The organism is Amycolatopsis sp. NPDC005003, assembly GCF_053600695.1.
This window is the reverse complement of sequence record NZ_JBSGAI010000037.1, coordinates 1-56,438: the sequence shown is the minus strand read 5'-3', so window position 1 is coordinate 56,438 and position 56,438 is coordinate 1. Positions and strand designations below refer to the sequence as shown.

Annotated in this window: 50 protein-coding genes and 1 pseudogene (1 of these 51 running past the window's edge); 20 read left to right on the top strand and 31 right to left on the bottom strand. The window is 72.1% G+C overall.

The genetic code is table 11. From position 1 onward, the window contains the following. The 3 genes in view from ACWED2_RS34480 to ACWED2_RS34470 are tightly spaced (at most 4 nt apart) and all read right to left on the bottom strand, a layout consistent with a single transcriptional unit that may run on beyond the window. A protein-coding gene (locus ACWED2_RS34480; protein ID WP_449694696.1) for a bifunctional MaoC family dehydratase N-terminal/OB-fold nucleic acid binding domain-containing protein crosses the window boundary here: on the bottom strand, window positions 1-806 show its 5' portion. 103 nt of this gene lie to the left of the window's left edge; only the first 806 of its 909 coding nucleotides appear in the window; the start codon lies at window positions 804-806; its stop codon lies off the left edge, out of view. Beyond that, a complete protein-coding gene (locus ACWED2_RS34475) occupies window positions 803-1,957 on the bottom strand; it encodes an acyl-CoA dehydrogenase family protein (RefSeq protein ID WP_449694695.1) in 1,155 nt (384 codons plus the stop codon). Before ACWED2_RS34475 ends, ACWED2_RS34480 begins: the two co-directional genes overlap by 4 nt. 4 nt (window positions 1,958-1,961) lie before the next feature. Continuing rightward, complete coding sequence (locus tag ACWED2_RS34470) at window positions 1,962-3,080, bottom strand: acyl-CoA dehydrogenase family protein (RefSeq protein ID WP_449694694.1); 1,119 nt, start codon at window positions 3,078-3,080, stop codon at window positions 1,962-1,964. Between the two features lie 87 nt (window positions 3,081-3,167). Here ACWED2_RS34470 and ACWED2_RS34465 point away from each other — a divergent pair, with 87 nt between their 5' ends. Next, on the top strand, window positions 3,168-4,019 hold the full coding sequence (locus ACWED2_RS34465) for an alpha/beta fold hydrolase (RefSeq protein ID WP_449694693.1): 852 nt from the start codon (window positions 3,168-3,170) through the stop codon (window positions 4,017-4,019). After that, on the top strand, window positions 4,019-4,516 hold the full coding sequence (locus tag ACWED2_RS34460) for a nitroreductase family deazaflavin-dependent oxidoreductase (protein ID WP_449694692.1): 498 nt from the start codon (window positions 4,019-4,021) through the stop codon (window positions 4,514-4,516). The genes ACWED2_RS34465 and ACWED2_RS34460 overlap by 1 nt, the downstream gene beginning before the upstream one ends. Here the strand turns inward: ACWED2_RS34460 and ACWED2_RS34455 are convergent. Next, window positions 4,500-5,884: pseudogene (locus ACWED2_RS34455) on the bottom strand (WS/DGAT/MGAT family O-acyltransferase). The gene ACWED2_RS34460 and the pseudogene ACWED2_RS34455 sit on opposite strands and share 17 nt — an antisense overlap. 167 nt (window positions 5,885-6,051) lie before the next feature. Here ACWED2_RS34455 and ACWED2_RS34450 point away from each other — a divergent pair. Then, the gene (locus ACWED2_RS34450) at window positions 6,052-7,299 is read left to right on the top strand and encodes an alpha/beta hydrolase (protein WP_449694691.1); all 1,248 of its coding nucleotides are present in this window, start codon (window positions 6,052-6,054) and stop codon (window positions 7,297-7,299) included. Here ACWED2_RS34450 and ACWED2_RS34445 read toward each other — a convergent pair. The 3 genes from ACWED2_RS34445 to ACWED2_RS34435 all read right to left on the bottom strand — a co-directional run bounded on the left by ACWED2_RS34445 (window position 7,293) and on the right by ACWED2_RS34435 (window position 13,777). After that, window positions 7,293-8,453, bottom strand: coding sequence for an SWIM zinc finger family protein (locus ACWED2_RS34445; RefSeq protein WP_449694690.1), 1,161 nt, complete (start codon window positions 8,451-8,453; stop codon window positions 7,293-7,295). The genes ACWED2_RS34450 and ACWED2_RS34445 overlap by 7 nt on opposite strands. After that, window positions 8,453-11,578, bottom strand: coding sequence for an SNF2-related protein (locus ACWED2_RS34440; RefSeq protein ID WP_449694689.1), 3,126 nt, complete (start codon window positions 11,576-11,578; stop codon window positions 8,453-8,455). The genes ACWED2_RS34445 and ACWED2_RS34440 overlap by 1 nt, the downstream gene beginning before the upstream one ends. Window positions 11,579-11,722: 144 nt before the next feature. Further along, entirely contained in the window at window positions 11,723-13,777 is a 2,055-nt protein-coding gene (locus ACWED2_RS34435) for an acyl-CoA dehydrogenase family protein (RefSeq protein WP_449694688.1), read from the bottom strand. A gap of 139 nt (window positions 13,778-13,916) precedes the next feature. Between ACWED2_RS34435 and kstR the strand changes: the two genes are divergently transcribed. Beyond that, window positions 13,917-14,543 carry a cholesterol catabolism transcriptional regulator KstR gene (gene kstR, locus ACWED2_RS34430; RefSeq protein WP_086849903.1) on the top strand — a complete coding sequence of 209 codons (627 nt, stop codon included), beginning with the start codon at window positions 13,917-13,919 and terminating at the stop codon, window positions 14,541-14,543. 82 nt (window positions 14,544-14,625) lie between these two features. Here kstR and ACWED2_RS34425 read toward each other — a convergent pair whose 3' ends face one another. Further along, window positions 14,626-15,456: an LLM class F420-dependent oxidoreductase gene (locus ACWED2_RS34425; RefSeq protein ID WP_449694687.1), complete on the bottom strand. Its 831-nt coding sequence runs from the start codon at window positions 15,454-15,456 to the stop codon at window positions 14,626-14,628. A gap of 95 nt (window positions 15,457-15,551) precedes the next feature. On the opposite strand from ACWED2_RS34425, the gene ACWED2_RS34420 reads away from it, so the two are divergent. Then, window positions 15,552-16,349 carry a hypothetical protein gene (locus ACWED2_RS34420; RefSeq protein WP_449694686.1) on the top strand — a complete coding sequence of 266 codons (798 nt, stop codon included), beginning with the start codon at window positions 15,552-15,554 and terminating at the stop codon, window positions 16,347-16,349. Here the strand turns inward: ACWED2_RS34420 and ACWED2_RS34415 are convergent. Further along, window positions 16,336-17,568, bottom strand: coding sequence for a hypothetical protein (locus ACWED2_RS34415; protein WP_449694685.1), 1,233 nt, complete (start codon window positions 17,566-17,568; stop codon window positions 16,336-16,338). The genes ACWED2_RS34420 and ACWED2_RS34415 overlap by 14 nt on opposite strands. Before the next feature lie 81 nt (window positions 17,569-17,649). Continuing rightward, complete coding sequence (gene icmF, locus ACWED2_RS34410; protein ID WP_449694684.1) at window positions 17,650-20,883, bottom strand: fused isobutyryl-CoA mutase/GTPase IcmF; 3,234 nt, start codon at window positions 20,881-20,883, stop codon at window positions 17,650-17,652. Between the two features lie 138 nt (window positions 20,884-21,021). Here icmF and ACWED2_RS34405 point away from each other — a divergent pair, with 138 nt between their 5' ends. From ACWED2_RS34405 to ACWED2_RS34390, 4 genes are all read left to right on the top strand, one after another. Further along, window positions 21,022-21,351, top strand: coding sequence for an ArsR/SmtB family transcription factor (locus tag ACWED2_RS34405; protein ID WP_449694683.1), 330 nt, complete (start codon window positions 21,022-21,024; stop codon window positions 21,349-21,351). After that, window positions 21,344-21,775, top strand: coding sequence for an SRPBCC family protein (locus ACWED2_RS34400; RefSeq protein WP_449694682.1), 432 nt, complete (start codon window positions 21,344-21,346; stop codon window positions 21,773-21,775). The genes ACWED2_RS34405 and ACWED2_RS34400 overlap by 8 nt, the downstream gene beginning before the upstream one ends. After that, window positions 21,772-22,422: a DUF899 domain-containing protein gene (locus tag ACWED2_RS34395; protein WP_449694681.1), complete on the top strand. Its 651-nt coding sequence runs from the start codon at window positions 21,772-21,774 to the stop codon at window positions 22,420-22,422. The genes ACWED2_RS34400 and ACWED2_RS34395 overlap by 4 nt, the downstream gene beginning before the upstream one ends. 77 nt (window positions 22,423-22,499) lie before the next feature. Then, the gene (locus ACWED2_RS34390) at window positions 22,500-23,060 is read left to right on the top strand and encodes a dihydrofolate reductase family protein (protein ID WP_449694680.1); all 561 of its coding nucleotides are present in this window, start codon (window positions 22,500-22,502) and stop codon (window positions 23,058-23,060) included. A gap of 43 nt (window positions 23,061-23,103) precedes the next feature. Here the strand turns inward: ACWED2_RS34390 and ACWED2_RS34385 are convergent, their stop codons facing one another. The 4 genes from ACWED2_RS34385 to ACWED2_RS34370 are packed head-to-tail and all read right to left on the bottom strand — an operon-like array spanning window position 23,104 to window position 28,561. After that, entirely contained in the window at window positions 23,104-23,715 is a 612-nt protein-coding gene (locus ACWED2_RS34385) for a GTP-binding protein (RefSeq protein ID WP_033261921.1), read from the bottom strand. Beyond that, on the bottom strand, window positions 23,696-24,412 hold the full coding sequence (locus ACWED2_RS34380) for a DUF742 domain-containing protein (protein ID WP_449694679.1): 717 nt from the start codon (window positions 24,410-24,412) through the stop codon (window positions 23,696-23,698). The genes ACWED2_RS34385 and ACWED2_RS34380 overlap by 20 nt, the downstream gene beginning before the upstream one ends. A gap of 7 nt (window positions 24,413-24,419) precedes the next feature. Further along, window positions 24,420-24,872, bottom strand: a complete 453-nt coding sequence (locus ACWED2_RS34375) for a roadblock/LC7 domain-containing protein (RefSeq protein WP_004561253.1) — start codon at window positions 24,870-24,872, stop codon at window positions 24,420-24,422. Then, window positions 24,869-28,561 carry a nitrate- and nitrite sensing domain-containing protein gene (locus ACWED2_RS34370; protein ID WP_449694747.1) on the bottom strand — a complete coding sequence of 1,231 codons (3,693 nt, stop codon included), beginning with the start codon at window positions 28,559-28,561 and terminating at the stop codon, window positions 24,869-24,871. Before ACWED2_RS34370 ends, ACWED2_RS34375 begins: the two co-directional genes overlap by 4 nt. Before the next feature lie 1,024 nt (window positions 28,562-29,585). On the opposite strand from ACWED2_RS34370, the gene ACWED2_RS34365 reads away from it, so the two are divergent. Beyond that, on the top strand, window positions 29,586-30,023 hold the full coding sequence (locus ACWED2_RS34365) for a DUF485 domain-containing protein (protein WP_449694678.1): 438 nt from the start codon (window positions 29,586-29,588) through the stop codon (window positions 30,021-30,023). Continuing rightward, window positions 30,020-31,612 (top strand): solute symporter family protein, encoded by a 1,593-nt coding sequence (locus ACWED2_RS34360; RefSeq protein WP_449694677.1) that lies wholly within the window; start codon window positions 30,020-30,022, stop codon window positions 31,610-31,612. Before ACWED2_RS34365 ends, ACWED2_RS34360 begins: the two co-directional genes overlap by 4 nt. Before the next feature lie 4 nt (window positions 31,613-31,616). Here ACWED2_RS34360 and ACWED2_RS34355 read toward each other — a convergent pair whose 3' ends face one another. After that, window positions 31,617-32,177 (bottom strand): TetR/AcrR family transcriptional regulator, encoded by a 561-nt coding sequence (locus ACWED2_RS34355; protein ID WP_449694676.1) that lies wholly within the window; start codon window positions 32,175-32,177, stop codon window positions 31,617-31,619. 135 nt (window positions 32,178-32,312) lie between these two features. Here ACWED2_RS34355 and ACWED2_RS34350 point away from each other — a divergent pair, with 135 nt between their 5' ends. Beyond that, the gene (locus ACWED2_RS34350; protein ID WP_449694675.1) at window positions 32,313-33,737 is read left to right on the top strand and encodes an MFS transporter; all 1,425 of its coding nucleotides are present in this window, start codon (window positions 32,313-32,315) and stop codon (window positions 33,735-33,737) included. Here ACWED2_RS34350 and ACWED2_RS34345 read toward each other — a convergent pair. From ACWED2_RS34345 to ACWED2_RS34325, 5 genes are all read right to left on the bottom strand, one after another. Further along, window positions 33,715-34,056 (bottom strand): DUF3817 domain-containing protein, encoded by a 342-nt coding sequence (locus tag ACWED2_RS34345; protein WP_449694674.1) that lies wholly within the window; start codon window positions 34,054-34,056, stop codon window positions 33,715-33,717. The genes ACWED2_RS34350 and ACWED2_RS34345 overlap by 23 nt on opposite strands. Window positions 34,057-34,069: 13 nt before the next feature. Then, window positions 34,070-34,450, bottom strand: coding sequence for a hypothetical protein (locus ACWED2_RS34340; protein WP_449694673.1), 381 nt, complete (start codon window positions 34,448-34,450; stop codon window positions 34,070-34,072). Between the two features lie 64 nt (window positions 34,451-34,514). Continuing rightward, complete coding sequence (locus tag ACWED2_RS34335) at window positions 34,515-35,429, bottom strand: lytic transglycosylase domain-containing protein (RefSeq protein ID WP_449694672.1); 915 nt, start codon at window positions 35,427-35,429, stop codon at window positions 34,515-34,517. A gap of 122 nt (window positions 35,430-35,551) precedes the next feature. Continuing rightward, window positions 35,552-36,034 (bottom strand): hypothetical protein, encoded by a 483-nt coding sequence (locus ACWED2_RS34330; protein WP_013224355.1) that lies wholly within the window; start codon window positions 36,032-36,034, stop codon window positions 35,552-35,554. A 360-nt stretch (window positions 36,035-36,394) separates the two neighbouring features. Next, entirely contained in the window at window positions 36,395-36,562 is a 168-nt protein-coding gene (locus ACWED2_RS34325) for a hypothetical protein (protein ID WP_014466828.1), read from the bottom strand. Window positions 36,563-36,663: 101 nt separating this feature from the next. Here ACWED2_RS34325 and ACWED2_RS34320 point away from each other — a divergent pair, with 101 nt between their 5' ends. Continuing rightward, window positions 36,664-37,437: a crotonase/enoyl-CoA hydratase family protein gene (locus ACWED2_RS34320; protein ID WP_449694671.1), complete on the top strand. Its 774-nt coding sequence runs from the start codon at window positions 36,664-36,666 to the stop codon at window positions 37,435-37,437. Window positions 37,438-37,692: 255 nt separating this feature from the next. Next, window positions 37,693-38,223: a GNAT family N-acetyltransferase gene (locus ACWED2_RS34315; protein WP_449694670.1), complete on the top strand. Its 531-nt coding sequence runs from the start codon at window positions 37,693-37,695 to the stop codon at window positions 38,221-38,223. Here the strand turns inward: ACWED2_RS34315 and ACWED2_RS34310 are convergent. Then, window positions 38,220-39,356: a CaiB/BaiF CoA transferase family protein gene (locus ACWED2_RS34310; protein ID WP_449694669.1), complete on the bottom strand. Its 1,137-nt coding sequence runs from the start codon at window positions 39,354-39,356 to the stop codon at window positions 38,220-38,222. The genes ACWED2_RS34315 and ACWED2_RS34310 overlap by 4 nt on opposite strands. Window positions 39,357-39,367: 11 nt before the next feature. Next, window positions 39,368-40,519 carry an acyl-CoA dehydrogenase family protein gene (locus tag ACWED2_RS34305; RefSeq protein ID WP_449694668.1) on the bottom strand — a complete coding sequence of 384 codons (1,152 nt, stop codon included), beginning with the start codon at window positions 40,517-40,519 and terminating at the stop codon, window positions 39,368-39,370. Between the two features lie 94 nt (window positions 40,520-40,613). On the opposite strand from ACWED2_RS34305, the gene ACWED2_RS34300 reads away from it, so the two are divergent. The 3 genes from ACWED2_RS34300 (at window position 40,614) to ACWED2_RS34290 (ending at window position 43,941) form a co-directional block, all read left to right on the top strand. Next, window positions 40,614-41,231 (top strand): TetR/AcrR family transcriptional regulator, encoded by a 618-nt coding sequence (locus ACWED2_RS34300; protein ID WP_449694667.1) that lies wholly within the window; start codon window positions 40,614-40,616, stop codon window positions 41,229-41,231. An 84-nt stretch (window positions 41,232-41,315) separates the two neighbouring features. Further along, window positions 41,316-42,227: a hypothetical protein gene (locus ACWED2_RS34295; RefSeq protein ID WP_449694666.1), complete on the top strand. Its 912-nt coding sequence runs from the start codon at window positions 41,316-41,318 to the stop codon at window positions 42,225-42,227. A 103-nt stretch (window positions 42,228-42,330) separates the two neighbouring features. Beyond that, window positions 42,331-43,941, top strand: a complete 1,611-nt coding sequence (locus ACWED2_RS34290; RefSeq protein ID WP_449694665.1) for a succinic semialdehyde dehydrogenase — start codon at window positions 42,331-42,333, stop codon at window positions 43,939-43,941. A 121-nt stretch (window positions 43,942-44,062) separates the two neighbouring features. Here the strand turns inward: ACWED2_RS34290 and ACWED2_RS34285 are convergent, their stop codons facing one another. The 8 genes from ACWED2_RS34285 to ACWED2_RS34250 form a co-directional block, all read right to left on the bottom strand. Beyond that, window positions 44,063-47,086 (bottom strand): helix-turn-helix transcriptional regulator, encoded by a 3,024-nt coding sequence (locus ACWED2_RS34285; protein WP_449694664.1) that lies wholly within the window; start codon window positions 47,084-47,086, stop codon window positions 44,063-44,065. Window positions 47,087-47,210: 124 nt separating this feature from the next. Then, on the bottom strand, window positions 47,211-47,411 hold the full coding sequence (locus ACWED2_RS34280; protein WP_449694663.1) for a hypothetical protein: 201 nt from the start codon (window positions 47,409-47,411) through the stop codon (window positions 47,211-47,213). A gap of 153 nt (window positions 47,412-47,564) precedes the next feature. Beyond that, window positions 47,565-47,768 (bottom strand): DUF397 domain-containing protein, encoded by a 204-nt coding sequence (locus tag ACWED2_RS34275; protein WP_449694662.1) that lies wholly within the window; start codon window positions 47,766-47,768, stop codon window positions 47,565-47,567. 13 nt (window positions 47,769-47,781) lie between these two features. Further along, a complete protein-coding gene (locus tag ACWED2_RS34270; protein ID WP_449694661.1) occupies window positions 47,782-48,684 on the bottom strand; it encodes a helix-turn-helix domain-containing protein in 903 nt (300 codons plus the stop codon). Window positions 48,685-49,033: 349 nt separating this feature from the next. Beyond that, window positions 49,034-49,930, bottom strand: a complete 897-nt coding sequence (gene tesB / locus ACWED2_RS34265) for an acyl-CoA thioesterase II (RefSeq protein ID WP_449694660.1) — start codon at window positions 49,928-49,930, stop codon at window positions 49,034-49,036. Between the two features lie 37 nt (window positions 49,931-49,967). Further along, the gene (pyk, locus tag ACWED2_RS34260; protein ID WP_449694659.1) at window positions 49,968-51,392 is read right to left on the bottom strand and encodes a pyruvate kinase; all 1,425 of its coding nucleotides are present in this window, start codon (window positions 51,390-51,392) and stop codon (window positions 49,968-49,970) included. 85 nt (window positions 51,393-51,477) lie between these two features. Next, window positions 51,478-52,149: a DUF2461 domain-containing protein gene (locus ACWED2_RS34255; RefSeq protein WP_449694658.1), complete on the bottom strand. Its 672-nt coding sequence runs from the start codon at window positions 52,147-52,149 to the stop codon at window positions 51,478-51,480. A 59-nt stretch (window positions 52,150-52,208) separates the two neighbouring features. Then, window positions 52,209-53,432 (bottom strand): glycoside hydrolase family 18 protein, encoded by a 1,224-nt coding sequence (locus ACWED2_RS34250; protein ID WP_449694657.1) that lies wholly within the window; start codon window positions 53,430-53,432, stop codon window positions 52,209-52,211. 155 nt (window positions 53,433-53,587) lie between these two features. Between ACWED2_RS34250 and ACWED2_RS34245 the strand changes: the two genes are divergently transcribed. After that, a complete protein-coding gene (locus ACWED2_RS34245; RefSeq protein ID WP_449694656.1) occupies window positions 53,588-53,899 on the top strand; it encodes an ArsR/SmtB family transcription factor in 312 nt (103 codons plus the stop codon). A gap of 75 nt (window positions 53,900-53,974) precedes the next feature. Here the strand turns inward: ACWED2_RS34245 and ACWED2_RS34240 are convergent, their stop codons facing one another. Next, a complete protein-coding gene (locus ACWED2_RS34240; RefSeq protein ID WP_449694655.1) occupies window positions 53,975-54,307 on the bottom strand; it encodes a winged helix-turn-helix transcriptional regulator in 333 nt (110 codons plus the stop codon). Window positions 54,308-54,375: 68 nt separating this feature from the next. On the opposite strand from ACWED2_RS34240, the gene ACWED2_RS34235 reads away from it, so the two are divergent. Both ACWED2_RS34235 and ACWED2_RS34230 read left to right on the top strand, forming a co-directional pair. After that, window positions 54,376-54,852 carry a group II truncated hemoglobin gene (locus ACWED2_RS34235; RefSeq protein ID WP_449694654.1) on the top strand — a complete coding sequence of 159 codons (477 nt, stop codon included), beginning with the start codon at window positions 54,376-54,378 and terminating at the stop codon, window positions 54,850-54,852. A 34-nt stretch (window positions 54,853-54,886) separates the two neighbouring features. Beyond that, window positions 54,887-56,323, top strand: a complete 1,437-nt coding sequence (locus ACWED2_RS34230) for an aromatic amino acid ammonia-lyase (RefSeq protein WP_449694653.1) — start codon at window positions 54,887-54,889, stop codon at window positions 56,321-56,323. Window positions 56,324-56,438 lie beyond the last annotated feature (115 nt).

Below are 56,438 nucleotides of genomic sequence, written 5' to 3'. Positions count from 1 at the left end.
AGGAGCTCGGCCATCACCCGGACCCCTTCTTCCAGTTCCACCAGGGCCACCACGAACGGCAGGTCCTTGCCCGGCACCGGCGGGTGGTGGTGCACGACGTAGGAGTACACGGTCCCCCGGCCGCTCGCGACGACGTAGTCGGGCTTGGTGTCCAGCGAGCCGTCGGGCGGCATCGGCCCCGGCGGGTGCCGCAGGGTCTCGCCCCAGCGCTGGATCCGCAGCTCGCCCTCGCGAAGGCCGGCCCAGAAGAACTCGGTGTCCCGGCTGATCACCGGCCGCAGCACCGGCGCCGGTGGCGGCTTCGGGGCGGGCGGGCGGAACTTCAGCACCCGGAACATCATTTCGGCGACGGCCTCGTCACCGACGTACCACGTCGTCCGCGTCGTCACGAACCAGCCCTCGCCCAAGGCGGTCTTCTTCGGCCCGAAGACGTTCTCCAGCCGCGTCGTCGCCGAGACCTGCTCGCCCGGCCGGAGGTAACGGTGGTAGGTCTGTTCCGAGTTCGTGGCCACCACCGAGGTGAACCCGGCCTCGTCGAGCACCGCCATCATGGCGCCGAGCGGGTCGTCGTCGGCCCGCGCGCCGTGCAGGCCCTTCATCGTCCACACCTGGGCCATCGCCGGCGGCGCGACCAGTCCCTTGTGGACGCTCGCCGCGGCGAACTCCGGTTCGGTGTAGACCGGGTTGGTGTCCCCGATCGCCTCGACCCAGTTGTTCACCATGGCCTGGTTGACCGGATCCCGCGCCAGGCTCGGCGCGCTTTCCCCGCGCGCGGCGATTGCGTCGGCGGCTTCCCGGACGTTCATCGTGGCACCCTCGGCAGACCCAGGCCGATCGAGGCGATCAGCTCCCGTTGGATTTCGCTGACCCCGCCGCCGAACGTCAGCACGATGTTGCGCTTCGCGGTGAGGTCGAGCCATTCGGCGAGCTCGGCGGTGTCCGGGTCGGCCAGATCACCGTGCCGCGCGACGATTTCTTCGAGGTTCCGGCCGATCCGCTGGATGGCTTCGGAGCTGAACACCTTGGTCGCCGACGCGTCGGCGACGCCCACCGGCGCACTCGCCGAGGACACCGCGACCTGCCAGTTCAGCAGCTCGTTCACCCGGGTCACGGCCATGGCCTCGGCGAGCACGGCCCGGACGTCGGCGAGGTCCAGCAGGCCGTGCGCGCTCGCCCACGCGCGCACGCGGTCGTACAGGCCGCCGATCCGCCCGGCCGGCCCGAGCATCACGCGCTCGTGGTTCAGCTGCGTGGTGATCAGCCGCCAGCCCGCGTTTTCCGCGCCTACCAGGCGGTTCACCGGCACGCGGACGTCCGAGTAGTACGTCGCGTTGACGTGGTGGGCGCCGTCGCAGGTGATGATCGGCGTCCACGAGTAGCCGGGGTTGCGCGTGTCGACGATGAGGATCGAGATGCCCTTGTGCTTGGGCGCGTCCGGCGCGGTGCGCACGGCGAGCCAGACGTAGTCGGCGTCGTGGCCGCCGGTGGTGAAGATCTTCTGGCCGTTGACGACGTATTCGTCGCCGTCGCGCACCGCCGTCGTGCGCAGCGACGCGAGGTCGGTGCCCGCTTCCGGTTCGCTGTAGCCGATCGCGAAGTGGATCTCGCCGGCCAGGATCTTCGGCAGGAAGAAGGACTTCTGCTCGTCGGTGCCGAACTGCTGCAGGGTCGGCCCGACCGTCTGCAGCGTCACCGACGGCAGCTGGACGTCGGCGCGCGCGGCCTCGTCGACGAACAGGTGCTGTTCGATCCCGCCGAAGCCCTGGCCGCCGTATTCGACCGGCCAGCCGACGCCGAGCCGGCCGTCGCGGCCCATCCGGCGGACGATCTCGCGGAACACCGGCCCGTGCCGCTCGCGCCGCATCGCCCGCCGTTCCTCCGGGCTGATCAGCCCGGCGAAGTACTCGCGCAGTTCGGCACGCAGCTGCCGTTGCGCGCTGGTCAGTTCGACGTGCATCCGCTCACCCCGCCACTCGTTCGCCGAGCCGGCCGAGCCGGTGCGCGGCCCCGCCCAGCGTCCGGCCGAGATCCTTGACCGCCGACGAATACCGGTGCAGCGGGTAGGTTTCGTCCACGCCGACGCCGCCGTGCAGGTGGTGGCAGGTGGCCAGCGCCTGCGGGGCCTGCGTGGCGAGCCAGTAGGCGGCGACGTCGAGTTCGGCGTCCGCGTCGAGCCCGGAAGCCAGCCGCCACACCGCGGACGTCACGGCGAGGTGCACGGTCCGCGCGGCCACGTAGACGTCGGCGATCTGGCCCGCCACGGCCTGGAAGGCGGAGAGCGGCCGGCCGAACTGGGTGCGCTCGCCGACGTGCTTCACGGTCAGCGCCAGCGCTCCGGCCAGGAGGCCGTCGCCGAGCGCCAGTGCGCCGGCCAGCGCGAACCGGTGCAAGGCCGCCACCGCGCCGCGGTCGAACAGGAGGTCCGTTTCCTCGACCGCGACGTCATCGAGCCGGACGGTGTACTCCGGCGTTCCGGAGGAGGTGGGGGTCGCCACGAGCGTGACGCCGTCGGCGTGCGGGTCGACGAGGTAGACGGCGCTGCCGTGCGCGGTGCTCACCGGGGTGAGGATCCGAAGGGCGTCGGCGGCGTACGGCACCGCGGTCTTCACGCCGCTGATCAGCCATTTCCCGTCACCGGCCCGCGCGGTCGCGGCCGGTTCGGCGGCCAGCGGCGCGGACGGCTCGTGCAGGGCCGCGGTGAGCAGCGCGTCCCCGGCCGCGACCGGCGGCAGGAACTCCGCGCGCTGGGCGGGGGTGCCGAGCGACTCGATCGGCAGGACACCCAGGGCGAGCGCGGCGTACGCGGGCACCGGCGCGGCGGCCCGGCCCACCTCGGTCAGGACCTGGGCGACCTCGGCGACCCCGAGGCCGTCGCCTTCCAGCTCCGGGGGCAGCGCCAGGGCGAGCAGGCCGGAGGCCGCCAAGGCGCGCCAAGGGTCGTCCCGCGCCACCCGCTTCGAGGGGTCCGCGGGGGCAGCGCCCCCCGGGCGGGGTCCGGGGGTCGCACCCCCGAAGTCGCTGAGCACCTTCGCGGCGAGGGCGGCGATCTCGGTCTGCGTTTCGTCAAGGGCGAAGTCCACGCCTGTCCTCCGGATCGGGCGCAATATTGAAACCTGTTCTAGTCTTAACCGGAAAGGGCGGGCACGGCAACCCCCGGGGGTGGCGCAATGGCGGGGAGACGGCGGCGGATCACCGTGCCGCCGACGGCGGGCGTGCCCGAACCGGTCCCCGTGGAGCTGCCGGGCCGCGGCCGCACCGTGGTCACCGACGTCGGCCCACGGGACGCGCCCGCGCTCTTCCTGCTGCATTCGGTGGCCTGCACGGGCCTGCTGACCTGGTATCCGGCTCTCGCGCGGCTGGCGCGGCACCACCGGGTCGTCGTGTTCGACCAGCGCTGGCACGGCCAGGGCATCCGCTCGCCGGAGTTCCGGCTGGCCGATTGCGCGGAAGACGTCACCGCGGTCGCGGACGCGCTCGGCGTCGGCCGGTTCGCGATCGCCGGCTACTCGATGGGCGGGCTGGTGGCGCAGCTCGTGGCCCGCGCCGAACCAGAACGTGTTACCGGGGTGGTGCTGTGCTCCACCGCGGGCCACTTCGGCCGGGGGCTGCGGCAGCGCGTCGCCCTCGAGGTCTTCGGCCGGACGCTGCGCCGGCTGCGCGAGCACGTGCCGCCGCCGGCCGCGCCCGCCGCGCTCCCCCGCGAACGTCTCGCCGACCGCCGGTGGGGGCTGCGGGAGTTCCGCTCGACCAGGCCGTGGGAGATCGCGGTCGCCGTCGACGAGATCGGGCGGTTCGACTCGACGCCGTGGCTGCACACGCTGCGGCTGCCGGCCGCGGTCGTGGTGACCGCCCGGGACCGGTTCATCGCGCCCGCCCACCAGCGGTCCCTGGCCCGCCGGATCCCCGGCGCCGCCACCTACGAGGTCGCGGCCGGGCACGCGGCCTGCGTGCTCGCCGCCGACCGCTGGGTGCCCGCCCTGCTCGCCGCGGTCCACTCCCTCCGAGGAAGGAATCCCTGATGGGACGCTTCAGCCTGCCCGATCAGAAACCCGACGGCCTCGACTCGCCAGTCACCGCGAAGGCCATGAAATACCTGGCGAAGGCGCAGGTGGCGGTCTTCCGGCTGACCGGCGGCCGCGTCGGCAGCAAGTGGCGGGTGGGGGCCGGGTTCCGCAAGCCGGTGCCGACACTGCTGCTGGAGCACCGCGGCCGCAGGTCCCGGCGGCTGTTCACCACCCCGCTGCTGTACCTGCGCTCCGGCGACGACGTCGTCATCGTCGGTTCGCAGGGCGGGCTGCCCCGGCACCCGCAGTGGTACCACAACCTGCTGGCGCACCCCGAAACGCGGATCGACCTCAAGGGCCGGCGCGGGGTTGCGGTCACGGCCCGGGTCGCGGAGGGCGCCGAACGCGCCGAGCTGTGGCCGCGGCTGGTCGAGCTGTACGCGGACTTCGCGAAGTACCAGGCGTGGACCGACCGGGAGATCCCGGTGGTGGTGCTCAGCCCGCGGCCTTGACCAGCTCGGCCAGTGCGTCCGGGAGCGCGTCGGCGAGCGGCCACAGGTCCTTGACCAGCTCCCGCGCGCCGAGCAGGCCGACGTGCACCTTCCCCGCGTTGGACAGCACCGTGACGTTCAGCCCGGCGCCGTGGAAGACCGGGCCGAGCGGGTAGAAGCCGGTGATCCGCGCGCCCAGGAATACAGCGGCATCGGCGGGCCGGGCACGTTCGAGACGACCAGGTTGTGCACCACCGGGTGCTTTTCGGCCAGGCGCAGCGCCGAATACGCGCGCACGGCGAGCCCGAACGCCGTCCCGACCGAGAACTGCGCCCAGTCCTGCAGCATGTCGGCGTCGATCTCGTGGTGGTGGTCCTTCGCGCGCCGGTTGGCTTCGGCGAGGAAGAACACGCGCGCGGCCGGGTCGGCCAGGTGCGTCGGCAGGGAGGCGAAGAACGCCGAGACCTTGTTGCTGCCGTGCTCGCGTTCGGTGCGGTCGTGCACCGAAACCGGGACGGTCGCCACCAGCGGGTCCTCCGGCAGTTCGCCACGGGCGGCGAGGAACTCGCGCAGCGCGCCGGCGACGAGCGCGAGCACGACGTCGTTCACCGTGACGCCGAAAGCGTTCTTGACGCCCTTGATGTCGGCGAGGTCGAGCTGGGCGAAGGCGACGCTGCGGTGCCCGGTGATCGTGCCGTTCAGCGACGTCCGCGGCGCGGTGAACGGGATCGGCATCCCCTTGCCGCGCAACGCCCGGCCGACCCAGCGCGGCATCAGCCCGAGGAGGTCGGGCAGCAGCCGCGCGACCTCGGCCGGGCGCTTCACGACGCTTTCGACGCCGGAGCGGATCAGGTCCAGCGGCGACGGCATCGCGGCGTTCCGGTGCTCCTCGATCTCCGGCATCGGCCCGTCGGGCTCGAGGCCGGCCAGGTAGGTGATCAGGCTGGCGCCGCTGACGCCGTCGACGCTGGCGTGGTGCATCTTGAGCAGCACGGCGAGCCGGCCGTCGGCGAGACCTTCGATGACGTACAGCTGCCACAGCGGGTGCGCGCGGTCGAGCTGCTGCCCGGCGATGTGCGCGCACAGCCCGGCCAGCTCGGCGCGGTCGCCGGGGGCGGGCACACCGATGCGGTGCACGTGGTGGTCGAGGTCGAACTCCTCGTCCTCCACCCACACGGGGTGGCTGAGGTTCCACAGCGGGTTGTGCAGTTTGCGGCGGAACGCCGGGATCAGCCGGACGCGTTCGTCGAGCTTCTCGTGCAGCTTCGCGAAGGTGTAGCCGCCCGGGACGGTCGAGCCGTCGAGGATGAGCAGCCCGCAGACGTGCAGGACCTGCGACGACGTCTCGAGGTAGAGGAAGCTCGCGTCGAGGCCGCTCAGTCTCTGCATGAAGCCAGGGTAGGCCACGTCCGGTGAGCGGCACGTCACTGATCCGACCAAAAGCAGGCCGGCCCCCGAGCGACAAGCAACCGTTGCCACGAAAGCCATCCGGCCGTGACTGTGGTCGGGTCAGTGACTGACGACACAGCACCCTACTCGCCGGTATGATCGCGGTGGTGCAGCCGAATTTCCTGATCCGTCGCGCGGTCCAGCTCGGTCTCACCGCCAATGCCCTCCGCCCGCTGCGGGCCCGGTCCACGACGATCCCGGTGTTCTTCGCCGGGTGGCTGACCGGCGAGCTGGCGCCCCAGTTCCTGGCCCTGACGGCGGCGGACACCGCGCTGCACGTGGCCCGCCACGGCGTCGGCGACCGCTCGACGAAGGTGGGCCTGGCGATGGCGGCGGCGTCCGCCGCGGGGTTGGCCACGCTGGTCCGCACCGGCCACGGTGCTCGCGAGGAGATCGAGAAGGCGCTGACGGCCGCTTTGGGTTCCGACTACGCGGCGGAACTGGGCCGGTCCGATCTGGGTCTGCCGTGGGGCGAGCTGGCGTTGCCGTTCCGGATGGGCGCCCCGGACGTCCGGGTCGACCGCGACATCGCCTACGCCCCGGGCGGCAAGCGGTTCCTGCTGGACGTGTACCGGCCCTCTTCGGATGTGTCCGGCGCCCCGGTGCTGCTGCAGGTCCACGGCGGCGCGTGGGTGATCGGCAACAAGGAGGAGCAGGGCCGGCCGCTGATGCGCTACCTGGCCCGCCGCGGCTGGGTGTGCGTCGCGATCAACTACCCGCTTGCGCCGGCGCGCCGGTGGCCGGCGCACATCGTCGCGGCGAAGCAGGCCCTGGCCTGGATCCGCTCTTCGATCGCTTCCTACGGCGGCGACCCGCGGTTCGTGGCGGTGACGGGCGGCTCGGCGGGCGGCCACCTGTCGGCGTTGCTGGCGTTGTCCCAGAACGACCCGGCGTTGCAGCCGTCGTTCGAGGACGCGGACACGAGCATCCAGGCCTGCGTCCCCCACTACGGGGTGTACGACTTCGCGGCGACTTCGGGCGCCCCGGCGAGCAAGTACCGGCTGGAGAGCCTGATCGCCCGCCGCGTGTTCGCGCCGGACCGCGACCCGGTGACCCACCTGGACGACTACATCGCGGCGTCCCCGCTGGACCGGATCACGTCGGACGCGCCGCCGTTCTTCGTGATCCACGGCCGCGACGATTCGCTGGTCCCGGTGCGGGAGGCGCGCGAGTTCGTCGCGCGGCTGCGGGAGAAGTCCCGGCAGCCGGTGGCGTATGCGGAGCTGGCCGGGGCACAGCACGCGTTCGACGTGTTCACGTCGGTGCGGTCGGCGCACGTGGTCCGCGGCGTGGCCCGGTTCCTGGACTTCACCTACAGCGCCTGGAAGGCTGAGCGGGTTTCCGCCGGTCAGTAGACGAGATCCAGGGGGCTCGCGGAGGGTGGTCCGTCGAGGCGCCACTCCGTTCCTTCGCGGACGAAGCGGTACCAGCGGGCGTCGCGGCCGTAGCGCAGTTGCAGATTTCCGTGGGTCACGCGGTTGCGCCAGATCTTCGGCTTGCCCGGGAGGCCCGCGTCGGCCAGGGTTTCCTGTCCTTCGGACAAGGGGCCCGGCCCCGGCTGCCAGCTCTCCCGCAGCGCCGCCAAGCCGCCGCGGCCTGCCTCGCGCCAGGCCTCGGCCCAGCGGGCCAGGTCTTTCGGGGATACCTCCGCCGCCGTGGCCAGTGCGGTGATCTCCGGGCCGGTGCGGGCGGCCGCGCGGCGGGCGAGGTCTTCCTCGAACGTCAGCTCCGCCGCGGGCGGCCCGCCGGACAGGAGGTCGCGGGCGAGGGCGGCCGCGTCCGCCGCGAGGGTGGCCAGCGCCGCCGCCGTCCAGCCGGTGGCCGGGGGCGGGTCGAGGTCCAGGACCGCCGGCGGCCCGGGCACGCGCGGCGGTGGCGGCAGGGCGGGGATCGCGCCCGGCCGCCGCCCGTAGGCGGCGCGGGGTGTCAGGCCCTCGTCCGCGGGTTTCGGGAGCTTCGGTTTCTCGCCGCGCGCGGGCGAGCGGCGGGCGCGGAGTTCGGCCAGCACGTCCGACCTTGGGCGGCCACGCAGGAGGAAGAGCGTGAACGGGTCGCGGTCCACCTCGTCGGCGACCAGGTAGTACACCGCGGCGACGTGCTTGCACGGGTTCGCCGAGTCCGGGCACGAGCACCGCGGCCGCAGGTCGCCGGGGCCAGGCAGCAGGTCGACGCCCGCCTCGCGCGCCTGCTCGGTGAGCGCGCCGGGCAGCTCGCCGTCGAGCAGCGCCGCCGCGTGGCCGAGCTGGGTGCCGACCACGCCGAGCAGGGTGTCCCACTCGCCGTCGGTGAAGGTGCGCATGGTGATCGTCACCTTGTAGGGCTGCGGCCGGCTGCCGAGCACCCGCGCCGTCATCTCGCCGGCACCGAAGTGCAGCTCGCTGACCGTGCCTTTTCGCGCGTACGTCCGCCCGCGGGGCAGCCGGTTCGGGTCGAGTTTCGCGCGCTGCTCCAGCGCCTCGACCCAGGCGCGGCCCCACCACGTCGTGCCGAAGTTCCGCCTCGGTGGCATCACCCGCCCCCGAGCCGGACCAGGTCGGCGAGCTCGTCGTCGGACAGTTCGGTGATCCAGTCCTCCCCTGCCCCGACGATCGACTCGGCGAGGCCCCGCTTCTTTTCGAGGACCTGCGCGATCCGCTCTTCGAGGGTGCCTTCGGCGATCAGCCGGTGCACCTGGACCGGCCTGTCCTGCCCGATCCGGTAGGCGCGGTCAGTGGCCTGGTCCTCGACGGCGGGGTTCCACCAGCGGTCGTAGTGGATCACGTGGGTGGCGCGGGTCAGGTTGAGCCCGACGCCGCCCGCCTTGAGCGAGAGCAGGAAGACCGGGATTTCGCCGGCCTGGAACCGGTCGACCATGTCCTGCCGCTTCGCCGGGGAGCTGTCGCCGGAGAGCAGCTCGGTGGGCAGGCCGCGCTCGGTCAGGCGGCGTTCGAGCAGGCGGCAGAGCTGGACGTACTGGCTGAACACCAGGACGCTTTCGCCTTCGTCGAGGATGACGTCCAGCAGTTCTTCGAACGCGGCGAGCTTCCCGGAGCGGCCGGTGAGCGCGCCGTGCGGTTCCTTGAGGAACTGGGCGGGGTGGTTGCAGATCTGCTTGAGTTCGGTGAGCAGCCGCAGCACCTGCCCGCGCCGTTCGATGCCCTCCTTTTCCCGGATTTCGGCGAGGTTCTCCCGCACGACGGCTTCGTAGAGCGTGGTCTGCTCGGCGGTGAGCGGGACGAACCGGTCGGTTTCGGTCTTGGGCGGCAGTTCCGGGGCGATGTCCGGGTCGGTCTTGCGCCGCCGCAGCAGGAACGGCCGGACGGTGGTGGCCAGCCGTTCGGTGACGGCCTTGTCGCGGTCGCGCTCGATCGGGCGCGCCACGGTGCGGCGGAAGCGGTCGAGCGGGCCGAGCAGCCCGGGGGTGGTCCAGTCCACAATGGACCACAGCTCGGTGAGCCGGTTTTCGACCGGGGTGCCGGTGAGCGCGACCTTGGCCCGGGCGGGGATCTTGCGCAGCTCCTTGGCGGTGGCGGAGAGCGGGTTCTTGACGTGCTGCGCCTCATCGGCGGCGACGAGGCCCCAGTCCACTTCGGACAGCGTTTCGCGATCGCGGCGGAGGACGCCGTAGGTGGCGAGGACGACCTCGTCGGAGGCGAGGTCGTCGAGATGGCGGCCGCCGCCGTGGAACCGCCGGACGGGGATGCCGGGCGCGAAGCGGGCGAACTCGCGTTCCCAGTTGCCGAGGAGGGAGGTGGGGCAGAGGACGAGGGTCGGACCGCCCCCGGCGCGCCCGGGCTCGGCAAGCGGTTCGGCACCGGTGGGCACCGCTTCGCCCACGGCTGCCGGGTGCTCACCGATCGGCGGCGACCCGGCTTCCGGTTCACCGGCCTCGCCGGGTTGGCCCTCGCCGGGCTGCGGCTCGGCAGCCGACCGAGCGGCCTCGCCGAGCTCTTCCTCACCGGACACCGGGGCGGCCGCCGAGCGGGCAGCCTCGCCTGGCCGCTCCTTATCGGGCTGCGCCTCGGCCACTGGGCCAGCGAGGTCACCGGGCCGCTCCTCGGCCCCCAAGCGGGCGCGCTGCCCCTCGCCGGGCGTCGGCAGTTGGGCGGCCGCCGGGCGTTCCGCATCGCCGGACTGCCCCTCGCCCGGCTGCAGCGCGCCCACCCGGGCCAGCTCGCGCCGGTGCAGATGGAGCGCGATCAGCTGGATCGTCTTGCCCAGCCCCATGTCGTCGGCCAGGCAGGCGCCCAACCCCAGCCCCGTCATCGTCGCCAGCCAGGACAACCCCGCCTGCTGGTACGGCCGCAGTGTCGCCTGCAGCCCCGGCGGGGGCGCCACCGAGGCCTCCCCGCGGTCGCGGATGCGGGAAGCCAGCCCACCCAGCGCCGGCGGGGCCGCGAACTCCACGCGCTCGCCGTCCACCTCCAGCTCGCCCGTCAACGCCGCCGCCAGTGCTTCGCCCGCCTCCAGCTTGCGGGTGCGGCCGCGGACCCGGGCCAGCAGCTGCGGGTCGACCCGGACCCACTGCCCACGCAGGCGGACCAGCGGCCTCTTGGCCTCCGCCAGCGCCGCCACCTCGGCCTCGGTCAGCTGCTCGCCGCCGAGGCTGAGCTGCCAGCGGAACTCCAGCAGCGAACGCAGGGCGAACTCCGCCTCCGTGACGCTCGCCGGCGCCTGGGTTGCGCTCGCCCGGGCTTTCACTTCGCCCGCGAACAGCCCCTTCGACCAGAGGACCTCGATGCCTGCTCCGCCCAGCTCGCGGGCGCCGTCCGTCAGCAGGTCGACCACCTCGTCGTCGGACAACGCCAGCGAAGCGGGCGTCGCCTGGGTCAGCACCCGGCCCAGCGGCGCCCAGGCCCGTGCGCCGCGGCGCAGGCCCAGCAGCAGCTGCGTCTCGACCTGGTCGCCGAGGCGGTTCAGCACCGCGTCCGGGGCGTCCCACAGCGTTGCCGCCTCCACCACCAGGCTCGGCTCGGCCATGCTGCGCACCGCCAGCACCCCGGCGAACGAGTCGTCGTCGAGGCCCTCGACCCGCAGCAGCACCTGGATCCCGCGGGGCTCGCGGGCCTCCAGCTCCGCCAGCCAGGCGGCGCCGTCCGGGCCGAGCAGGGCCGGTTCGCGCGCCGCGAACGCCGGATCGCCCGCGCCGACGGGTGCCGCCGGGCTGCGCACCAGAAGGTCTGCCGTCGCGTCCCAGAGCGCGCGGACCAACGAGTCCGGTGAGTGCAGGCGGATGCGTTTCAGCCCGGTCAGCGGCAGCGCGTACGCCTCCGGTGGCAGGGCGCCGGCCAGCCCCCGCAGCAGCTCCTCGTCCGCGGCGTCCAGCGGGCCGATCCGCCAGGCCGCCGCACCTCCCGGTGAGGCGGCCGGCCTCAGCCGTCCGCGGGCGACGAGGTTCACCCCGGCGTTGACGGCCGCCGACCAGGCCGCGACCGCCGGGCTGGCCTGCTCCCCCACCGACAGCAGCCGGGGCAGCGCCCGCTCCAGGGGGACCAGCTCGGCCTCGACCTTCGTCCGCGCGAACTTCGCTCCGCGGGGCAGCACGAGCTCGATCGTGGTCCCGCCGGCCACGTCGTCGCCCCACAGGGCCAGCACCCCGTCCCGCGGGGGATCCGCGGGGAGGTAGGTGGCCTGGGTGTCTGCGCTGAACTCCACGACCGCAACGCTAGAACACGCCCCCGACAGTTTTGCCTTCGGCGGCGCGAACGGTCCTTTCGCACCGTTGCCCAACGCAACTCACCCGGGCGCCGACGGGCATCACGCGTGTCTGGAGGGGCATCACGCGTGTTTGCCGGGGCATCAGCCGCGGGGCAGGCCCAGGAGACGTTCGGCCGTGAGGGAACGCAGGACCTGGGTGGTGCCGCCCGCGATCGAAAGGCAGCGGGTCAGCAGGAATTCGTGCTGCGGCGAGCCGTCGGCGAGCAACGCGCCCGAGCCGGCCAGCTCCAGCGCGAACTCCGCGACCTCCTGCCGGTGCTGCACGCCGAGCAGCTTCCGGACGCTCGACTCGGCGCCGGGGTCCTGGCCCTCCAGCCGGCGCAGGGCCGCGCGCAGGTCCAGCACCGAACCCGCGACACCGTCGGCCACCAGCGAGCCGAGCCGGTCCAGCGCGACGTCGTCCGCCGCCGCGGCGTCCATTGTGGACACCAATGCCTGCACGCTCTCGCCGACCGCCGACCCGCTCCCGATGGCCACCCGCTCGTTGGCCAGCGTCGTGCGCGCCAGCCGCCAGCCGCCGCCCGGCGGGCCGACGACGTCGGCGTCCGGCACGAACACGTCGTCGAGGAACACCTCGTTGAACACCGCCTCGCCGGTGATCTCGCGCAGCGGCCGCGTGGTGATCCCCGAAGCCCGCATGTCGACCAGGAAGTACGTGATGCCTTTGTGCTTGGGCGCGTCCGGGTCGGTGCGGGCGAGGCAGATGCCCCAGTCGGCTTCCCGGGCCAGCGACGTCCACACCTTCTGCCCGGACAGCCGCCAGCCGCCGTCGACGCGCCGCGCCGCCGTCCGCAGGGCCGCCAGGTCGGACCCGGCGCCGGGCTCGCTGAACAGCTGGCACCACGTCAGCTCGCCGCGCAGGGTGGGCCGGGCGAACCGCGCCCGCTGCTCGTCGCTGCCGTGCTCGAGGATCGTCGGCACCGCCCACGCGCCGATCACCAGGTCCGGACGGCGGACACCGGCGGACGCCAGCACGGAGTCGATCCGCAGCTGCTCCGCGGCGTCGGCGCCCCGGCCGTAGGGCGCCGGCCAGTGCGGTGTCAGCAACCCGGCGTCGGCCAGCGCGACTCGCTGTTCACCCGGGGACAGCGCGGCGATCCGCGCGACCTCGTCCCGCAGCGCGGGATCGTCGCCGACGTCGACGCCCAGCGTGCGCTCGGTCCCGGACAGCGCCAGCGACGCCGCCCGCCGCCGCCACGACCCGCCGAGCCACTGCCGCAGCGCCACGGCCCGGCGCAGGTACAGGTGCGCGTCGTGCTCCCAGGTGAACCCGATCCCGCCGAGGACCTGGACGCAGTCCTTGGCGTTGGCGACGGCCGCGTCCAGGGCGACCACCGCCGCGCTCGCCACCGAAAGCGGGTGCTGCCCGGAAGCCGCGTCCCAGGCCAGCGCCTCGGCGGCTTCGGCGCGGCAGAGCATCTCGGCGCACAGGTGCTTGATCGCCTGGAACGCCCCGATCGGCTTGCCGAACTGTTCGCGGACCTTGGCGTACTCGACGGCGACGGTCAGGCACCGCCGCGCCACCCCCGCCGCCTCGGCCGCGGCCAGGACCACCGCCAACGGCTCCACCGGCGGCAAGGTGAGGACCTCGGCCCGGACCCCCGAGAACCGGAGGCGCGCCAGCGGGCGCGAGAAGTCGAACGCGGCCAGCGGCTCGACGGTCACCCCCGGCGTGCCGGGCGCGAGCAGGACGTGGCCGCCGTCGACCGGCACCAGCAGCCAGGCGTCCGGATGCGCCCCGGGCACCGGCCCGCTGAGGCCGTCCTCGAGGGACACTGCGTCCAGGAGCACCGCGACGGTGGCTTCCCCCTCGGCCAGGGCCGGGAGCAGCTCTTTCGCTTCGGGAACTTCGGCGAGCAGTAGCCCGGCGAGCGCGGTGCCCAGCACCGGTCCGGGAACGAGGTCCTCCGCCGCCGCGGCGAGCCCGGCGGCGAGGTCGGCGACGCTGCCGTCGGCCCCGCCGACCGCGGCGGGCAGCGCGACCCCGAACAGGCCGAGCGCGGCGAAGCCGGCCGGGATTCCCGCGCCGTCCCCGGTTTCCGCCGCGCGCACCGCCTCCCGCGGATGGTACGCCGCGGACCAGGCGTGGATCGCCTCGGCCAGCGCGGCCTGTTCGTCGGTGAGCGCGACCGGCATCGAGCCTCCTGGCGGGAAGGGACACTACTCGCGAGTGTAGAACGTGTTATAGTTTTTCGGCCAGTGGGTCAATTGTCGCGAGGTTCGCCAGGACCGGTAATCTACGTCGTGAACTGGAACAAGTTCCGAAGGACAGGGGATGCCGATGCCAGGCAAGACCAAGGCCCGCGGCAACGGCCTGAGCGCGATCGGGGCCGACGAACTCGGCTCGGCCGCCCAGCGCGACCGCCGCCGCCGGATCATCGACGCCACCCTCGCGCTCGCCTCGAAGGGCGGCTACGACGCCGTCCAGATGCGCGCCGTCGCCGAGAAGGCCGACGTCGCCCTCGGCACGCTGTACCGGTACTTCCCCTCGAAGATCCACCTGCTCGTGTCCGGGCTGGCCCGCGAGTTCGAGCGCGCGCAGGAGAAGCTGGAGCGCCAGGCCATCCCGGGCGACACGCCCGCCGAGCGGCTGATGTTCGTGCTCGGCCGCAACACGCGCATGATGCAGCGCGACCCCCACCTGACCGAGGCCATGGTGCGCGCGTTCATGTTCGCCGACACCTCCGCCGCCGCCGAGGTCGAGCAGGTCGGGCGGCTGATGGAGAACATGTTCGCCAAGGCGATGGGCATCGCCGAGCCGACCGAGGCCGACCGCGACATCTTCCACGTGGTCGCGGACGTCTGGATGGCGAACCTGGTGGCCTGGGTGACCCGCCGCGCCTCGGCGGCCGACGTCGCCAACCGCCTCGAACTGTCGGTGCACCTGCTGCTGGACAAGTAGCCAGCGCGCGTGACCCGCGGGGGCGCCCCCCGGTTCCACTCTATCGCCCGGCACCGACAGTTTCCGGTGCCGGGCGCGTGCTTCAGCGGTGCGCGGCGGCCACCTTCGCCAGCTCGTCGAGCGCCTTGAGCGTCTCCGCTTCCGGCAGCGTGTCCAGCAGGAACGTGTACCGCTCGACACCGGCTTCGCGGAAGCCGTCGATCACCTTCGGCGTCGTCGGCCCGCCGAAGACCGCGAACGGGACGTCTTCGCGGCCCTGGTCCGCCAGCCAGCCGCGGACGCGCTGCGCCTCCTGGTACTTCGTGTAGCCCCGGAGCAGCCAGCCGTCGCCGTACTTGGCCAGGCGGTTCAGGGCGGCTTCGCTCTCGCCGCCGATGTAGATCGGGACGTGCGGCTTCTGCACCGGCTTCGGCCAGCTGAAGATCGGGTCCAGGTCGATGTGCTCGCCGTGGAACTCGGCCTCGTCCTTCGTCCAGATCTCCTTGAGGGCGGCCAGCTGCTCGTCGATCAGCGCGCCGCGCGTCTTCGGGTCGGTGCCGTGGTTGCGCATCTCCTCCCGGTTCCAGCCGACGCCGACGCCGAACAGCGCGCGGCCGTCGGAGATCAGGTCCAGCGACGCGACCTCCTTGGCGGTGTGGATCAGGTCACGCTGGATCAGCAGCGCGATCCCGGTGCCGAGCAGCAGCTCCGAGGTCGCGGTGGCCGCGGCGGTCAGCGCCACGAACGGGTCGAGGGTGCGGTAGTACACGCGCGGCAGGTCACCGCCGCCCGGGTACGGGGTTTCCCGGCTCACCGGGATGTGCGAGTGCTCGGCCAGCCACAGCGACTCGAAGCCGCGCTCTTCCAGCGCCGCACCCAGCACGTCGGGCCGGATGCCTTCGTCGGTCACGAACGTCGAGATCCCGAATTTCATGTTCAAGGAGTACCACCCGCCCGGCAAGGCTTGCACGATGGAGTCATCCCGTGTCCCGGCCCCGGCCGGCACCCGAAGGCGGTACGTTCGACCCCGTGATCGTCGAGTCGGCGGTGGTGCCGCGGACCTCCGCCGCGCCCTGCGCCGACCGGCTGATCCTCGGAGAGCACGTGCTGGGCGTCGCCGACGGCGCGACCGGCAAGCCGTGGGACCGGGGCCCGGACGGCGCCGCGCTGGCCGAAGCGGTCGCCGGCCACCTCGCCGCCACCGCGGCCGATACCGGCGCCCGCGCGGCCGTGTCCGGCACGACCGCCCTCGTCCGGTCGCTGCTGGCCGAAGCCGGGGCCGCCCCCGGCGAGGGCTCGGCGGTGACGTTCTGCGTGCTGCACCGGCCGCGGCGCGAGGTCTGGCGCGTCGGGGAAGGCCGTGTCCTGCTGGACGGCACCCCGGTACCGCCGCGGCCGACCGGGGAGCGGGTCGTCGCGGAGGCCCGGGCTCTCGTGCTGCGCCGCCACCTCGCCGACGGCGTTCCGGAAGCGACGCTCCTCGCCGAGGACCCGGGCCGCGCCGCGGTGCAGGAGCTGCTGCGCGCGCTCACCGGCCTGCGCAACCGGCCAGTCCCCCGATACGGCTACGGCGCTGTCGACGGGCAGGACGTCCCGGACGGCTTCGTCGAAGTGATCCCGATCCCGCCCGAGGTCCACGAAGTCGCGCTCACCACCGACGGCTACCCCGAGCCGGCGCCCGACCTGGCCGAAAGCGAGCGCTTGCTGGCCGGCCGGCTGGAGCGCGACCCGCTCATGCTGGATCCGCCGGAGACCAAAGGGCTCCGCCCCGGCGCGAACTCGTTCGACGACCGGGCGTACCTGCGGTTGAGGCTCAGCCCAGCTTGAGCCACACCGCCGCGCCCGCCGGATCCCGGTCGAGCCACTGCCGGATCAGCTGGATGTTCACGTACAGCGGGAAGGACAGCTGGCCGCGGTACCGGCGCTCGATCTCGTCGAGCGCCACGAGCAGCCCCGGAACGCCGTCGTAGGGGTCGAAGTCGACGGTCCGGTGGTCGAAGGTGAAGAGTTTGTCCTTGCGGGTGATCCGGGTGGTCACCCGGCCCAGCGAAGCGATCCCGTAGAACTGCGGCTTGCCGCCGAGCGAAGTGACCCGGCTGTACCCGACGACCTTGATGTCCTCGGGCTGGTGCTGCTCGGCCGCGGAAAGCCCCATCTCCTCGACCATTTCGCGCCACATGGCGTGCTTGACGAACGCCAGCAGATCGGAGCTTCGCGGCCGGGAGCGGCGCCGGAGCGTGCGCCGGCGCCGCCGAGCCTCGAGATCACGCCAATCGGCCGAGCCGCTGCCCGAACCGGCGAGCAGGTCCTTCGACAATTCGTTCCGGCTCGTCTGCCGTTGCAGGAGGAGCTTGCCGCCGGCGACGGCGAGCACGTCGACGCCGATGTGGTTCGAGCAGTTGCTCCACTCGAGCCTGGGCAGCTCGGTGTGGCCCGCCGCCGGCCCGTCGGGGAACTCGATGAGCTCGTGCAGCGAATCCTTCTCCCGGAACTCGTAGGTGGCGAGCCGGTTCGTCACCAGGAAGGCCGAATAGCTGGTCCGCTGCACCTGCACCCGCTCGGTGCCGGCGAAGAGGTCCGAACCCAGCCGGACCTTGTCCTCGTCGAAAGCTAGCGTCGACACCTTGAGTGCGCGGACTTCTTCGTGCTTGCCCGTCGGCCGCCACATCTCGGGCTTCGCGTCGAACGCTATCCGCGCGTCCGCCGCGAGTTCGGCGTCCAGCTCCGGATCGTGGACGGCTTCACAGCCGTCCGCGGCGATCTTCGCCCAGCGGTCGTAGGGGCTCTTGTAGGGCAGCAGCATGGGTTCAGCCCGCGACACCGACTTCGCGGCCTTGACCTCTTTGAAGTGGTCGAAGACCTTCATGGCGATGTCCAGCAGTTCCTTGCCCGTGGCGGCGATCGCGAGCGCCAGGACGAGCCAGAACGCGGCTTTCCCGGACACCAGCAGCTGGGCGAGCAGCAGCCCGGCGCTGATGCTGAACGCCAACGGCCGGCGGCGGAAGACGATCCACGCGCGCCAGAGACCGATCCGCAACAAGGTCACCGGCGCCTCCGTCCCGACTGGTCACGAACACAGTCGGGACGGGCGAGCGGGTCGTTACCCGGCTCCGCACGGCGATGCGGCTCAGACGTTGCGCCGGTACTGGCCGCCGACCTCGAAGAACGCCTCCGTGATCTGGCCCAGCGAGCACACCCGCGCCGCGTCCATCAGCACCCCGAACAGGTTGCCGCCGCGGGTGGCCGCTTCGCGCAGTGCCTTCAGGGCCTGCTGGGCCTCCTCGTGGTGGCGGTGCCGGAAGTCCGCGAGGCGGTCCAGCTGGGACTTCTTCTCGTCCTCCGTGGCCCGCGCCAGCTCGACCTCGACGTCCTCCTCCCCCGCGTGCGGGTTGCGGAACGTGTTGACGCCGATGATCGGCAGCGAGCCGTCGTGCTTCTTGCGCTCGTACAGGATCGACTCGTCCTGGATCTTGCCGCGCTGGTAGCCCGTCTCCATCGCGCCGAGGACGCCGCCGCGCTCGCTGATCCGGCAGAACTCGGCCAGCACGGCCTCCTCGACCAGGTCGGTCAGCTCGTCGATGACGAACGAACCCTGCAGCGGGTTCTCGTTCTTCGACAGGCCCCACTCCTTGTTGATGATCATCTGGATGGCCATCGCGCGGCGCACCGAAGACTCCGACGGCGTCGTGATCGCCTCGTCGAACGCGTTGGTGTGCAGGGAGTTCGCGTTGTCGTAGAGCGCGCAGAGCGCCTGCAGCGTGGTGCGGATGTCGTTGAAGCTCATCTCCTGCGCGTGCAGCGACCGCCCGGACGTCTGCACGTGGTACTTCAGCTTCTGCGACCGCTCGTTCGCGCCGTAGCGCTCGCGCATGGCCACCGCCCAGATCCGCCGCGCGACCCGGCCGAGCACCGAGTACTCGGCGTCCATGCCGTTGGAGAAGAAGAACGACAGGTTCGGCGCGAAGTCGTCGATGTCCATGCCGCGCGCGAGGTACGACTCGACGTAGGTGAAGCCGTTGGACAGCGTGAACGCCAGCTGCGAGATCGGGTTCGCCCCGGCCTCGGCGATGTGGTAGCCGGAAATCGATACCGAGTAGAAGTTCCGCACGCCGCGGGAGATGAACCACTCCTGGATGTCGGCCATCATCCGGAGGCTGAACTCGGTGGAGAAGATGCAGGTGTTCTGGCCCTGGTCCTCCTTGAGGATGTCGGCCTGCACCGTGCCGCGGACGTTCTTCAGCACCCACTCGCGCAGTTCGGCGGCCTCGGCGTCGGACGGCTCGCGGCCGTGCTCCTCGCGGAACGCCGTCAGCTTCTGGTCGATCGCCGTGTTGAGGAAGAAGGCCAGGATCGTCGGCGCCGGGCCGTTGATGGTCATCGACACCGACGTGTTCGGCGCGGTCAGGTCGAAGCCGTCGTAGAGCGCCTTCATGTCGTCGAGCGTCGCGATGGACACGCCCGACGTGCCGACCTTGCCGTAGATGTCGGGACGCGTGTCGGGGTCGTGGCCGTAGAGCGTCACCGAGTCGAACGCCGTGGAGAGCCGCTTGGCCTCCGAGTCGGCCGAAAGCAGCTTGAACCGGCGGTTGGTGCGGAACGCGTCACCCTCGCCGGCGAACATCCGCGCCGGGTCCTCGCCGTCGCGCTTGAACGGGAAGACGCCCGCGGTGTACGGGAAGTAACCCGGCAGGTTTTCGCGGCGCAGGAACGACAGCAGCTCACCGGACTCGGCGTACCGCGGCAGGGCGACGCGCGGGATCCGGTTGCCCGACAACGTGTCGCGCCACAGCTGCGTGCGCAGCTCCTTGTCACGGATCTTCACGACCAGTTCGTCCTGGCGGTACTCCTCGGCGAGCTCGCGGAAGCGCGAAAGGAGCTTTGTCGACTCGCCGTCCACATCGGACTCGGCGGCGGCGAGCAGGCCGTCCAGCGCGTCGGTCGACGCGTCCACCTTCGCGAGTTCCTCGCGCGCGAGGGCCAGCGCCTCGTGCTTGCGGACGGCGGCGACCTGCGCTTGCGTCTTCGCGTGGTAGCCGCGCACGGTCTCGGAGATCTCGGCCAGGTACCGGGCCCGGTTGCCGGGGATGATCGTCGAGGCGTCCGTGGACACCTTGCCCTCCACGCGCGGCAGCGTCCCCGCGGACACGGTGAGCCCGCGCTCGGCGAGCATCCCGCGCAGGTGCTGGTACAGCGCGGTGACGCCGTCGTCGTTGAACTTCGCGGCGCTCGTGCCGTACACCGGCATGTCCTCCGGCGCCGAAGAGAAGGCCTCGCGGTTGCGCACCAGCTGGCGGGCGACGTCGCGGCGGGCGTCCTCGGCGCCGCGGCGCTCGAACTTGTTGATCGCGACGACGTCGGCGAAGTCGAGCATGTCGATCTTCTCCAGCTGCGACGCGGCGCCGAACTCCGGCGTCATCACGTACAGCGAGTTGTCCACGAAGTCGACGATGCCGGCGTCGCCCTGGCCGATGCCCGGCGTCTCGACGATCACCAGGTCGTACCCGGCGGCCTTGCAGGCCAGGATCGACTCGCTCAGCCCGGCCGGGATCTCGCCGGACGTCGTGCGCGTCGCGAGCGAGCGGAAGTAGACCGGGGAGCCGTCGAGGCAGTTCATCCGGATGCGGTCGCCGAGCAGCGCGCCGCCGCCCTTGCGCCGCGACGGGTCGACGGCGAGCACCGCGATCCGCAGCTTGTCCTCCTGGTCGAGGCGGAAGCGGCGGATCAGCTCGTCGGTGAGCGACGACTTGCCCGAGCCGCCGGTGCCGGTGATGCCGAGCACCGGCACCGCGCGCTTGCCCGCGGCCTCGGTGATCCCGCCCAGCAGGTCGTCGGGCAGCTGCGAAGCCTGCAGCTGGGTGATGACGCGCGAGAGCGCGGCGACGTCCCCGGAGAGCACCTTGTCCAGCGAGGGGGCCTCGGCCGCGAGGTCGACGTCGCAGGCCTTGATCATGAAGTTGATCATGCCCGGCAGGCCCATCTCGTAGCCGTCCTCCGGCGAGAAGATGCGGGCGACGCCGCGCGAGTGCAGCAGCTCGATCTCCTCCCGCACGATCACCCCGCCCCCGCCGCCGAAGACCTTGATGTGCCCGGCGCCGCGCTCGCGCAGCAGCTCGACCAGGTACGAGAAGTACTCCACGTGCCCGCCCTGGTAGGCGGAGATGGCGACCCCCTGGACGTCCTCGGCGACGGCCGCGGTGGCGACCTCGTCGACCGACCGGTTGTGGCCGAGGTGCACCACCTCCGCGCCCTGGGACTGCAGGATCCGCCGCATGATGTTGATCGACGCGTCATGGCCGTCGAAGAGGCTCGACGCGGTCACGAAGCGGACGGGGTGCACGGGGCGGTACAGCTCGCTGCTCATCCCTCCAAAATACTTTGGCTTCCTACTATTGGAAACCCGATGACCCGTGATGCGGATCTCAGGGGCAGCCCAGGAGAACTTGACAACGGCCAGCTCGGCGCTATGTTTAACAAATCCGTTAATTAACAAGGTGCTGAAATGACGACTGACCAGTTGAGCCGGACGTTCTCGGCGCTCGCCGACCCGACCCGGCGGGCCATCCTCGCCCGGCTGTCGGCCGGCGAAGCGACGGTCAACGAGCTCGCCGAACCGTTCACGATGAGCCTGCCCGCCGTCTCCCGGCACCTGAAGGTGCTGGAACAGGCCGGGCTGATCACCCGGAGCCGCACCCGCCAGTGGCGGCCCTGCCGGCTGGACGCGAAACCCCTGGCGGACGTCGCCGACTGGGTCGCGGCCTACCGCCGGTTCTGGGACGGCGGCTTCGACCGCCTCGAGGAGCACCTGAGGACCCTGACCGGCGATGCCTGAGCTGACCATCACCCGCGTGTTCGACGCCCCGCGCGAACTCGTGTTCTCCGCGTGGACCGAACCGGACCACCTGGCGAGCTGGTTCGGCCCACAGGGGTTCACCTGCTCCGCCGTCACCGTCGACCCGCGCCCCGGCGGCCGCTGGCGGGCCTGCATCCACTCCCCCGCAGGCGAAGACCACTGGATGCACGGCGTCTACCGCGAGGTCAGCGCGCCCGACCGGCTCGTGTTCACCTTCGCCTGGGAAGCCCAGGGGCAGGAGACGCTCGTGACGATCGGCTTCGCCGACCTCGACGGCAAGACCGAGATGACCTTCGTCCAGACCGGCTTCCCGACCGCCGCCGAACGCGACGGCCACGAGGAAGGCTGGACCTCCAGCTTCGAGGACCTGACCGGCTTCATCCGAAGGAAGGACACCCGATGACCGCCACCCTGCCCGCCGTCGTCTCGCCCGAAGAGTGGCAGGCCGCGCGCGACGCGCTGCTCGCCAAGGAGAAGGCGCACATGAAGGCGGGCGACCACCTCGCCGCCGAGCGCCGTCGGCTGCCGATGGTCCGCTTCGACACGAAGTACCGGTTCGACAGCGCCGACGGGGAGAAGAGCCTGCTCGACCTGTTCGAGGGCCGCCGCCAGCTGATCGTCTACCACTTCATGCTGCACCCGGGCGACGAGGCGGGCTGCCCCGGCTGCTCGCTGATCGTCGACAACCTGCCACACCTGGCGCACCTGAACGCCCGCGACGTCACGCTCACCGTGGTCGCGCCCGCCACCCTCGCCGAGATCGAGCGGTACAAGGCGCGCATGGGCTGGGACGTCCCGTGGGTGTCCGCGCACGGCAGCGGCTTCACCGAGGACTGCGGCGTCGGGACCGGGTTCGGCGTCAGCGTGTTCCTCCGCGACGGCGACGAGGTCTACCGCACCTACTTCACCTCCGGCCGAGGTGGCGAGATGTTCCTGTCCTCGCACCGGTACCTCGACATCACGCCGCTGGGGCGGCAGGAGGCGTGGGAGGAGGAGAGCCGCGGCGACGACGCTCCCAGCTCGTGGTGGCGCCGTCACGACGAGTACTGAAAACTTTTCGAGGGCGTGTCCGGTCCGCCGCCGCGGCTCCGACCTCCGGGTGTCAGACCCCGACAGAGGAGACGGAAATGCGCGAGATCGTCTACATGGTCCACACTTCGCTCGACGGCTGCGTCGAGGGCCCGAACGGCGAGTTCGACTGGCCGGTCATGGGCCCGGAGCTGTCGGCCTACGCACAGGAGCTGAGCGCGCGCGCCGGCGAGTTCGCCTACGGGCGGAAGGTCTGGGACATGATGTCCTCGTACTGGCCGGTCGCCGAGTCGATCTCGGACCACCCGCACGACATCGCCTTCGCGCCGGTGTGGCGTGAGACGCCGAAGGTCGTGTTCTCGCGGACGCTGGACAAGGCGGACTGGAACACCCGCGTCTTCGGCGGCGACCTCACCGAAGCCGTGACGGCGCTGAAGGCCGAGCCGGGTGAGAACGTGCTGCTCATGGGCGGCGCGGAGCTGGCCGCCGAGCTGACCGCGCGGGGCCTGATCGACGAGTACCAGGTGTTCGTGCACCCGGTCGTCCTCGGCGGCGGCAAGCGCCCGTTCGCCGAGGGCACCGCGCGGCTCGGCCTCGAACTGGCGGAGTCGCGCACCTTCGACGGGCAGGTCGTGCTGCTGCGCTTCCGGCGCGCGTGAGCGACCCCGGGCCCGGGCCTGTCCCGGGCCCCGCCCGACGGCGTCAGCGGGCGTTGGCCGCCCGCAGCGCGATCCACTGCCGCATGGCGTACTCGACCAGCGTGATCAGCGTCTGCTTGGTCGACTCGCGGTCCCGCGCGTCACAGCGGACGATCGGGATGTTCGGGTCGATCGACAGCGCCTCGCGGACGTCGTTGATGTCGTGCTCCAGCACGCCGTCGAACGTGTTGATGCCGACGATGTACGGCAGCCCGCGGTCCTCGAAGAAGTCGATCGGCGCGAACGAGTCGGCCAGCCGGCGCGTGTCGGCCAGCACCACCGCGCCGATGGCGCCGCGGACCAGGTCGTCCCACATGAACCAGAACCGCTGCTGCCCGGGCGTGCCGAACAGGTACAGGATCAGGTCCGCGTCCAGCGACACCCGGCCGAAGTCCATCGCCACGGTCGTCGTCGACTTGCCCGGCGTGTGGTCGAGGTTGTCGACGCCCACGCTGGCGTCCGTCATCATCGCCTCGGTGGTCAGCGGCACGATCTCCGACACCGACCCGACGAAGGTCGTCTTCCCCGCACCGAAGCCGCCGGCCACCACGATCTTGGCCGATGTCATGGTCGGGGGCGCGGTGTCCCGCGGTGCCTTATAGCCGACGGAGTCCACTCAAAACCCTTTCCATCAACACCAGATGTGCCTCGGCGCCGTCATTGCCGGTAATCGTCTTGTGCACCGTGACCAGCCCCGCGTCGGCCGCGTCGCTGATCAGCACCCGGGCCACGCCCAGCGGCACCCGCAGCGCCGAAACGATCTCGGCGACCGAACGGGGGGTCCGGCACTCTTCCATGATCGAGATGCACTCGATCTGCTCCGCGGCGACTTCGGGGAAGCCACCGGTGGCAGCGTAGTCCTTCGCGGAGATCAGTGTCTCCAGCTCCAGGGCGTAGTTCGCCTTGGTCCGGCCGCCGGTCAGCGCGTAGGGCCGGACGATCGCCGTCAGCTCCTCGGGCGCGGGCGGCGGCTCGAACACCGCGGGCATGACGAATTCGCCGCTGGGCGGGCCCGGGTCGAACAGCCCGCCCGGCCTGGGGCTGTCCCCGTCGGTACTGCCGGGTGGAGAGACTAAAGAGGTCACACGATCTCCTTGGTCGGCCGACGGCGCGGGCGCCGGCGGATCCGCGGCCGCGTGCGCACCGGCGGCCGGGGGTGGCGGGGACTCCTTGCTCTTTTTGCGCTTCCGGCGGGCACGGCCGGAATCCAGCGTGAACCCGTTGAGGACGTCGGCGAACGTGCCGTCGTCCCCACGCCCGGCGGGGCTGTGCCCCGCGGGTGGTTCGCCGTCGAATCCGGACCCCGTGCTCATCGCGCCATCATCCCACCGGTTCGCCGATCAGCGACCCCCCGGAGCCCTGAAGCTGAGCGCGCAGCTCCGGGGTCAGGATCTGGCCGACCCGGTCGACGAGCATCGTCATCTCGTAGGCGACCTGCCCGATGTCGCAGTTGGGGGCGGCGAGCACGGCCAGGCAGGACCCGTCGCTGATCGACATCAGCACCATGATGCCCAGCTCCATCTCGACGACGGTCTCGTTGACCGCGCCCGCCTCGAAGCAGCGGGCCGCGCCCTGGGTGAGGCTGACCAGCCCGGAAGCGACGGCGGCGAGCTGGTCGGCCCGGTCGAGCGGGAGCCGGTTCGACGCGGTCAGCAGCAAGCCGTCCGCCGAGACGACCACGGCGTGGGCCACGCCGGGCACCCGCTCCGCGAAGTCGTTCACCAGCCAGCCGAACTGGTTCTGCGTCGGCTGAGCGCTACTCGGCGAGGTCATTCACCCTCCAAGGTCTCGTGGTTGTTCTCGGCCGCCTGTGCGGTGCGGTGGCGTCCGCGCTCGATGCCCTGCTGGAAACTCCGCAGGCGGCCGCGCACGTCGTGTGCGTCCCGTTGTGGTCGGGGGGCCGTGGCCCCGGTGGACGGTCCGGCACTGCCCGGGAGCAGCTGCTCCCCGCGACGGCGCCGGGGCAATCCTGCCGAAGTGAAGGTGGAGGGTGTCGACTGGGACACCGCTTGCACCGCACGCCAGCCGTCGTCAGTGCCGAAATTCCATTCGGTGGTGGCCTCGACGGCGGTCTCTTCGCGGCGCGGAGCGGGCGTCTCCGGAGCCTTCCTGCTGGGCAGCGACGACGGCGGGACCACGGGACGGCCGTTGGCGATCGGCAGCTGCCCGGATTCCTGGAACACGTCCGGGCGCCGGCCGTTCGGCTGTGGGAGGGGCCCGGGCCGCTGGGGAAGGGCGGCGGGCGGCGCCGGCCGGCTCGGCTGCGGCAACGTCGGCTTCGGGGTCGGTTGCGGCAGCGCACCCTGCGCGGAGCCCGAGCCCGCCGGCAGTGCCTCTCCGGCGGACGGTTGCTGATCCGGCTGCGTCCCGTCCGCGAAGATGTCGCCTTGCAGCTTCGGCTCCGGCGACTCGGCCGGCTGTGCATCGGCGGCGGGCGGCGCCGCAGCCTGGGCCGGCTCCGGCGTGCGGGGCTCCAGGGGCGCGGACGAGCCCGGCGCGGCCTGCTGAGCGGCCTCGGCCTGCCGCGCCGTCTCCGGGCCCTGCTCGGCCTGCTGCGGCTGCGGGGTGGCCTGCTGGGCCGACTGGCCCGCGGACTGGGCCGTCCCCAGCCCCGGCCCCACCGGTGTCCCGGGGGTCGGCTGGGCCGGGCGGGTGCGCTTGGCCGCGGCCTGGCGGCGGCCGCGGGTCACGCCCTGCTGGAAGCTGCTCAGGCGGCCGCGGACGTCCGCCGGGTCGCGGACCGGGAGGTCCGGGCGGGCCGGGGCCGGTTTGGGCGTCGCCGCCGGGGATGCCGGGGTGGCGCTGCCCGGGAGCAGCTGCTCGCCGCGGCGGCGGCGCGGGAGGCCCGCGTCCGTGAACGCCGTCGGCTCGGCCTTCGTCCGCTCCTGGACCGTGCGGAAGTTCTCGTCGCTCGCGAAATCCCAGCTGCGGCGCTCCTCCGGCGGTGTCTCCGGGGAAGCGGCCGGCTCCTCCTCCGCCGACGGCTTGTCCTCGCGGAACCACGCCGAGAGCATCTCGTCGAAGATCGGCGTCGTCTCCGAACGGTCCGGTGCCGGGGCCGGCGGGGGCGGCTCCGAGCCCGCCGTCGCCTCCTGCCACCAGTCGCTCAGCGTCGTCTCGTTGGCCGTGAACAGATCCTTGCCCGCCGGCAGGTCCTCGCCGCGCGGCGGCGGGCCCGACGGCACCGGCAGCACCGCGGGCACCTGCGGCAGGGCCGGGCGCTGCGGCGGGACGTCGTCCTTTTCGATCGGGCCCTTCTCGATCGGGGAGAACAGCGCCGTGCCCGAAATCTCCAGGTCCGACGGCGGGCGCACACCGGACAGCCCGGCGAGGTCGCTCGCCGACGGCCACCGCTCCTCCCCCATCGCCGGCTGCTGCGGCACCACCGGGCGCGGGCGGGTGGCGCCGTTGACCGGGCGGCGCGGCAGCCGGTTGCCCGCCGCCGGGCTCGCCGGGTGCTGCTGCAGGGCGCCGATCGGGCCGGTCGCCGGGCCGTCGGTCACCGGCATCACCAGCTCCGCCGGGACGATGACGGTGGCGCGGACGCCGACGATGTCCTTGCCGCCGTGCAGCGACACCCCGATCCGGTGCCTGCTGGCCAGCCGGCCGACGACGAACAGGCCCATCCGGCGCGAGGTGACCAGGTCGACCGAACCGGCCTCGGTCAGCCGGGTGTTCGCCTCGATCACCTCGCACTCGTTCATCCCGATGCCCTTGTCGAGGATGTCGATCTCGAGCGAGCCGTTCTCGCCCAGCCGCGAAGCCACCGTCACGGTGGTCTCCGGCGCGGAGAACGCCGTGGCGTTGTCCAGCAGCTCGGCGACCAGGCGCATCAGGTCGCTCGCCGCGTAGCCGACGATCCGGGCCGGGGGCGGCGGCTGCACCTGGACGCGCTGGTACTGCTCGATCTCCGACACCGCCGCGCGCAGCATGTCGGTGGTGCCGACCGGCTTCCCGGACCGGCGGCCCGGCTCGGCGCCGGAGAGCACCATCAGGTTCTCGTTGTTGCGCCGCATCCGGGTGGCGAGGTGGTCGAGCTGGAACAGCGTCGCCAGCTGGTCGGCGTCCTCCTCGTCGCGCTCGAGCTGCTCGATCAGCTGCAGCTGCCGCTGCACCAGGCTCTGGCTGCGCCGCGAGAGGTTGACGAAGACGCTGCCGTAGCCGGTGCGCATCGCGGCCTGCTCGGTCGCCAGCCGCAGCGCCTGGTGGTGCACCTTGTCGAAGGCCCGCGCCACCTCGCCGACCTCGTCGTCGGTGTGCACCGGGACCGGCCGGACGTCGGTGCCCTGCGCCCGGCCCTCCTGGATGTTGCGGACCGCCTCCGGCAGCGCGGTCTCGGCGACGTCGAGGGCGCTGCGGCGCAGCACCTTCAGCGAGCGCAGCAGCTGGCGGGTGATGAGGAAGACGACCGCGACGGCCAGCACCATCGCGGCGAACAGCAGCACCGCGAGCAGGCCGGCGCCGCTGCTGGAGGAGTCGACCAGGTCCGCGGCGGTCTGCGACGCCGACGCGCCGAGCCGGTCGGCGAGCCCGCCGATCTGCGCGCGCATCGCCGCGGACGCGGTGGTCCAGTCCGCGGCCGACAGCGCGCGCAACGCGTCGTCCACCGCGCCGCTCTGGGCGTTCAGCACCGTCTCGACCATCCGGGCGCGGCCCTGTGCCTGCGCACCTTCGGCGATCGCGGCGAAGTCGCGCTGCAGCGTGTCGCCCGCGGCGGAGCGGAAGTCGACGAGCCGGTCGGCGAGCCGCTGCTCGGCGGCGCGCAGGGTGGCCAGCTCGCTCGGCGTCAGCCCGGCCCGGCCGATGCCGTAGGAGACGACGGCCTGGCTGAGCGACACCTGCTCGCCGGCGACCAGCAGTTCGTGCAGGCCGGCGGGCATGCCGCCGAGGGTGCCGTCGCCGGCGCCCGCCGTGGCCGCGGTGTCCAGGCTGATGAGCGACGCGGTGAGCGCCGAGTACGCCGTGATGGCCTGGCTCGGGTCGAGCTGGCCGCCGTCGACCTGGCGGCGCAGGAAGGCGAGGTTGCCGACCTGCGCGGAGGCCGCGCCCGCGGCGCCGGACACCCCGGGCTCGGCTTCGGCGGCGCGGGCCTGTTCCGCGGTGAACGGGCCGGTCGCGGCGTCGGTGGCCTTGCGCGCCGCGGCCAGCTCGGGGGTGCCGCCGACGGTGCCCTCGGTCAGCATCGCGGAGGTGACCGTGCGCTCCTGCTGGAGGGCGGTGGTGAGCGTGCGCACCCCGCTGCCGAGCGCGACGAGCCGGTCGAGCCGCTGGTACTCGTCCGAGCGGCCGACCTGCGCGGCGATCGTCGCGACGCCCAGCACGAGCGCGAGGACGATGGGCACGACCGTGACGGCCGAAAGCTTGACGGGCAGGCTCCAGTCGCGCCACTGCACGAGCGCGCGCCACACGGCCTTCCCCTTCGACCGCCGGGGCGCTCGGCCGAGCAGTTCCCCGACGGGCACCTGACCTTCTCCTGCAACGGTCACGTGAGTGACTCCCTGTCCGGCGTCATGGATCCGCGTCGGCGGCGCGGCGTCCCGGCTCGCGGCGGGCCGTCGGACGGCCGTGCCGTCCCCACCCTGCCGCTTCCCCGGCGCCCTCGCTCGTCCCCGGTCGCCCCGCCGTCCGCGCGCCCGTCGCCGGGCAGGCACCGCCCCGCCGTCTCGAGCCCGGGAACCTGCTGCCCGGGACTATGCACGTGCATGTCGCAAGTTGCGTTGTGCACGGTGATCGAGATCAACTTTATCGGTGCCAATCGATCGCTGCGGTCAGCTGGGCCAAAGAATCGTACCCCCGATGCCGTACCGGTCAATTGTGTTCCCCGTTCGGGCGCTGACCTGCGAAAAGTGCTTTCACGACCGGACACGGGCCAAGACATTCCGCCGCGTCGCTCCCGAAGCGGCAATCCTGGTTACCGGACCGAGGACCGGACGCATCCGGTCGTCACCCGATTAGCCCAGGCAGGGTAGCAGTATCCCTCGGTCGATCTACACTCCGTACCTCCAACGGGTGGGTCAAGCCCGAAGGTGTGCCCGATGTTGTGGCGTTGCGCGTTCCCCCGCCCCGACCTGGTGATTTCTTTCGGATCCCGGCGCTGACCAGTGGATCCTCCCCGAATTGCGCAGCTTCGGAGCCACCCGCGAGCAGGATCAAGCCCGCGATTTGGCTACCTTGCGTGACCGACTCGGCAAGTTGTCTAGCGCCGTTAACCCGTTTGCCGCACCGCAGTGCGACTGCGACAACTTCCCGTCACAATTCTTTTCGGCATTGCGGACGTTCTCCGCGCCGCGTTCCCGCCGGTCACCCCATTCGACACGAGCGAAGGGAAAAGGAATACCTCCGTCCGAACCGACCGGACGGTCCGGCCACTTCGGGCGCCGCCGGATGGCGTAGTTACGATGTGCGCTCGCAGTCCGCAAGGGCGGCCCGCGCCCTGCTCGCAGGCGCCCGGGCCCGCCGCCACGGAGGCACCCCGCCGGAGGCACCATGTACGACGTAGCGCGGCCCACGCCGGGCAACGCCCTCGAGGAGACCAGCCGGATCCCGGTCCTGCCCGCCGGGTCCGGCCCGGCCGGGGTTCCGCCTCACCGGCCCGCCGCCCCCTCGGGCCCCGACTACCCCGCGATCCAGGCCAGCCCGGAGTTCGTCTCGCTGCGCCGCCGGTTCCGCGGCTTCGTCTTCCCGATGAGCTTCGCCTTCTTCGCCTGGTACATGACGTACGTGCTGCTCGCCGCGTACGCGCACGACTTCATGAGCCGCAAGGTGTTCGGCCAGGTCAACGTCGGCATCCTGCTCGGCCTCGGCCAGTTCGTCAGCACCGCGCTGATCACCGCCCTCTACCTGCGCTACGCACGCCGCCGGCTCGACCCGCGGGTCGCCGAGCTGCGGGCGCGCGCGGGCCTGGCGGAAGAGAAGCGCCGATGACCGCGCTCGCCGCGGGCGGGCTGCGCGCCAGCGACCCCGTCGTCAACATCGTCGTGTTCGCCCTGTTCGTGGCGATCACCCTGTACGTCGTCTACCGGGCCGGCAGCCGGACCTCTTCGACGTCGGACTACTACGCCGCGGGCAGCGCCTTCACCGGCCGCCAGAACGGCATCGCGCTCTCCGGCGACTTCCTCTCGGCGGCGTCGTTCCTCGGCATCGCGGGCGCGATCGCCGTCCACGGTTACGACGGCTTCCTCTACTCCATCGGCTTCCTGGTCGCCTGGCTGGTCGACCTGCTGCTGATCGCCGAGCTGCTGCGCAACACCGGCCGGTTCACCATGGGTGACGTCGTCAGCTTCCGGATGAACCAGCGCCCGGTCCGGGCCGCGGCGGCAACGTCGACCCTGGTCATCTCGCTGTTCTACATGCTGGCGCAGATGGCGGGCGCCGGCGGCCTGGTCGCCCTGCTGCTCGACATCCACACCCGGCTCGGGCAGGCGCTGGTGATCGGCGTGGTCGGCCTGGTCATGGTCCTGTACGTGCTGGTCGGCGGGATGAAGGGCACCACGTGGGTGCAGATCATCAAGGCCGGCGTGCTGATGCTCGCCGTCGTGCTGATCGCGGTGTTCCTGATCGGCAAGTACGGCTTCAGCTTCTCGAACCTGCTCCAGGCCGCGACGGAGAAGAGCCCGCTGGGCGAGCACCTGCTGGAACCGGGCGGTTCCTACGGCAAGGACGACACGACCAAGCTCGACTTCGTGTCGCTCGCGCTCGCCCTGGTGCTCGGCCTGTCCTCGCTGCCCCACCTCCTGATGCGCTTCTACACGGTGCCGAACTCCCTGGAGGCGCGCCGCTCGGTCGTCTGGGCGACGGTGTGCATGCTGATCTTCTACGTGTGCACGCTGGTGATCGGCTTCGGCGCGGCCGCGCTGGTCGGGTCGGACGAGATCAAGAGCGCCCCGGGCGGGGAGAACTCGGCGGCGCCGCTGCTGGCCCTGCACATCGGCGGGACGCTGCTGCTGGGCGTGATCGCCGCGGTGGCGTTCGCGACCATCCTCGCGGTGGTGGCCGGGCTGACGATCACCGCGTCGGCTTCGTTCGCCCACGACGTCTACGCGAACATCTTCAAGCGCGGCAGGGCCGAACCGGCGGACGAGGTCCGGGTGGCGCGGCTGACCGCGATCGTGGTCGGCGCGCTGGCGATCGTCGGCGGGGTGCTGGCGAACGGGCAGAACGTCGCGTTCCTGGTGGCGCTGGCGTTCGCCGTGGCCGCGTCGGCGAACCTGTCGACGCTGCTGTACTCGTTGTTCTGGAAGCGGTTCAACACCACCGGCACGCTGTGGGGCATGTACGGCGGCCTCATCGCGTGCCTGCTGCTGGTGCTGTTCTCGCCGGTCGTCTCGGGCGCCCCGGACTCGATCTTCAAGAGCATCGACTTCGCCTGGTTCCCGCTGAAGAACCCCGGTCTGGTGTCGATCCCGTTCTCGTTCCTCTGCGGGTTCGTCGGGACGCTGGTCGGCCGGCCTAAGGCGGACGCCGAAAAGCAGGCGGAGATGGAGGTCCGCTCGATGACCGGCATCGGCAGCTGAGCCGTCAGGCGCGCAGGCCGTCCAGGATCACGTTCAGCACGCGCCTGCCGTCTTCCGGGCTGCAGTTGCGCACGGCCATCCCGGCGCCGTGCCCGAGGCGGAGGACGTCCGCACCGACGACGTCCGGCCGGACCAGCCCGGCCTCCTGCGCCGCTTCGACGAGCACGCCCGTCGCCTCGCGGAGCCGTTTCTGGCAGTACAGGAACGTCTCGGAGCCGGAGTCGATCGACTCCTTGAGGATCGTCGCGAGCTTGTGCCGCTCGACCACCCAGGTGACCTGGGCGAGCAGCCACGCTTCCAGGGCCTCCCACGGCGGCAGCTCGTCGTGCAGGGCGAACGCGCGGTCGGCGAGCACCGTGATCTCCTCGCGGTAGACCGCCTCGAACAGCTTTTCCCGGGTCGGGAAGTGCCGGTAGAGCGTGCCCGCGCCGACGCCGGCTTTCTTGGCGACGTCGTCCAGCGGCACGTCGGCGCCGTGGCTTGTGAAGAGGTCCTTCGCCGTCGCGACGATGCGCTCGTAGTTGCGCCTCGCGTCCGCGCGCATCGGACGCCCGCTGTCCGGCATCCCGGCCTCCTCGCCAACTAACCGGAGAGATTCTCCGAATTCACTTGCGCATCCGGAGACACTCTCCATATTATCGGATCACAGCCAAGCGGAGAACATCTCCGCTTCTTCTCTTACTCCTCGGGGGAGTATCCCTTGTCGCAACACACGCTCGATCGTGCGCCCACACCGGCGCGCTCCCGCCGCAGCGGGGTGGTCCTCGCGATCATCCTCACCGGCCAGCTCATGCTCATCCTCGATGCGACCGTCATGAACGTCGCGCTCCCGCGCATCCAGGCCGACCTGGGGTTTTCCGCCACCGGGCTGTCCTGGGTGATGACCGCCTACAGCCTGGTCTTCGGCGGTCTGCTGCTGCTCGGCGGCCGCGCGGGCGACCTGTTCGGGCGGCGGCGCATGTTCGTCGCCGGCACCGTCGTGTTCACGCTCGCCTCGCTGGCCGGCGGGCTCGCCGACTCGGCCGCGCTGCTCATCGCCGCGCGCGTCCTGCAGGGGGTCGGGGCCGCGATGGCGGGCCCGAGCACCCTGGCCCTGGTCACCACGACGTTCACCGAGGCCAAGGCCCGCGTCCGCGCCCTGGCGCTGTTCTCCGCGATGTCCAGCGGCGGCTTCGCGATCGGCCTGATCGTCGGCGGCCTGCTCACCGAGTGGATCTCGTGGCGCGCCGCGCTGTTCATCAACGTCCCGTTCGGCCTGGCGATCGCCCTGCTCGCGCCGCGGTTCGTGGCCGAACCCGACCGCCGTCGCGCGCACCTGGACCTGCCGGGCGCGATCACCGGCACCCTCGGCGTCGGCTCGCTCGTGTTCGCCTTCACCCACGCCGCGTCCGACGGCTGGGGCAACGCGGTGACGCTCGGCTCGCTCGGCGCCGGCCTGGTGCTGCTCGCCGGCTTCGTCGCCATCGAGGCGCGCACCGCGATGCCGCTGGTGCCGCTGCGGCTGTTCGCCGACCGCAACCGCAGCGCGGCCTACGTCAACTTCTTCCTCGGCCCGATGGCGATGATGTCGATGTTCTTCTTCCTCACCCAGTTCATGCAGGACATCCGGCACTACGCCGCGCTGGCCACCGGGTTCGCCTTCCTGCCGATGGCGGCGCTGATCTTCACGATGAGCCGGCTCGTGCCGCGGCTGCTCCCCCGCTACGGGCCGAAGCCGCTGGCGATCACCGGGTCGCTGCTGATGGTCGCCGGCGTCGGCTGGCTCGCCACGCTGACCACGGCGAGCGGGTACTTCCCGGCGCTGCTGGGGCCGCTGCTGCTCATGGGCCTCGGGGGCGGGCTGGCGTTCGCGCCGCTGAACGTGATCGTGATGGCCACCGTGCCGAACGAGGACGCCGGCGCGGCGGGCGGCGTGCTGCAGACGATGCAGCAGGTCGGCAGCACGCTCGGGCTGGGCGTGCTGGTCACGGTGTTCGGCTCGGTGACCCGCTCCGCGGGCACGACCGGCGCCCAGCTGACGGTCGACGGCATGACGGCGGCGTTCGCCACGGCCGCGGCGTTCGCGGCCGGCACCTTCCTGGTGGCGCTGACGTTCCGCCGCGCTACAGCTTCTGCCCGGCCTTGACCTTGTGCGTCACCCGGCGCTCGACGAGGAACGAGACGAACGGGACACAGCCGGCCAGCAGCACGAGCACGGTGCCCTTGATCGACCACCGGGCCTTGATCGCCAGGTCGATCGTCAGCACCAGGTAGATCATGTAGAGGACGCCGTGGATCGGCGAGTAGACCGCGGACGGCGTCGGGTTGCCGAAGCCGTACCGCAGCACCATGACGAAGCAGAGACCGAGCAGGCCGACGCCGGTGACGTAGGCGGCGGTGCGGAACCGGACCAGGGGGCCGGCGAGGGGAACGGCGGTCCGGGCGCCTTCGGTGCTGGTGGTCATCGGGTCGTCGTCCTCACTCTGCTGCCTGCTGGTCGCGGGCGTTCAGTTCGCGCAGGTAACGGTTGTAGGCGGCCAGCTCCTCGTCCTCGTCCGGGTGCGTCTGCACTGCCGGGCGGGGACGGGGGGCGGGCACTTCGGGCTTCTCGGCCACCGGCGCTTCAGCGGCTTCCGCCTTCTGGTTGAGCTTGCGGATCCGCCAGAACATGAAGGCGGGGAAGAGCCCGAACAGCGGCCACTGCAGGACGTAGCCGAGGTTCTGGAAGGTGCCGTTCGCGGAGGTGAAGCGGTCCCACTGCCACCAGGCGAGCCCGCAGCAGACGAGCAGGCTCACCAGACAGGTCGCGACGATCGCGATCCGCCGTCCCCGCGGGGAGGCGGTCTCGGAAGCTGGCACGCTTCGACGCTAGCACTGGGCGCCTGAGAGACAGCGCGCGGTCGCGCACGGGGTGGCCGGGCTCTCAGCCCTGCTTGCGTGCCGCCTGTGCGGCCTTCGCGTAGCCGTCCGCCAAACCGAACACCTTCTGCGCGTACTCCGTCGAGTTGTTGTACGACAGGATCCCGGCCCACCACCCGCTCGGGCTCGCCATGTCTCGGCCGCCCGCGCACAGGTACCGCGCCGCCGCCAGGGCCGCGTCGTCGATCTGCTGGGGGTCGCCGAGGCCGTCGCCGTTGCCGTCGGAAGCCCACTTGCGCCAGGTGCCCGGGATGAACTGCATCGGGCCCACCGCGCGGTCCACCCCGGCGTCGCCGTCGTAGCGGCCGCCGTCCGTGTCGCCGATGGCCTGGACGCCGGCCGAGCCGTCGAGCGGGACGCCGATGATCGGCTTGGACGGGCGGCCGTCGGCGCCGAGGACCGCGCCCGCGTACTGGCCGTGGTTGGACTCGATGCGGCCGATGCCCGCGAGCGTCGCCCACGAGATCTTGCAGCCCGGCTGGTCCGCGCGCAGCGCCAGCTCGGCGTTGCCGTACGCCTGCAAGGCCCGGGCCGGGACGCCGGTGGCCGCGGCGACCTGGGCCGCCCACTGCGCAAGGGTCGCCGGGCCCGTCTCGCGCGGACGGGCCTGCTGGGGCGACGTCTGCTGCTCGGCCCCGCCCGCCACCGCGCCGCCGGCCGGCGCGACCGACCCCGGGCGGACGTCGGCCGCCTTGACCTGCAAGGCGGGGATTTCGGTGGTCGTCGGGCTCGCCTCGGGCGTCGAGGCGCGGGTGACGAGCCAGATCCCGCCGCCGGCCACGGCCAGCACGGCGAGGACCACGAGCAGCCGGGTGAGCACGGCGACGCCCGGAGAGCGCGGTGCCGGTGGGGCGGGAACGGCTTCCTCGGCGTGCGCGCCGATCGGGTCGTCCTCGGTCTTTCCGGTCCTGATGCGCACGAAACTCCGGTCCTCCAGCGTGGGTCGACGGACTGTCAACGAGCCCGCGCAGGTTAGCGTTACGCGGGCCGTCCCGATCGTCTCACCACACCGGGTCACCCGGCCGAGTGGAAAACGTCTCGTCAGGCGGACTTCTGCTGGCGCGCGAGCCGCGCCACGCACCAGGCCGGGGCGCTGCCGCGGCGCAGGTGCTGCAGAACGGTCATCGGCCCGAGCCGGCGGCTCAGGTCGGACGGCGCGAGCCCGGCCGCCCGGTAGTCGAGGGCCCGCTGGTCGAGCGGGCTGATGCCGGCGTCCCACCACTCCTCGGCCTCGGCGACGCCGCCGACCATCTGCCACCAGCCCGCGGCGGCGGTGAGGAGCTCTTCGGGCACCTCCGGCAGCCGGCTGCGCATCGCGGCGAGGTAGCCGGGGTCGGCCGACTCCACCGGGACGAACCGCGACTGCCCGGTGCGCGCACGCTGGCCGGGAATACCCGGCGCCTGCGCGGGTGCGTCGGCCAGCCACGCGGAAGCGATGCGGTCGACCTCCTGCTCCTCGGGAGTCCTCTCGCGCTCGGCGGCCCACTGCCGGATCAACGCGTCCACTCCGGGATCTCCGGTCATCCCTGCCTCCTTGTAGGTCCCCGACGGACAGGCCCTGACGCCTGTCCCACGCGGTGGTGCCGCACGCACCAACCTGCACCTTGCTGAGTGGAAACTGCCTGCGTACCGGGGTTCTCCGGGGGGATGGCGAACCACCCGATCACGCAATGTGAGCACCGTAGGGCCGGGGTGGTCGTCTTCGCCAGACCCCGGGTGGTACGAATTCGGCGACCAGCGTGTTTTCGGCCGCAATCCACCCGGATGGTCGAGTGCCGGAGTCCGAATTCCGAGACTGGTGACACTGGGTGATTTACCGTCCGTTTGCACGCAGGGTAGTCACCGGCACCGCCCGTGGCGGCGCCGGTACGGAGAAGCACCTGGTCAGGAGAAGAGCGCGCGGAAGAACGTGACGATCGCTTCGGCGCCGTCCTTGAGCCAGCCGAGCACCCGGTGCACGAAGTCGGCGGACTGGGTGGGCTGGGTGATCAGGAGGAAGAGCACGAGCGCGACCACGCCCACGATGAGAATCTTCTTCACGCCGCCCGACATGTGCTTCCTCCCCGGCTCGCCGTCCCCGTCCTGGGAGTGGCCACCCCAATACTGTAGGGAAGGCGTGCGTGGAAGACACCTCGATCAGCCCAGGAGCGGCCATGTCCCGGAACGTGCTGGTGCAGCGGGACGGTGCGGTGACGACGATCACCATCGACCGCCCGGCGGCGCGCAACGCCGTCGACGGGCCCACGGCGGCGGAGCTGGCCGACGCCTTCCGCGCGTTCGACGCGGACCCGGACGCGGCCGTCGCGGTGCTCACCGGAGCCGGCGGCGCGTTCTGCGCGGGGGCCGATCTCAAGGCGATCGGCACCGACCGGATGAACCGCACTCACCCGGACGGGGACGGCCCGATGGGGCCCACCCGGATGGTCCTCGGCAAACCGGTGATCGCGGCGGTCCACGGGCCGGCCGTCGCGGGCGGGCTCGAGCTGGCGCTGTGGTGCGACCTGCGGGTCGCGGACGCGACGGCGGTGTTCGGCGTGTTCTGCCGCCGCTGGGGCGTCCCGCTGATCGACGGCGGGACGGTGCGGCTGCCGCGCCTGATCGGCCAGTCGCGCGCGATGGACCTCATCCTGACGGGCCGTCCGGTCGACGCCACCGAGGCCCTGGGCATCGGCCTGGCCAACCGGCTGGTCCCCGCGGGCGAGGCCGTTTCCGCCGCGCAGGAGCTCGCCCGGCAGCTGGCGGCGTTCCCCCAGGCCTGCCTGCGCGGCGACCGGCGCTCGGCGCTGGCCCAGTGGGGCAAGTCCGAGGAGGACGCGCTGACCGCGGAGTTCGCCGCCGCGATGGGTCCGGGCACCCTGGCCGCGGAGGCGGTCGAGGGCGCGGCCCGCTTCGCCGGCGGCGAAGGCCGCCACGGCACCTTCACGTGATTGGCCGGGCATCACCCGTGATCAGGGAGGCATCACGCGTGATTGAAGGGGCATCACCCGTGAAGGGAAGGTCGACTCGCGTGATCGGAGGGTCGACACGGCCGGGCCTCCGGTTTCGCCGTGTCGACCCCCCGGATCACGCGTGTCGACCCCCGGAACACGCGTGTCGACCTCTCAGTCACGGGTGATGCCTCTAGCGAGCTGTCTTGCCGGCAGCCGTGCCGGTTCCGGTCAAGCGGCCGATAAGGTCTCCGGATGGACGACGACGGTGCCCGGGTGGAGCTCCGGCCGGTGGCCGAAAGCGATCTCGGCCTGCTGGAACAGCTGACCAACGATCCCATCGCCGCCGGGGAGCACCAGTGGTTCGGCTGGCACGATCCCGGCTACCTGCGGCGCCGGTGGCTGGAAACCGGGATGCTCACCGCCGAGACCGGCATGCTCGTCCCGACGCTCGGCGGCCGCGTCCTCGGGCTCGTCTCCTGGCACCGCACCCGCACCGGGCCGACGTCCTACTGCTGGAACGCCGGCCTCGTCCTGGCGCCGGAAGCGCGCGGCCACGGCTACGGCACCGAAGCCCAGCGCCTGCTCGTCGGCTACCTCTTCGCGCACACCCAGCTCAACCGGGTCGAGGCGACGACCGAGGTCGGCAACCGCGCCGAACAGCGCTCGCTCGAGAAAGCCGGCTTCACCCGCGAAGGCGTGCTCCGCGGCTACGGCTTCCGGGACGGCGAGTGGCGCGACCACGTCATCTACTCGGTCGTGCGCTCCGACCTGGCGACGAGCTAGGCGATCACCCCCGCCGCACGCAGGGCTTCGAGATCCGTGACGCCCAGTTCGGCGAGCACCGCTTCGGTGTCGGAGCCCTTGGCCCGCGGTGCTTCCGGCGTCGACGGCGGCGTCCGGTCGAAGCGCGGCGCGGGCGCCGGCTGGACCATGCCGCCGATCTCGACGAACGTGCCGCGCGCCGCGTTGTGCGGGTGCGAAGCCGCCTCTTCGGGCGACAGCACCGGCGTCAGGCACGCGTCGGTGCCTTCGGCGCGCGCGACGAGCTCGTCGCGCGTGTGCTTGCCGATCGCCCCCGCCACGATTTCGCGCAGCTTGGGCCACTGCGTCCGGTCGACGTGCAGCGGCAGCTCCGCCGGGTCCAGCTCCAGCACCTTGACCAGGGCGCCCCAGAACCGCATCTCCATCGCGCCGACGGCGACGTACTTCCCGTCCGCGGTTTCGTACGTGTCGTAGAAGGGCGCGCCGCCGTCGAGCATGTTCTCGCCGCGCCCCTCGGACCACAGCCCGGCCGCCTTGATGCCGTGCAGGCTCGTGGTGAGCAGCGCGGCGCCGTCGACCATCGACGCGTCGACGACCTGGCCGCGGCCCGACGTGTTCCGTTCGTACAGCGCGGCCAGGACACCCATCGCCAGCAGCAGCCCGCCGCCGCCGAAGTCGCCGACGAGGTTCAGCGGCGGCACCGGCCGCTCGCCCGCGCGCCCGATCGGCTCCAGCGCGCCGGCGATGCCGATGTAGTTGATGTCGTGCCCGGCCGCCGTGGCCAGGGGACCGTCCTGGCCCCAGCCGGTCATCCGGCCGTAGACCAGCCGCGGGTTCCGGGCGTGCACGACGTCCGGGCCGAGCCCGATCCGCTCGGCGACGCCGGGCCGGAAGCCCTCGATGAGGACGTCGGCGGTGTCGCACAGCTTCAGCACGAGCTCGACGCCCTCGGGTGTCTTGGTGTTGATGCCGACGGACCGGCGGCCGCGGGCGAGCGGATCGGTGCCGATGCCGAGGACGTCCTCCCCCGGCTGCGCGCGATCGACGCGGACGACGTCGGCGCCGAGGTCGGCGAGGATCATCGTGGCGAACGGCCCGGGCGCGAGACCGGCGAGCTCCACCACCTTCAGGCCGCTGAGCGGACCTTCCTTCATAGTCGGGCCTTTCAGAGCGAGCGGGAGATGATTTCCTTCATGATCTCGCTGGTGCCGCCGAAGATCCGGGAGATGCGGACGTCGGCCCAGGCGCGCGCGATCGGGTACTCGGTCATGTAGCCGTAGCCGCCGAAGAGCTGGACGCAGTCGTCGATCACCTTGTTGACGCGCTCGGTGGTCCACAGCTTCGCCATCGCCGCGCCCTGGACGTCCAGTTCACCGCGCAGGTGCCGTTCGATGCACTGGTCGAGGAACGCCCGCGCCACCGCGGCCTCGGTCGCCGCCTCGGCGAGGGTGAACTTGGTGTTCTGGAAGGAGAAGATCGGGCGGCCGAACGCCGTGCGCTCCTTGGTGTACTCGAGCGTGAGGTCGACCGCCGCCTCCAGCCCGGCGACCGCGGTGACGGCGATGATCAGCCGTTCCTGCGGCAGCTGCAGCATCAGCTGGACGAAGCCCTGGCCTTCGGCCTCGCCGAGCAGGTTGCCCACCGGCACGCGGACGTCGTCGAAGAACAGCTCGGCGGTGTCCTGGCCCTTCATCCCGACCTTGTCGAGCACGCGGCCGCGGCGGAAGCCCGGCGTGTCCGTCTCGACCACGATCAGCGAGACGCCCTGCGCGCCCGCGTCCGGGTCGGTCTTCACCGCGACGACGACGAGGTCGGCGTGGAAACCGTTGGTGATGAACGTCTTGGCGCCGTTGAGGACGTAGTGGTCGCCGTCGCGGACCGCGCGGGTCTTGATGCCCTGCAGGTCGGAGCCCGTGCCGGGCTCGGTCATCGCGATCGCGCCGACGAATTCGCCGGTGGCCAGCTTCGGCAGCCACTCGCGCTTCTTCTCTTCCGAAGCGTAGGCGAGCAGGTAGTGCGCGACGATTCCATTGTGGACGGTGACGCCCCATGCGCTGTCGCCGGCCCGCGACTGCTCTTCGTAGAGGACGGCTTCGTGGGCGAAGGTGCCGCCGCCCCCACCGTACTCCTCGGGGATGGAGAGGCAGAGCAGGCCGACCTCGCCCGCCTTCGTCCACAGCTCGCGGTCGACCTTCTTCTCCGCCGCCCAGCGCTCCTGGTGCGGGACGGCTTCCTTCTGCAGGAACGACCGCGCGAGCTCGCGGAGGTCCTCGAGCTCGGTCGTGCTCCACGAGCTCTTCGGCAGTTGCAGCGGCACGGGACCCTCCTGCTGGAAAACATTCCGATCAGCATGTAAGTTCTGGTCGGAATGTACATGCATTCCGACCGGTAGGTAAAGCAGGGAGGCCGCGGTGACCGAAACGGCGCACCGGACCCAGGCGCAGCGGCGCGAGCAGACCCGCACGGCACTGCTTGACGCGACCATCGACTGCCTGGTCGAGGTCGGCTACGCGCGCACGTCGGTGCAGGAGATCTGCGCCCGCGCCGGCGTGTCGAAAGGCGCGGTGCAGCACCACTTCACCACGAAGGCCGAGCTGATGGCCGCCGCGGTCGAGCACCTGACGACGAAGCTGCGCCGGCAGCTCGCGGCCTCGCTCGAAGACCTGCCGGGCGGCGGCAGCGGGGTGGCCGCGGCGATCGACCTGCTGTGGGCCGGCTACTCCGGCACGCTCTCGACCGCCGTCACCGAGCTGTGGGTGGCCGCCCGCACCGACCCCGAGCTGCGCGCGGCCATCCGCCCGGTCGACCGCGCGCTCGGCCGCGCCACGCTCGAGCACGTCACCCAGGTGGCGGGCGAACTCCCGCCGGAACGCGCGGAACTGCTGTTCTGGCTCACCGTGAACCTCACCCGCGGGCTCGCGCTGGACGCCGAGCTCGGCGGCGACCCGAACCGGCGGCGGCAGCTCCTCGACGAGTGGAAGCGCATCGCCGTCCTGCTCTACCAGGACGCCACCGCTGCGCCGAGCTGACCAGCGAAGCGCCACCAGGGTGCTTTGCCCCTTATCCGCAGGCGGATTTCGTGGTCCAATCCCCTCCGAACGAGGGGAGTTCCGATGACCGCCGCCCCGTACCCGTACTCCTACGGCCCGCCGCCCGCGCCGCCGGCCGACCCGGGCGCACTCTTCCGGCTGTTCGCCGGGATCCTCGGCGTGCTCGCCGCGGTGCTGGTGATCACCGGGTCGTTCCTGCCGCAGACGTCCTTCGAGCAGGTGGTGGACGGCAAGACCGAGAGCGACCAGACGGTCAGCGCCTGGTCGCGCTCCTTCGCCGTCGAGCCCACCGGCGAGGCGAAGAAGTTCTACGACAGCACCCATGTCGCGCGGTACGGCATCCCGCTCACCGCCGGCGCGGTGGTGCTGCTGACCGGCGCCGGGCTGGCGTTCGCCGGAGCGCGCCGCTCGGCACGCCCCGGCGTGCGTTCGGGCGCCCGGACGGCCTTGGTCGCGGGCGGCGCCGGAGTGGCCGCGGCGGTGTGGATGCTCGGCATGGACGTGTCGGCGACCCTCACCTACGAGACCGAGGAAGGGACGATCAAGTCGCACTACGCGACCGGGCTCGGGTTCTGGCTGGTGATCGGCGGCGGGATCGTCGCGGTGCTGGTGCTGGTGTCCGCGGCGCTGGCCGGGCGGCAGGCACCCGCCGCGGCTGCGGCCGTCGCGCCACCGGGGCCGTACCAGCAGCAGTCCCGGCCGTACCCGGTGCCGCCGCCGCAGCAGGTCGCCCAGCCTTATGCGGCGCAGCCGCACCCGGGATATCCGCCGTCGCAGCCGTTCCCCGCGCAGACGCCGCCGCAGACCGGCCCGCAGCCGCCCTCCTACGGCGGCCCGGCGTCGCAGCCGTTCCCGGCGCAGCAGCCCGCCGATCCCTACGGCGGCGCGACGCAGGCCCAGCAGCACCCGGGGCAGCAGCAGGACCCGACCGAGCCGAACTACCAGCTGCCGCCGCTGCACCCGCCCAATACGTGAATCTGATTCACATCACGCTGGACAGCTGACGTACCGACGGTATGGTGTACTCGTCGGTAACCCCTGCGCGACGTCGCGCGGACTCCGCCGGAACGGAGACGTCATGACCAGCACGACCCCCGCGAACGCAGTCGAAGACACCACGTTGCCGCCGACCGTCGGCGGCGTCGCCGGAGCACCCGGCGCCGCGCGGGCGGCCCAGCTCGTCGCCCGGGTGACGGGCGGCGCGGACTCGGCGCCGATCCGGATGCGGGCGCCGTTCACCGGGCTGCCGATCGCGACGCTGCCGCAGGCGACCGACGCCGACGTCCGCGCGGTGTTCGCCGGCGCGCGCACGGCCCAGCGGGCGTGGGCGGACCACTCCCCCGCCGAGCGCGCCCGCGTCCTCACCCGCCTGCACGACCTGGTGCTCGCGCGGCAGGACGAAGCGCTCGACCTGATCCAGGTCGAAGCCGGCAAGGCCCGGCTCGACGCGTTCGACGAGGTCAGCGCGACCGCGCTGGTGGCGGCCTACTACGGCAAGCACGCGCCGAAGATCCTCGCGCCCCGCCGGGTCGCCGGCGTCGTCCCCGGGCTGACCCGCGCGGGCGAGGTCCGCCACCCCAAGGGCGTCGTCGGGATCATCTCGCCGTGGAACTACCCCCTGGCCCTGACCGCGATGGACGTCCTGCCGGCGCTGGCCGCGGGGAACGCCGTGGTGCAGAAGCCGGACAACCAGACCGCGCTTTCGGCGCTGTGGCTGCACGAACTGGCCGAGGAGGCCGGGCTGCCCGCCGGGACGTGGCAGATCGTGCTCGGCCGGGGCTCGAAGATCGGCACCGCGCTGGTCGAGGAGTCGGACTACCTCTGCTTCACCGGCTCCACGCCGACCGGCAAGGAGCTGGCCGGCCAGGTGGCGAAGCGGCTGACGTCGTACTCGCTGGAACTCGGCGGCAAGAACCCGATGGTCGTGCTGCCCGACGCCGACGTCGCGAAGGCCGCGACGGGCGCGGTGACCGCGTGCTTCTCCTCGGCGGGCCAGCTGTGCGTGTCGGTCGAGCGGATCTACGTCCACGAGGACATCCGCGACGAGTTCACCCGGGCGTTCGTCGCCCGGACCGCGGCGTTGCGGCTCGGCGGCGCCTTGGACTACCACGCCCAGATGGGGTCGCTGACGTCGGAAGAGCAGCTCGCGGCGGTGTCGGCGCACGTCGAGGACGCCCGCGCGAAGGGCGCTTCGGTGCTCACCGGTGGCCGCGCGCGGCCGGACCTCGGGCCGCTGTTCTACGAGCCGACGGTGCTGTCCGGCGTCACCCCGGACATGCTGCCGTTCGCGGAGGAGACGTTCGGGCCGGTCGTGTCGATCTACGGCTACACCGACGTCACCGACGCCATCGAGCGGGCCAACGACACGCCGTTCGGGCTCAACGCCAGCGTCTGGTCCCGCAACGGCCGCGCGGGCTGGGAGGTCGCGGCCCGGCTCAAGGCCGGGACGGTCAACGTGAACGAGGGCTACGCGGCGACGTTCGGCAGCGTCGGAGTGCCGATGGGCGGGATGAAGGACTCCGGCGTCGGCCGCCGCAACGGCGCCGAGGGCCTGCTCAAGTACACGGAGTCCCAGTCGATCGCCCTCCAGCGCGGCCTCGCCCTCCGCCCACCCCGCGCGGTCCCCGGCTCCCTCTGGTCCCGAGGCATGACGTTCGGCCTCAAAGCCCTCCGCCGCCTCCCCCGCTGACGTACCCGGCCGGTCGGTTCGCGTACCTGGACAGTCGGCTTGCGTACCTGGAGGGTCGGTTCACCATCCGACCCTCTGGGTACGCGAACCGACCCTTCCGGTACGCGAACCGGCCGCTTGGTTACGCGTGTTCGGCGGTGGGGGCGGTGAGGAGGCCGCGGTCGTAGGCGATGGCGACCGCTTCCGCGCGGCGGCTGGCGCCCAGCTTGGCCATCACGCGGGAAAGGTGGACGCTCACCGTTTTTTCGCTGATGTAGAGCTCTTCGCCGACCTGGCGGTTCGTGCGGCCCAGTGCGACGCGCTCCAGGACGTCCCGCTCGCGGTCGGTGAGCGGGTCGGTGACCGTGCGGGCCGGGGCCGCCGGTTCGACACCCGCCAGCTCGACGCGGGCGCGGTGCGCGAGGTCGCGGACCGCGTCGCGCAGCGGGACCGCGCCCAGCCGGACCGCCACCTCGTGGGCCGCTTCGAGGGACGTGCCCGCGTCCGCGTCCGCCGCCAGCCGGGCTTCGGCCTCGTGCCAGCGGCAGATCGCCTGCTCGTAGACGGCGCCGTAGCCGAACGCCGCCGCCGCGGCCGCCCACTTGTCCGGGTCGCCCCCGCCGGACAGGCAGGCTTCCGCCGCCGCCAGGCGGGCCAGCCACGCGCGGCCCTCGGGACCCAGCTGCCCCGACCGCGGCTGCCCGACGACCGAGCACATCCGCCCGTGCGCCAGCAGCCGCTCGCCCGCCGCCACCGCGGCTTCGGCCGCGGCCTGGTCGCCGTGCAGGCGGGCGCCGGCGGCCAGCTTGGCCGCGGCGGACACGCCGAGCGCGGCCACCCGGATGCCGGCCAGCAGGCCGGATTCGATCCGTTCCAGCCAGCCGACCAGGTCTTCGGCCTGGCGGACGGCGCCGGCGTACTCGCCCCGCCAGTACGCCAGCTCGATTCCGGCGGTGCCGGCCGACAGCGGGATCTGCATGTCCGCCGTCCAGTGCTGCCGCAGCCCGCCGAGCAGCTTTTCGGCCTCGCCGAGCCGGCCGCGGGCGACGACGAACAGCGACCAGATGGCCAGGATGCGCGCGGCGACCGCGCTGGACACCCCGCGCCCGGCGCGGCCGGCGCTCTCGTCGGGCCAGTCGCCCATCAGGTAGCGCAGCATCAGCTGCCGCGCCCGCAGCTCCAGCCCGTAGACGCTCCAGCTCAGCCCGGTTTCTTCGGCGCGGGCGACGCCGTGCGAGGCGTGCTCCAGCGCTTCGGCGAAGTCGCCGTGGTCGTCGTGGCTCAGCGCGAGGAAGTAGGTCGCGCGGATCTCGGTGTTGTACGCGCCCACGTCGCGCGCCTTGCGTTGGGCCTGGCGCAGCCGCTCCCGGGCTTCGGCGGCGTCGCCCCGCGAATCGGCCAGCGTGCCCAGGGTGACCAGCGCCGACGCCTCGGCTCCGGTCGCGCCCACGGCCTGCGCGTCGGCGACCGCGGTGAGCGCGCTGTCGAGCGCCGCCTCGGGCTGGTCGAGGATGCGGAGGAACCCGGCGCGGCTGGCCAGCACCCAGGCGCGCGCCGAGCTGGGTTCGGTGTCCTTCACCAGGTCCCACGCCCGGTCGATGGCGGCGACCGCCTCGTCGAGTGTGCCCTCCAGGGCGAGCAGCGCGTCCGCCAGCCGCCGCCACACCTTCGCGGCGCGGTCGTTCGGGATGTCCGCCGTCAGCGCCTGGGTGGCCGAGCGGGCGAACGCGGCGGCCCGCTCGGGCTCGCCGGACGTCCCCGCGAAGTACGACGCCTCGTACAGCAGCCGGAGCTCGTCGAACCCGTCGGGCCGGTCGGCCGGGCCGACGGCGTCCCAGATGGACAGCGCCTGTTCGACGTGCTGCAGCGCCGACCCGGGCGCGCCGAGCTTCTCGGCCTCGTCCATCGCGCGCAGGAAGGCCGGCAGCGCGGTGGCCAGATCGCTGCTCTGCATCGAGTGGTAGGCCAGCTTGGCGTCGTGGCCGCGGCCCTGGGGCCGCGCCTTGATCCGCGCCGCGTACGCCGCGTGCGTGCGCGACCGCTCCCCTGGCAGCAGGTCGCCGTACACCGCTTCCTGCAGCAAGGCGTGCCGGAACGTGTACGAGCCGTCCGAGAGCACCACCAGCACGTGGTGCTGGACGGCCTCGCGCAGCGCCTCGTCGAGCTCCAGCTCCTCCAGCCCGCAGACCGCGGCGAGCGCGGCGTGCATCACCGGCTCGGTGGCCACCGAGAGCACCCGGACCACCCGGCGGGCGTCCGGCGAGAGCCGCTCGAGCCGGGACAGCAGCACCTCGGCCAGCCCCGCGGGCAGGTCGTTGCACTCGGTCTTGGTGGCGAGCAGCTCCTCGGCGAAGAACGGGTTGCCCTGGGAGCGGCTGACGATGTCGGCGACGACGTTCGCCGGCAGCGGCTCGTCGGCCAGCGCCTCGACGAACCTGCGCGCGTCGCCCGCGCCGAAGGGCTGCAGGTCGACGCGCTCGACCGTGGCGAGCCGGACCAGCTCCGCGAGCAGGCCGCGCAGCGGGTGCCGCCGGTGCACGTCCTCCTCGCGGTAGCTGCCCACGACCAGCAGCCGCTGTGCCCGCAGGCGGCTGAGCAGGAAGGACAGCAGGTTGCGGGTCGAGGCGTCGGCCCAGTGGAGATCCTCGAGCAGGATCACCACCGGGCGCGCCTGGGCGATCTCGGTCAGCACCCCCAGTACCGCGTCGAACAACTGCAGCTGACCGAGATCCTGCTCCGGCCGGGGACGCACCATGGTTTCCCGGTCGTTGGAGGTCATCGGCGGGTGTTCGGCCGCCCGGGGCTCCTCCAGCCCCTGCCCCTGCGGCAGCAGCCGCCCGAGCGCGGGCCGGGCCCGCACCGCGGCCGCGATCACCGCGTCCGTGGCCGCGCCGAGGGGGGCGAGCGCCTCGGCGAACGGTAGATAAGGAAGACCGCCTTCGCGGACGTCGATGCAGCGGCCGGTGAGCACCAGCGCACCGCAGGCGTCGACGTGCTCGCCGAGCGCGGTCAGCAGCCGGGTCTTGCCGACCCCGGCGTCCCCCGAGAGCAGCACCGCGCCGGCTTCGCCACGTTCAGCCCTGGCGAAGGCGGCGCGGAGCCGCCGCATCTCGTGGGTACGGGCGACGAGCGGGATTCCGGAGCCGAGTCGGGGCACGAGGAGCATTGTTGCTCACGCCCCCGACAGTTTTTCAGGGGTTCGGGTGGCGAAGCCCCCGACCTGGGGCAAAGCCCCAGGTGTCGCTGCCGGTTTCCGACCGCTTATCGCCATTGACACCATCCCGCCGCCCCTACCGGGCGGTCTCGGCGGTCGCCCGGGTGGCCTCCCGGCGCTGCTGCGCCGGTACCTCGACATCCGTCCTCGCGGCCCTGAAGTGGCGGGCGGCGCGGCGGGCGCGGGCGGCCCAGGCGCTGCGCCCGGCCTTCCGCAGTTCCTCGGCCCGGTACGCCGCTTCGGCACGGACTGCGTCGAGCATCAGATCGCTGTGCATCGTGTTCCCCTGTCTCTCCGGTTGGTAGCACTCAGGTTCGTCCTGAGGGCGCACCCCGGGCATCGGGTGATCACGTAGGGCTGGGCACAAAAAGACCCCTTACTCCCGGCCGAGCCCAGCTCGGCGGGGGTAAGGGGTCTTCTCCAGGCAGACTCAGCCGAGCGCCGGGCCGCCGGTCCGCACCGCGGCCAGCAGCCCCTGCCAACCCGACGCGGGCAGGCGGAACGCACCCCCTTCGGGGTCCTTCGAGTCGCGCACCGCGGCACCGCCGTCGACGAACGCGACCTCGACGCAGTCGTTGCCGCCGCCGCTGTGGCTGCTCTTGCGCCACCGCGCCCCGGAGAGTTCTGCTTCCATGGTCCCCACTCCCTTACTGTTTCCTCGGTTCCGGATGGTGCACCGGACCCGGTACGGCCGCCTGTTCGGCGAACCGTCCGGCCGCCTCGGCGATGAGGTCCACCGAGTCGTCCGGTTTCAGTGCGGCGGCGCGCAGATGGTCGAACATCAGCCCGTAGCGCCGCACGTCTGTGGGTTCCTCCAGGTAAAGCCCGCTGGACGTGCTGTCGTCGACGTAGACGACGTCCGGGTCGGCCTGCTCGGGGAAGCCCATGATGAGGAAGGGGCCTTCCATGCCGGGGTGTGCGCCGGCCCCGAACGGCACGACCTGCACGGTCACGTTCGGCTTCTCGGCGACGGAGACCATCCGGTAGAGCTGCTCGGCCATCACTTCGGGGCTGTCGACCACGCGGCGCAGCACGGCCTCGTCCATCACCGCCCAGTACTCCGGCGGCGGGGTCTCGGACAGCAGCTCCTGGCGGGCCATCCGGGCGGCCACCCGGCGGCGGATCTCGGCTTCCTCGGCGTCCGGCCGCAGCGCGCGGATCACCGCGCGGGCGTACCGCTCGGTCTGCAGCAGCCCGGGCACCAGCAGCGCCTGGAACGCGCGCAGCGAGCTGGCGTCGGCTTCGAGCCCGACGAAGGTGCCGGTGAAGACCTCGTTGTACGCGTGCCACCAGCCGCGCTTGCGGGCCTCCCTGGCCAGCTGGACGAGCGCCTCCTGCTCGTCGCCCATGATGCCGTAGAGGGCCAGCATGTCCCGGGCGTCACGCGGGGTGACGCCGACGTGGCCGGTCTCGATGCGGCTGATCTTCGAGGCCGAGCACTCGAGCTTCTCACCCACCTCGTCGATGGTGAGGTCGGCGGCCTCGCGGAGCCGGCGCAGCTCCCCCGCCAGCCTCCGGCGGCGAACCGTGGGGCTCTGTCCCCTTGCCATCGCGGCACCTCCGGATGTCGAGTGCTAGCTGTATCCAACCATCCGGGCGCGGAGTCGGTGGAGCATTAACGAGAGACGATTCCGGGCGCCGGATCTGCAATTTGCAGAATGCTCTTGTATCCTCGCACCCTGCACTGCACCGGGCGCCTGACAGTCGGCCAGCCGTGGCTTCGACTGGCCTCTGAGCAGGGTAGACGATGATCGGGCGGAGTGCCGCGCGATCATCACACGGAGGGGTCCGGGGCCGTCCCCCGATCGGTCCCGGCCCCCTCACCCGGGCCGAATGCCCTTTTCCGGCGACGGATATTCGACCTATTCATCGCCCGGGAGGGTGATTTCCCGGCGAACTTCACAGGACGCGCAGGAGTCCTTCTTGGACGACCGTCGCGATCAGCGTGCCGTCCTGGGCGAAGAACCGGCCGGTGGCCAGGCCGCGGGCGCCGGACGCCGTCGGCGAGGCGCTGTCGTAGAGGAACCACTCGTCCGCCCGGAACGGCCGGTGGAACCACAGCGCGTGGTCGAGGCTGGCCCCGAGCACCTTGTCGGTGTCCCAGTAGACGCCGTGGCGCGCGAGCACCGAGTCCAGCAGCGTCATGTCCGAGGCGTAGGTCAGCACGCAGACGTGCAGCAGCTGCTGGTCCGGCAGTTTCCCGTCGGCGCGCATCCACACCTGGTTGCGCGCGGGCCGCTCGCCGGTCTCGCGGGTGACCCACGGCGGCTCGTTGACGTACCGGAGGTCGATCGGCCGCGGCCGGGCGTGGGCGCCGATCGCATACCCCTCGGCGCGTTCCATCAGCGTCGGCAGCGTCTCCGGCGCCGGCACCCCCGCCGGCATGGTTTCGGCGTGCTCGATGCCCGGTTCGTCGGTCTGGAACGACGCCGAGAGCGAGAAGATCGCCTTGCCGTGCTGGATCGCCACCACCCGGCGGGTGGTGAACGACCGGCCGTCGCGGATCCGGTCGACCTCGTAGACGATCGGCACGCTGGGGTCGCCGCCGCGGATGAAGTACGCGTGCAGCGAGTGCACCCGGCGCTCCTCGGGCACCGTGCGCCCGGCCGCGACCAGCGCCTGGCCGGCGACCTGCCCGCCGAACACCCGCACCGGCGAGTGGGCGGGCGAGACGCCGCGGAAGATGTTCTCTTCGATCTTCTCGAGGTCGAGCAGCGCGATCAGGCGGTCGAGCACCGGCTGGCCGCCACCGGGGAGCTCCGGTTCGGTGGCGGCCGTCCTGGCCATTTCAGTCATGACCAGGACCCTACGTGCATACTGAGCGGTCGGTCTCTCAAGCGTGGTCGTCTTCACCGAGCCGGTGGACGCGGATCAGGTTGGTCGACCCGACGGTGCCCGGCGGGGAACCGGCCACGATGACGACCAGGTCGCCCTTCTGGTACTTGCCCATCTCGAGCATCGCGTGGTCGACCTGCTGGATCATCTGGTCGGTCGAGTCCACGAACGGCACGATCCGGGTGGTCGTGCCCCAGGTCATCGAGAGCTGGCTGCGCACGCTCTCCTCCGGCGTGAACGCCAGCAGCGGCAGCCGGGTGTGCAGCCGGGCCAGGCGGCGCACGGTGTCGCCGGACTGCGTGAACGCGACCAGCGCCTTCGCGTTCAGCCGCTCGCCGATGTCGCGGGCGGCGTAGGAGATGACGCCGCGCTTGGTGCGCGGGACGTGCGTCAGCGGCGGCACGATCGGCGAGTCGGTCTCGACCGCCTCGATGATCCGGCCCATCGTCTCCACGACCTCGATCGCGTACCGGCCGACCGAGGTCTCGCCGGACAGCATCAGCGCGTCGGCGCCGTCGAGCACCGCGTTGGCGACGTCGGAGGCCTCGGCGCGGGTCGGCCGGGAGTTGTTGATCATCGACTCGAGCATCTGCGTCGCGACGATGACCGGCTTCGCGTTCTCGCGGCAGATCTGGATGGCGCGCTTCTGCACCAGCGGGACCTGCTCCAGCGGCAGCTCGACGCCGAGGTCACCACGGGCGACCATCACCGCGTCGAAAGCCAGCACGATGGCCTCGAGGTTGTAGACGGCCTCGGGCTTCTCGATCTTGGCGACGACCGGCAGCCGTCCCTTGCCGACGCGGTCCATCACCTGGTGGACCAGGTCGATGTCGGCCGGCGAGCGGACGAAGGACAGGGCGATGAAGTCGACGCCCAGCTCCAGCGCGAACTCGAGGTCCTCGATGTCCTTGTCGGACAGCGCCGGCACCGAGACGTCCATGCCGGGCAGGGAGACGCCCTTGTTGTTGCTGACCGGCCCGCCCTCGGTGACCTCGCAGACCACGTCCGGGCCTTCGACGCCCTTGACCACCAGGCCGACCTTGCCGTCGTCGACGAGCAGGCGGTCGCCGGGCTTGGCGTCCTTGGCCAGGCCCTTGTAGGTGGTCGAGACCCGGTCGTGGGTGCCCGCGACGTCCTCGACGGTGATCCGGACGACGTCGCCGTTGTGCCACTCGACCGGCCCGCCGGCGAACGTGCCCAGGCGGATCTTCGGGCCCTGCAGGTCGGCGAGGATGCCCACCGCCCGCCCGCTCTCCGCGGCAGCGGCCCGGATCAGGTCGTAGACCTGCTTGTGGTCGCTGTGGCTGCCGTGGCTGAAGTTCATTCTGGCCACGTCCATACCGGCATCCACCAGGGCCCGCATCTTCTCCGGGGTCGCGGTGGCTGGGCCCAGGGTACAAACGATCTTCGCGCGTCGGCTCACGTCCACATAGGGTAGACCCTCTTGCCGCGTTCGTCTGTACCGATCCCGAATGTTCAAGAAGATGTTCAGAAACCTGTCGCCTCAGTCACCCTCGGCGACGCGGCTTTTCGCTGGGGCCGACCCGGTCACGGGCCCACTCGTTGAACTCGCGCAGCTGCCGCCAGGCCTTGCGGACGCGGTCGAAGGCGCCCCGCTCGTGCAGGACGTCGTCGGGCTCCCAGCCGCGCACGGCGTACACCGAGCGGTAGCGCAGCAGGTCCAGGCGCGGGTGATCCTCGGCGAAGCCGCGCGGCTTCGACTTCAGGCGGTCGCCCTTGACCTCCCAGCCCGTGCGCTCCAGCTTGGCGAGGATCTTCTGCAGCGCTTCGCCGTGCAGGTCCGTGTCGACCGCCGCGCGGAACCGGGCGATCTGGTCGGACGCGAGGTGGAAGCAGCCGCCGCCGACGCGCAGGCCCTCCGGCCCGACCTCGACGTAGTAGGCCCCGCCGCCGCGGCCCTGCTCGATCACCCCGCCGCAGTGGGTCTTGTACGGCGTCTTGTCCTTGGCGAACCGGACGTCGCGGTAGGGGCGGAACACCTTGGGCTCGCCGAAGCCGTCGCCGAACTCGGGAGCGAGCTCGGCCAGCAGCGCCTCCATCGGCGCCCGGACGTCGGACTTGTAGGTCTCGACGTGGTCGTCCCAGTAGGGCTTGGAGTTGTCCTCCACCAGGCCGTCGAAGAAATCGACGGCGTACTCGCCGAATCCGCTGAACTTCACGCGGACGACAGTAAACGGGGGCACCGACAAGATCTGCCGGTGCCCCCGCACGCGCTGTGCTACTTCGCGACGGCGGTGATCAGCTCGCCGTTCGTGGTGTCACCCGAGAGCTCCCAGAACATCGCGCCGCCCAGGCCCTGGGTCCTGGCGTAGGAAATCTTGCCCGCGATGGTCGCCGGGGTGTCGTAGCTCCACCAGTTGCCGCCGCACTTGGCGTACGCGGTGCCGGCGACCGTGCCGGTCGACGGGCAGGACGTCTTGAGCACCTTGTAGTCCTCGATGCCCTGCTCGTACTTGCCGGGTGCCGGGCCGGTGGCCGTGCCGCCCGGGGCGCTCTGCGTGACGCCGGTCCAGCCGCGGCCGTAGAACCCGATGCCCAGCAGCAGCTTGCTCGCCGGGACGCCCTTGCTCTTGAGCTTCTGGATCGCGGCGTCGGAGTAGAAGCCGGCCGTCGGGATGCCCGAGTACGACGTCAGCGGGGAGTGCGGGGCCGTCGGGCCCTGGGCCGCCCACGCGCCGAAGTAGTCGTAGGTCATCACGTTGTACCAGTCGACGTACTGGGCCGCGCCGCCGTAGTCGGCCGCGTCGATCTTGCCGCCGCTCGTGCCATCGGCGGTGATCGCCGCGGTGACCAGCTTCGAGCCGAACTTGGCGCGCAAGGCCTGCAGGAGGTTCTTGAACGCCGCCGCGCCGCTGGTGTCGCAGCTCAGGCCACAGGCGTTCGGGTACTCCCAGTCGATGTCGATGCCGTCGAAGACGCCGGCCCAGCGCGGGTCGTTGACCAGGTTGTAGCAGGAGTTCGCGAACGCGGCCGGGTTCTTCGCGGCCTGCCCGAAGCCACCGGACCAGGTCCAGCCGCCGAAGGACCAGAGGACCTTCAGGCCCGGGTGCTTGGCCTTGAGCTTCTTGAGCTGGTTGAAGCTGCCGGCGAGGGGCTGGTCCCAGGTGTCGGCGACGCCGTCGACGCTGCCCGCGGCGTCGTAGGTCTTCTGGTAGTCGGCGTAGGCGTCGCCGATCGCGCAGCCACCGTTCGTCACGTTGCCGAAGGCGTAGTTGATGTGGGTCAGCTTGCCCGCCGAGCCCGACGTCTCGATGTTCTTGACGTGGTAATTGCGGTCGTAGACCCCCCACTCGGTGAAGTAGCCGACCACCTTGCCGACGGAGGCTTGCGCGGTGACAGTCGCGGCGGTGGCCACCGGAGCCGGCGCGCCGCCCGCGACGAGGCCCGCGGCGGCCGCCACGGCCAGCAGCGCTGAGAAGCTCTTCCTGCGGAAACGGGACATGTGTTCTCCCTCCCGGGGAATTACCCACGGCGTCGGTGCCGGAGTGGTGGGAACCACACTTACCGTAAGTGGACTAGACCACTAGGTCAATGGTTCAGACCACGACAGATCCACATTCCTTGACAGCAATATGCCCGGCGGCGCACATTTCAGGGGTGATGCAGACTTTCGACGTCCTCGCCGAGCCGCGGCGCCGGACCATCCTCGACCTGCTGCGCGACGGCGAGCGCTCGGTCGGCGAGCTGGTCGGCGAGCTGTCCCTCAGCCAGCCGGCGGTGTCCAAGCACCTGCGGGTGCTGCGGGAGGCCGGGCTGGTGACGGTCCGGGTGGCGGCGCAGCGGCGGTGCTACGCGCTGCGCCCGGAGCCGCTGGCCGAGGTCGACGCCTGGCTGGCGCCCTACCGCCGCTTCTGGTCCGAGCGGCTGGACGCGCTGGAGCGCCGCCTCGACGAGACTGATCCCGCCTGACCCGAGGTGGCTTTCGGTGCGCTTCGCGCCGCAGTGCCGGTCCAACCCAACCAAGGCCGCCGTGGGGCGCTTGGGTCAGGCCGGGTCGAAGGTGATGCCCCGCTCCGCCGCGCGGCGCTCGCCCCACTCGTACAGCGCGGTCAGCGCCGGGCGCAGCTCCTCCCCCACCTCGGTCAGGTGGTACTCGACGTGCGGGACGCGGCCGTCGAACTCCTCGCGGCGGACGAGGCCGTCCGCCGCCAGCTCGCGCAGCTGCTGGGTCAGCATCTTCTCGCTCACCCCCGGCATCCGGCGGCGCAGCTCGCCGTAGCGGTGGGCGCCCTCCTTCAGGTGGGCCAGGATCACCGGCTTCCACTTGCCGCCGATCAGGTCGACCGCCAGCTCCGTCGCGCAGTGGTACCGCTTCATCCCCGCTCCCCTACGCACCGGAAAGTACGTGGTTGCCCGCCCGGGGCACCACTGGTTGCCTGATGCGGGTGATCGTGCCAAAAACCACGCCGACCCTCTACGAATGGGCCGGCGGCCACGAGGCCCTCGTGAAGCTGCTGACCGTCTTCTACGGCCACGTCCTCGAAGATCCGCTGCTCGAACCGGTCTTCCGCGACATGGACCCGCACCACGCCGAGCACGTCGCCGTCTGGCTGGGCGAGGTCTTCGGCGGGCCGGCCGAGTACTCCGCGAGCCACGGCGGGCACGCCCGCATGATCGGCCGCCACCTCGGCCGCGGGATCACCGAGCAGCAGCGCCGCCGGTGGGTGAACCTGCTGCTCGACGCCGCCGACGAGGCCGGCCTGCCCGGCGACCCCGAGTTCCGCGCCGCCTTCGCCGGCTACCTCGAGTGGGGCAGCCGCCTGGCCGTGATCTTCTCCGCGCCCGGCGCCGAGCCGAACCTGCACGAACCGGTCCCGCACTGGGACTGGCCGGTACCGCCCTGGCAGCCGCCGTCGCCCTAGCCGCATAGTGAGGGCAGTCGGAAGGAGGCTGCCGTTGATCCGAGTGGACGGCCGGACCCTGCGCTGCGCGGACGTCGTGACCGCGGCGCGCACCGAGGGCCCGCTGGGCATCGACGTCTCGATCGCCGCGCTGCGGGGCGCCGAGCACGCGTGGAAGCTCGCCGAAGAACTGAGCACGCGGCGGGTGGTCTACGGCCGGACCACCGGCGTCGGGGCCAACAAGGACGACACCGTCGAAAGCTCCGTGGAGCACGGCCTGCGGCTGCTGCGCAGCCACGCGGGCGGCAGCGGCGACGAACTGCCGCCCGGCCAGGTCCGGGCGATGCTGCTGATCCGGCTCAACCAGCTGCTGTCCGGCCGGTCGGGGATCAGCCCCGAGCTGATCGGCGCGCTGGCCGAAGCGGTCCGCACCGGCGCGTTGCCGCTGGTGCACCGGCTCGGCGCGATCGGCACCGGCGACCTGGCCCCGCTGGCCGAGACGGCGCTGGCGCTCACCGGCGAACGGCCGTGGGTCACCGGGCACGTGCCGCCGGTGCCGGTGCGCGCGGGCGACGCGCTGGCGTTCATGAGCAGCAACGCCGCGACGCTCGCCGAAGCGACCCTCGCGGCGATGCGGCTGGACACGCTGACCCGCGCGAGCCACGCCGTCGCCGCGCTGACGTACGTCGCCCTGGACGGCAACCCCGAGGCGTACGCGACGCCGGTGCACGAAGCGCGTCCGCACGCCGGACAGGTGGCCTGCGCGGCCGAGATGCGGCGGCTGCTGGGCATGCACCAGACGCCGAAGCCGGGGCGGCGGATCCAGGACCCGTTCGGGCTGCGGGCGTTCCCGCAGGTCCAGGGCCCGGCGCTGGACGCGATCCACTACCTGCGGGACGTGCTCGCGGTCGAGATCAACGCGAGCACCGAGAACCCGATGATCTCGACCGTCCACAACGACGCCTACCACCACGCGCACTTCCACACCGCGTACGTGTCGACGGCGCTCGACCAGGCGCGGGCGACCGTGCACCAGGTCGCGGAGCTCTCGGTGGCCCGCCTCGGCGACCTGGTGGAGCCGGAGTTCACCGGGCTGCGGCCGTTCCTGGCGGCGGGCCCGCCGGGCAGCTCGGGCGTGATGATCCTGGAGTACGTGGCGCACGACGCGCTGACCGAGCTGCGTCAGGCGGCCCTGCCGGCCACGCTCGGCACCGCGGTCGTCTCCCGCGGCATCGAGGACCACGCGAGCTTCTCCACCCAGGCGGCCCGCGCGGCGACCGCGGCCTGCGCGGCCTACCAGCAAGTGCTGGCGTGCGAGCTGGTGGCGGCGGTCCGCGCCCTGCGGATGCGCGAGGCCGACCTGGTGGAGCTGCCGGTCCGGGACGCCTTCGACGCGGCGGCCGCGGTGCTGTCCGAAAGCCTCGACGACCGGCCGCTGACCGAGGACATCGCCGCCGCCGGAGGCGTCCTGGAGGAGCTGGCCCGGATCTAGTGCCGTATCAAGCAACGTTGGGTAGGTAATCCGGTCGGCGGATCTTGGAGTTGACGGCGAAGTGGCGCTTGGGGTGGCAGTGGCGGTTGCGCCAGCGGAGGTAGCCGGCGATCGC

Bases quoted from the DNA above. Each gene is read 5' to 3' on its own strand.
- icmF (WP_449694684.1), bottom strand. From the start codon at position 20,883: ATGAGCAGCGAGCTGTACCGCCCCGTGCACCCCGTCCGCTTCGTGACC.
- ACWED2_RS34380 (WP_449694679.1), bottom strand. From the start codon at position 24,412: ATGAGCACGGGGTCCGGATTCGACGGCGAACCACCCGCGGGGCACAGC.
- ACWED2_RS34315 (WP_449694670.1), top strand. From the start codon at position 37,693: ATGGACGACGACGGTGCCCGGGTGGAGCTCCGGCCGGTGGCCGAAAGC.
- ACWED2_RS34320 (WP_449694671.1), top strand. From the start codon at position 36,664: ATGTCCCGGAACGTGCTGGTGCAGCGGGACGGTGCGGTGACGACGATC.
- ACWED2_RS34310 (WP_449694669.1), bottom strand. From the start codon at position 39,356: ATGAAGGAAGGTCCGCTCAGCGGCCTGAAGGTGGTGGAGCTCGCCGGT.
- ACWED2_RS34405 (WP_449694683.1), top strand. From the start codon at position 21,022: ATGACGACTGACCAGTTGAGCCGGACGTTCTCGGCGCTCGCCGACCCG.
- ACWED2_RS34395 (WP_449694681.1), top strand. From the start codon at position 21,772: ATGACCGCCACCCTGCCCGCCGTCGTCTCGCCCGAAGAGTGGCAGGCC.
- ACWED2_RS34280 (WP_449694663.1), bottom strand. From the start codon at position 47,411: ATGCACAGCGATCTGATGCTCGACGCAGTCCGTGCCGAAGCGGCGTAC.
- ACWED2_RS34270 (WP_449694661.1), bottom strand. From the start codon at position 48,684: ATGGCAAGGGGACAGAGCCCCACGGTTCGCCGCCGGAGGCTGGCGGGG.
- ACWED2_RS34290 (WP_449694665.1), top strand. From the start codon at position 42,331: ATGACCAGCACGACCCCCGCGAACGCAGTCGAAGACACCACGTTGCCG.
- ACWED2_RS34390 (WP_449694680.1), top strand. From the start codon at position 22,500: ATGCGCGAGATCGTCTACATGGTCCACACTTCGCTCGACGGCTGCGTC.
- ACWED2_RS34365 (WP_449694678.1), top strand. From the start codon at position 29,586: ATGTACGACGTAGCGCGGCCCACGCCGGGCAACGCCCTCGAGGAGACC.
- ACWED2_RS34275 (WP_449694662.1), bottom strand. From the start codon at position 47,768: ATGGAAGCAGAACTCTCCGGGGCGCGGTGGCGCAAGAGCAGCCACAGC.
- ACWED2_RS34250 (WP_449694657.1), bottom strand. From the start codon at position 53,432: ATGTCCCGTTTCCGCAGGAAGAGCTTCTCAGCGCTGCTGGCCGTGGCG.
- kstR (WP_086849903.1), top strand. From the start codon at position 13,917: ATGCCGATGCCAGGCAAGACCAAGGCCCGCGGCAACGGCCTGAGCGCG.
- ACWED2_RS34345 (WP_449694674.1), bottom strand. From the start codon at position 34,056: ATGACCACCAGCACCGAAGGCGCCCGGACCGCCGTTCCCCTCGCCGGC.
- ACWED2_RS34355 (WP_449694676.1), bottom strand. From the start codon at position 32,177: ATGCCGGACAGCGGGCGTCCGATGCGCGCGGACGCGAGGCGCAACTAC.
- ACWED2_RS34400 (WP_449694682.1), top strand. From the start codon at position 21,344: ATGCCTGAGCTGACCATCACCCGCGTGTTCGACGCCCCGCGCGAACTC.
- ACWED2_RS34460 (WP_449694692.1), top strand. From the start codon at position 4,019: ATGGGACGCTTCAGCCTGCCCGATCAGAAACCCGACGGCCTCGACTCG.
- ACWED2_RS34375 (WP_004561253.1), bottom strand. From the start codon at position 24,872: ATGACCTCGCCGAGTAGCGCTCAGCCGACGCAGAACCAGTTCGGCTGG.
- ACWED2_RS34465 (WP_449694693.1), top strand. From the start codon at position 3,168: ATGGCGGGGAGACGGCGGCGGATCACCGTGCCGCCGACGGCGGGCGTG.
- ACWED2_RS34425 (WP_449694687.1), bottom strand. From the start codon at position 15,456: ATGAAATTCGGGATCTCGACGTTCGTGACCGACGAAGGCATCCGGCCC.
- tesB (WP_449694660.1), bottom strand. From the start codon at position 49,930: ATGACTGAAATGGCCAGGACGGCCGCCACCGAACCGGAGCTCCCCGGT.
- ACWED2_RS34445 (WP_449694690.1), bottom strand. From the start codon at position 8,453: ATGCCACCGAGGCGGAACTTCGGCACGACGTGGTGGGGCCGCGCCTGG.
- ACWED2_RS34435 (WP_449694688.1), bottom strand. From the start codon at position 13,777: ATGCCGGTCGCGCTCACCGACGAACAGGCCGCGCTGGCCGAGGCGATC.
- ACWED2_RS34475 (WP_449694695.1), bottom strand. From the start codon at position 1,957: ATGCACGTCGAACTGACCAGCGCGCAACGGCAGCTGCGTGCCGAACTG.
- ACWED2_RS34295 (WP_449694666.1), top strand. From the start codon at position 41,316: ATGACCGCCGCCCCGTACCCGTACTCCTACGGCCCGCCGCCCGCGCCG.
- ACWED2_RS34285 (WP_449694664.1), bottom strand. From the start codon at position 47,086: ATGCTCCTCGTGCCCCGACTCGGCTCCGGAATCCCGCTCGTCGCCCGT.
- ACWED2_RS34330 (WP_013224355.1), bottom strand. From the start codon at position 36,034: ATGACCGGAGATCCCGGAGTGGACGCGTTGATCCGGCAGTGGGCCGCC.
- ACWED2_RS34360 (WP_449694677.1), top strand. From the start codon at position 30,020: ATGACCGCGCTCGCCGCGGGCGGGCTGCGCGCCAGCGACCCCGTCGTC.
- ACWED2_RS34240 (WP_449694655.1), bottom strand. From the start codon at position 54,307: ATGAAGCGGTACCACTGCGCGACGGAGCTGGCGGTCGACCTGATCGGC.
- ACWED2_RS34325 (WP_014466828.1), bottom strand. From the start codon at position 36,562: ATGTCGGGCGGCGTGAAGAAGATTCTCATCGTGGGCGTGGTCGCGCTC.